Here is a 57,671-nt window from a genome sequence, read left to right on the forward strand (position 1 = left end):
ATACGAATAGTAATAGTTATACTATCATTTATGCTTCGGTAATGGTTGTTATCGTTGCATTCCTGCTGGCATTCGTTAGTTCTTCTTTAAAAGAAACGCAAAGTAAGAATGTACAGTTGGATACTAAGAAACAAATTCTCGCTGCTCTGAACATCAAGAATGTGGAAGATGCGGATGCAGAATATAAGAAATATGTATGAATATATTTTCTACCTTTCCACTTCTATTGTGTAAGTAAAGCTATCCGCCCGGTAATATCCGATGTTATATTCAATAGGTACTCCGTTCACATCATAAACAAATCTTTTCCTTATTAATATAGGATCACTGGATTGGATCTCTAGTTTTTCTGCAATAAATTCCCCTGCAAGTCTCGCTGAAATCTCCTCCTTGCTGGTCTTTACCACTATATTATATTGAGTTTCCAGCATATCGTATAATTGGCGTGTATAATCTTCCTCCCCGGTCAATGGAATATTTGGATTGAATATGAAGAGGTTTATTGCTGTTATGGTCTATTTTCATATCTATCCGGATTGGTTTATTTTCAGCAAATATAAGATTTATCAAAAAATAATCTAATTTTTTGATATAAAAACAAAATCTATATATTTACACAATATAAAGTATGTGCGAACATATAAATTTAAAAACAAGTATAAATACGAGAAAAGCTAATTATGATAAATTTCCTTCTACGAAGTTGACGGGGATGCTTGTTCAGGGTTGGGATGTATTACAAGAATAATTACCTTTGTACTTGATAATTTAATGTTTCACAACTGTTTCATTAAATACAATCGAGAGATGATTAACATACTGGAAATATGGAAATAGCAATAGTTACACAGGTGTAAATCAAGAGTTCTAACAGAAGCAGAAGGTTACTTTGTAATCTTAGATGGTCAACACAGGAGTACTCTAGTACTCGAACAGTAGAAGCGCTTAGACTATCAGAGAGCCATAAGAGAAAATAATCAACTGAATAACAAAGGTTAGTGGTCAGTTATTTTCGACTTATTCACGACCATTCAATAACATAACGATCTATGATAGATTAGTAAGTGGTTACAGGGATGCAATACTATCATTTATCATAGTATGACAGATACGATGGGCCGTATGCACTCAGACACTCAGTTCGCTGGTTCTTCATCGGTTCCTGCTCACGTAGAAATGATGCAATCCCGTTCAACATATCACTTGTAAAGTTGTTCAATAACCATAAATTGATTACATTTGCATAAACTCATAATCATAACAAATTATGGAATACATTAATGAATTTCACAAGCAATGGATAGAGCGTACTCGCCAATCAATAGCATCTTGGAGCAAGCAGCCTGCATCGTTAGAAGAAGCAAAGAAGCAGCAGGAACGCTTGAACCAACAGAGAGCTATAAGAGAGGGCAAATCGAAGAACTAATTTCATTCGCCAATTCAAATGATTTATGGATAGACTTCAATCACATCCCTACCATCTATTTAGATAAAGGAGGTGAGAATGAAGTCTTTTACGATGGTGCAGCAACCATATATAAGCTGAATAACTTTGAATATGCAGGCGATGATTTAGGAAATTTCTTTATTCGCATCTCTGCACATAACAAGTTCTTTAGTAATGTACCCTATCAGATGATAGGCTTTGCCTATAATAGCCAGCAAGAGTTTTGTGCTGTTCTAATCCAACCTCACATACAAGCAGAGCGTGAAGCTACAGAAGATGAAATCGTAGAATATATGACAGCTCTTGGCTTTGAAATGGATTACATAGACGAATTCCATAACGAAGAATACGAAGTGTTTGATGCTGTCCCTAACAATGTGCTTTACGGAATAGACAATGACTTATACTTCATTGATACGCAAATCAGATTAAGGCCTCAATCCTATAAAGATTACTCTCGTCTAAAGGGAATTAGCCCATAATGCAGCCCTTTTTGATAATTCGTTCTTTTACTTATTAACAAGGAGTTTATCTTTGACTATTATAGCATTGATTAATAGCTAATTGCTAAACCTTGCAGAGATACTGAGTCGCTGCTTCTTACGGCATGACGGACACTATGGGCCGTATGCACTCAGACGCTCAGTTCGCTGGTTCTTCATCGGTTCCTGCTCACGTAGAAATGATGGGATTCTTAGGAATTGGTAACAATCTGATAGTAGGTTGTACTGTGGCTTGTGCGGTTGACGTAGCTCAGGCTTTGGGCAAGTAATTTAAGCAATTACTATAGATTAAATCCCTGTAACTGAACAAGGATAACCATTACTTAAGACGATAAAGCAAAAGAAACAGAATATTGACAGGTACAATTCCGCATAAAAATAGCTTTATATACCCACTGTGAACTTTAGCACCGTTATAAGATATCAGAATAGAAATACTGTTTATGTTTGAATATTGAACCATCAGAAAACTAGACTATACCAGTATATACAATATTATTAAATAGATAAAAAAGTGATTGAAACAAGCTCAACTTATCTTCAATAATTAAATTAGACAGAAGAAAAGAGTTATTAAAACTTGGCTTGCATAAGACCACAGAATTATAGAGTTTCACCCTAAAATGTTATACAATATATTAACTTGAATTATCGTTAAATACAAACCAATCAACAATCTCTGTCACAAAAGTAGTCTCCCCTTAGGAGGTTGATTGAGCATACAGATATGTGCGACTGGAGAGATATAGAGTATGCCATTGAATTACTGACACAAACTATTTTGAAAATTGATAAAGAATCAAATAAATATTTATTTAAATAAAAGAGAAGACATAGATAAAAACGACGCCTTCTCCACAGAATATTATTAATTAAAAACTTATCATAGAATATACTTTACTCTCTCACACAACGGATAGCCTGAGCAAATCCCTGATATGAAAGTCTCATGTTATGAGCATTATAGGAAGATTCAAGTGACCAGGCTCCATAACGCATTCTTCTATCACTTGTTCCTGATATCAATTCACTCCGATTGTATCCAGGTCCTACACTTGACGACCAATAATAACCGGTACTACCTGCACTTTCCAGATTACCTGTCATATTATTCAAACGACCGGTAGCCGGAAAAAAGACAGAACGATATATCTTCTTTGAAGTATCAAAATTATAGTATAGTACTCCCTGATAAGCAGCTCTACTATTGTTTAATGACACACCATAGTTACCCGAAGAAGCTTCTTTTATAGGTCTTCTGTCAAAAAAACCATCCGAATAAAAAGTAAAAGATGTGTTTTTCAATTGTTTACGAGCTGTTCCACTTTTACCATAAGGATACGTTCCCGGCCCTGTATTGGTTGAAACAACATTGTCATAGGTTGTTTTATAATCAGCATTTGAAGAAGCATTCCCCGCAAAAGGCACTAAGAATAAAGAAGTTCTGAATTCAGAATACTTTATATCCGCTTTCTGATTTTCAAAATCAGTGGCAGAAGAGCCTGCAATCGGCAAATAAGGATAATATCCATTAGTAGATATCTTATTCGTATATCCATCTGTAGGCCGACGATATCCCGGAGGACAGACCTCAAATTGACTTTTATACACTGATATGCCGGTAGCTCCATCCCACATAATAGGGAATTCAGCGTATCCCCACGGGAAAGCCGTACTATTCAATGATTTTGTTGGATTATAAGCTCTACGATAATAACTACTATAATCAGTAGAAGATCCCAGATCTATCGCCCACTGAAAAAAGGCACCTGCCTGCGAAGGAAAATCAACGAAACGAGCCCCCCTTATACCAACATTTTCATGGGCAGGATTTCCATTTCCAGCCAATCCTTCCGTTGTTAAATTAAGAGGTGAAAACTCCGCAGCCCCAAGATTGCGCGAATCTGCAGCTAAAAGACGCATATCCTCTCTGACTTCTGAACTTATCAAAGTTCCACCATTCCAGCCATTGTACACTTCTCCCGGAATCGGATCATCCGGACCATATATATAATGTGGCGCTTCTCCCTGCCGGACATAGATAATCATAGTCGGTGACCACGTAGCAGAAAGGCGATATTTCAAATTAACATATCCAAACTTTGGAGTTGCATCTTTATTTGCTACAAAATTAGCGCTTTCTTTTACGCCAATACGGAAATAAATACGACCTTTAAGACCTGTAATATTATAACCTGTTTCCCCTTTATATTGATTTGGGACTACATGGTATTTTTCAGCATCTTCCGGTGATTCGGTTCCTACCCCCGGATCAAAACTGGGGGTTGCACTTACTACCAGCCAATCCCGAAACTCAGCAGGCACCTCCACTGACCAGTCCCAGTTTACACCATGTTGCCCAGTAATGATACGTTCACCTTTCTGATTGTGTTTAAAAAAGACTCCATTAAACAAACCTTGTCCGTTTTTAGTGGGATCATTAACAAAGCGTAAACCTTCTTGTGTTACCACCACTTTTATTTCCCGCTGCAAAGCATTTTTTCCATCTTGTTCCTCCGCTGACAAAGTCAACGTATACGTACCAGTCATATTCTCAGTTCTGATATGTGGAGAACCGACAACCGTATTTGTACCATCAATCAACAAATCCATATAACCACTACCAGTCAGCGGATCAAAATAAAACCGGTAAGGATTGGAATTATTGATTTCATCTATTGCCAAACAGTTAAAAACCTCATTAGTAATACGTTTCGTAGCCTCTCCCTGCTTTTGCACAGTATTCAACACTCGTACCACCGGCATATTCGACCAGAAAGAAATACGAACCCCGTTCAAGTCTGTCATTTTAACTTCTTTATGAGATACATTTAAGATACGATTATCCACTATCTCCCAATCATTATCATCAGGAATCCATAGAGAAGGCTTTATATTTACCTCCAAAGGTGCTTTTATGACAGCCGTTAAATCGAGCCGGGCATTTGCCGGTAATCTATAATCCGGATCAGATAAAATTTGCAATTTACATGAAGGGCTATAATCTTTTATCATATTAACTGTAAAATCAACTGCATTTGCTTCCATCGTTTTTGTCGCAAAATAACTGGAAGGAACGATTACTCTTTTTATTCTGGCTGCCCAAACCAAATCATTCGCTTTATCCGCAGAAGTTAGAAAAGCCGGATTTATCTCAAAATAACCGGCATTATCATTAAGTGTAAATTTACGTATTACATTTCTGGTTATCGCTGTTCCATTGTAAGTTAAAGTTGGATCATCATATACCCAACCAGATACAGGATCACTGGGTAAGCCATGTACCAACGACACGCGATCTGGAAGATTCGAGAGAGTAACCCCTTCGAATACAGTAGAATTGAAATCTCCCAAATCTATTTTAGATTTTAAGACAACATCAATACGGGCAGCAAGTCGTCTTAATTTTACAACCAGTTCTGTACTTACAACGCTGTTTATTTCGATTTTTCCTCCGGCCAACACTTTTACACCTCCGTTTTCTGCTATCATAGGAATAATATAATCCGAATTAAAAAACTCTGCCGGATATGCAATTGACTTTACATCATCATAGTGATTAATACCATCAAGTAATGTTTGGATATCCTGACAGAGAGGTTCATTACACAGAAAAATAAAATTATATTCTCCTTGTTTAATAGGATGCTGCAAGGTAGTTCCGGCCAACACAGCACCATAATAAAAAACATTACTTTTACATATATTAGTAGCTTTATCAAATGCCAATACACGAAGCGTTTCAACTTTATCATCAATGCCATCTCCCGGCTTCGAGCCCTCATAACTACGGGTATTAATACCCGTTATCGTCACATGACCCTCCTTCGCATTCGTTTCAAACTTCTCGTCAAAACAAGAAGTTAACAATAAAAACATAAATAGAACAGATAGAGGCAAATAAATTCTTTGTCTATTAATAAACATATAATCCTTGGTTTTAATTCTTCTATGTACTGGTTTTTGTCTCAATGACACCTAAAAAAGAGTTTCTCTCTTTTCCAAAATATTCGAACATAAAGATGTATCTTATCATCCTACATCATTTCAAATGTACAAAAAACAAATGTAGCTTATGGTTAAAAAAAAATAAAAAGTAAAATTAGTGATGGCACATAGCTCTAATTTATTAACAAAAAAATCATTAAGAAATGCAATTAGTATATTTTATTATTTAACATATATCTAATTTTTCAAACTCTAGTTCACGTATATCATGTCTGTTATTTCTCTTTGCCAACAATACATAGCTACATTAACAATACACTGATAATCTACTCTCCATTGTGTTGCTATGTTAACAACAATGACTATATTTGCATATGATTCTTATTAAAGAAGTATAAAGTTAAATCTGAGTTCTCATTTATCAGGGATATATAATAAACTTCTCTCTAATGAAAACAATCTCTCAATTATATCATCTTATTGAAAACAATCCGGGAAAAGCTTTCGGAATTACTTGTCTTCTCCTTATAGTTTATCAATTAATATCTGTCTTTTGGGGCTTCGAGTTATGTGATTCAGGATTCTATATGACTTTCTACGATCATATCTTCAAAGCTCCTGAAAGTGTGGAATATAACTTCATGTACTATCTAAGCGGAGTTGTAGGAGGAACTTTCATTGCTTTATTTCCTGATGCAGGGATATTCGATATACGTTTATTGGGTGTAGTAAACAATATGATTACCGTTTATCTGGTATATAGACTGCTCCGTAAACATATCCATGTATCGGCTATAATCATTGGAGTTTTACTGGTTATTATTTCTTATGTAGGTCTACCTATGGCTTTCTACAATGATCTGATGACATGCCTTCTATATGTACTTGCTGTGTTTTATTTATTTAAAGGGCTAAGAAGTAATAATAATCTATGGTTCATTATCAGTGGAATTATAGTTGCATTAAACACCTTTGCACGTATTCCGAATATACTCGATTATGGCATTATTCTGCTTATAATTCTGCATAAACTTTATTATAAAGAAAGTGCTCGTCGTTGTGCCGGCAGATGCCTGATCTTTACACTTTCGTTCATCACAGGAATTATAGGTGTTATTTTACTAATGAAAATTTTAGGGCATTATGAATATTTCATTCATAACTTGCACGAACTGACCTCTGCTGCGGGAGACGATAGCGGAACCAGTTCCCATACCCTGGCCAATATGATATTTGCTCAGGTGAGAATCTACTATCTGGTTTTCAAGTTCGGAGCGAAAATACTCTTACTTTATGCTGTTCTTCTATTGTCTCTTAAATATGTAAGAAATGCTCTGTTACAATTACCTATCCGAATCATTGCTTTCATAGTATTGGGCATTCTTTTCTATAGAGAAAATGCCGTAATTATCCTCTGTGCTTTCAGTCTGATAGGGTTAGCAGGAAATATCTTTTTGAATAATGACAAAGCAATCAAGATGTTATCATGGGCAGGACTTTCTATGATCCTGATCATACCACTTGGCAGTGATGGGGGAATGTACAATAACGGAAGTATTATCTATTGGTTAGGATTACCTATGGCCATCTCGTTTTACTTTTCCATAAAAAACAAAATTCTTCCGCCCGTTTTATCTGTACAAATGGTAAGGAAAACGCTATTGCTTACTTTGGGTATATACATCCTGGTATGCGGAGTAAAAACTATAACTGAAGGAGTATACTTTGACGGAGGTCCACTTTTCGAGAAGAGGTTCTCGATCCGGAACGAAAGAACGAAACATGTTTATACTTCCCATGAAAGAGCTGAGATAGTGAACGACTTGTTAGCAGGGATAAAACCATATATTAAAGAAGATGACTGCCTGTTTGCTTACGGCAGTATACCCGCCATTAATTATATGACACGAACCAGACCATTTATCGGATGTTCCTGGCCGGAATTATTAAGTGCACCGCTACTAAAACAGAAACTAAACAATTACAAAGGTCCACTCCCAGCTATATTAAGGCAAAAATTTGATAGCATAGGAAAAGAGTTCGGAACACCGGATGAGAACTACCTGATTGACTGCGGAGTGGAAGCAGGTACTTTTAAAAGTAATAAAAAGAGCCAGGTGGTAAATGAATTTATAGAAAAGAATAATTATAAAATAGTTTTTGAAAATCAATATTTTATTTTATTCTTGCCGCAATAAAGAAAAATCCTTCAGTTATTTATCAGTTTTGAGTGCTTCCCGCACGGGGAGGTACGCCAAGCGATGGTCAATTGAACCTAAAATTGGTGCGATTGCCCTGATAAAAGATATCCCCCCCAATCAAAGACTATTTCATTTTTTTAGATGAATCAATATAGTAAAAAGCATATTTTCATTATCTTTGGTCACTAAACTTTTAATACCTTTACCATGAAACGAACAACAATGATTCCAGCCGCGTATTCTGTTCTTCTGTTCATCATCATAAGTCTGAGCTCATGTGCAGGCAGTCAGAAAGAACTTGTTCCTTCTTCGGAGTTTACACCTTATGTAAATGCCTATACAGGTGGGGTAATATCGCAATCCTCACCCATACGAATAGAACTGACCCAAGATCAGCCCGTAGTAGATTTAAATAACGAACTCAAAGAGAATCCATTTCGCTTTTCGCCTTCACTGAAAGGAAAAACATATTGGATAAGCAATAACACAATAGAATTCCTGCCCGAAGAAGGAGCGCTTAAACCAGGAACAATGTATGAGGCTTCGTTTCAACTGGGAGACTTTGTAAAAGTAGACAAACGTCTGAAAGAGTTTAATTTCTCATTCCGGGTACAAGAGAAGGATTTCTCATTGGCAATGGAACCACTCGACATAACTGCCGCTGCCCCCGATTACGCTTCTGTTAAAGGAGAAATACGTTTCAGCGACAAGATTGACAACGTACAAGTAGAGAAAATGATCTCAGTTAATGGAAATGGTTCTTCAGATTATGCCATTTCTGTAGGAGGCACAGGAAATCCGATGCGATACAGTTTCAACATCAACCGTATACCGAGAGCACAGGAAGATTACGATCTGGAAATAACATTGAACGGAAAAGTGGCAGGTATAGACCGGAAAATTGTTGAGAAGGTGACCATTCCGGCAAAAGATATCTTCCGCTTCATGTCTGCACAACGCATAGAGCAACCAGAGAACGGAATACAAATTTCGTTCTCCGATCCCGTATCTACCACACAGGACCTAAAGGGACTCATTGAAATCGCGGAACTCTCTTCGTACACATTTCAGGTAATCAATGACAAAGTAAACATATACTTCGAGCCCAATCGCTCCAATAAACTCACACTGAGAATCTATGAAGGCATAAAAAATAGGAAAGGAAAAAAACTCGGCACCTCCCATTCTATCTCCTTCAGTCAACCCAGCCTGAAACCACAAGTGGAACTACGTACAGATGCTGCCATTTTGCCCGACTCCAAAAATCTGATTATCCCTTTCCGGGCTGTCAGCCTGCATGCTGTTGACTTGAATGTGATCCGTATATTTGAAAGTAATGTACTGATGTTTATGCAGACAAACACTCTTTCATCTTCCAACGAATTGAGACGGTCCGGACGGTTGGTTTATAAAAAGACATTACATCTGGATAAAGACCCGTCTAAAGACATCCGCAAATGGGAAGATTATTCTATTGACCTCTCCGGACTGATCAATCAGGAACCGGGAGCCATCTACCGGATCACCCTTTCGTTCAAACAAGCCTATTCGGCCTATCCATGCGGAGAAGATGACAAAGAATTACAATTCTCCGAAAGTTCGGACCAGTTAACAAAACTATCCTCCGAACAACTGTCAGAAGAAGATGAAGCTGTGTGGGATACTCCGCAGACCTACTATTATTACAACGGTTCCGAAGGAATGGACTGGCGACAATATCGTTGGGAAGAGCGCGACAACCCCTGCCATATATCTTACTATATGGGAGCAGACCGAACAGCTGCATGTAATGTTCTGGCATCCAATCTTGGTATGATTGTAAAGCGAAACTCGGTCAACAAATTGTGGATTACTGTAAATAACATATTAGATACTACCCCAGTAGAGAAAGCTATAGTAACAGCTTACAATTTTCAGCTACAGCCAGTGGGTAAAGCCGAAACCGACAAAAACGGATTCACTGTCATTGAGACTAAAGGTGTGCCTTTCATTGTTGTGGCAGAAGCCGGAAAGCAAAAAGCATATGTACGGGTGGCAGACGGGGAAGAACAGTCAGTCAGTCGTTTTGACGTAGGCGGTAAAGATATACAGAAAGGATTAAAAGGATTTGTATATGGCGAAAGAGGCGTATGGCGTCCCAGCGATACACTACACATCTCGTTCATGCTTGAAGACCGCAACAACCGGATACCGGATAAACACCCCGTAGCATTGGAAATTTACAATCCGCGGGGACAATTCTACAATAAATTAATCTCCACTAACGGAGTAAACGGGCTGTATACTTTCGCCGTACCAACAAGAGCAGAAGATCCTACCGGACTATGGAATGCTTACGTGAAGGTTGGAGGAACGGCCTTTCACAAGTCACTACGAATAGAAACGGTAAAGCCCAACCGTCTGAAAATCAATCTACAGCTTCAGGGAGAGATACTCAAAGCCACGGATGGAGAGATACGTACTACTTTGTCGTCAGCATGGCTAACAGGTGCCCAGGCTTCAAGACTGAAAACAAAAGTCGAAATGTCACTCTCCAAAGTCAATACGCAATTCAAGAATTACGGACAATATATATTCAATAATCCGGCAACAGAGTTCACCTCTTCACGCATGGACGTATTCAGCGGCATGTTGGATGTAAACGGCAATGCATCGTTCACTCTCAAACTACCCGAATCGGGAAATGCACCGGGTATGTTACAAGCCAATATTACTACCCGGGTATTCGAACCGGGCGGAGATGCCAGTATCAATACAACAAGTGTTCCGTTTTCTCCTTTCAATTCGTACGTAGGCATCAACCTCAATCAGCCTAAAGGTAAATATATCGAGACAGATAAGGATCATGTATTTGACATCGTCACCGTAAATCCGGAAGGAAAACCTGTAAATCGTTCGGGACTTGAATATAAGATTTACCGCATCAGTTGGAGTTGGTGGTGGGAAAGTTCCAGAGAATCGTTTGAGACTTATGTCAACAGTAGTTCTTATACCCCTGTGGCCAGCGGAAAGCTGAATACCATAAACGGAAAGAGCAGTTTCAGATTCCGCATCAACTATCCCGATTGGGGACGTTATCTGGTGTATGTAAAAGACACAGAAAGCGGACATGCTACCGGAGGTACAGTCTACGTAGACTGGCCCGAATGGCGCGGACGTTCCAGTAAGACTGATCCGAGCGGCGTCAAAATGTTGGCTTTCTCTCTCGATAAAGAATCTTACGAACCAGGTGAAACGGTAACTGCCATTATCCCTGCCTCAGCAGGAGGCAGAGCACTTATCGCTCTGGAAAACGGTTCAGAGGTATTACAACGTGAATGGTTGGATGTATCTGGTAAAGAAGACACCAAATATCAGTTCAAAGTGACCCCGGAAATGGCACCTAATGTCTATCTGCACATCAGCCTGCTGCAACCACATGCACAAACTGTAAATGATTTACCCATCCGTATGTACGGAGTAATGCCGGTATTTGTGACTAATAAAGAAACTGTACTCCAGCCCCAAATTCAGATGCCCGACGTACTTCGTCCCGAAACGGAATTCAATGTGACAGTAAGCGAAAAGACAGGTAAACCAATGACGTATACACTGGCTATCGTAGACGATGGATTACTTGACCTTACCAACTTCAAAACACCTGATCCGTGGAACGAATTTTATGCACGGGAAGCATTAGGCATTCGTACATGGGACATGTATGACGATGTGTTGGGAGCCTATACGGGTAGTTACAGTTCACTGTTCAGTACCGGAGGTGATGAAACATTAAAACCGGCGGATACCAAAGCAAACCGTTTCAAACCGGTAGTACGTTTTATCGGTCCGTTCAGCATTGGTAAGGGTAAAAGCCAGACACACCGAATCACGCTTCCAATGTACGTAGGTTCAGTACGTACCATGGTGGTGGCAGGAGAAAACGGAGCATACGGACGGGCAGAAAAGACAACTCCGGTACGTACCCCACTCATGATTCTTTCAACATTACCCCGCGTGCTCAGTACACAAGAGGAGATATCACTCCCGGTCAATGTATTTGCCATGGAGAAAGAAGTGAAGAATGTAAAAGTATCCGTTTCAGCATCGGGTGGTGCACAAATCAGCGGTGCCTCCCAACAATCGGTTTCATTCGTAAAACCGGGTGATCAGCTAGTTTTCTTCAAACTAAAGACTGGTAACAAATCCGGTAAAACAACCCTTCGCGTAACAGCCGAAGGAGCCGGGAAGAAAGTCTCGGAAACAATTGAGATAGAGCTACGTAATCCTAATCCTGCGGTAACACTGCGTGAAAGTAAATGGATAGAAAACGGGCAAAGTTGTGAACTATCTTATAGGCTAAGCAGTCGTTCACCGGAAAACAGTGTCAAGCTGGAAGTATCCCGTATCCCGTCGGTAGATATCAGCCGTAGATTCGACTTCTTGTACAACTACCAGCACTACTGTACAGAACAGCTAACTTCCAAGGCTCTCCCACTCCTGTTTATCAGTCAGTTCAAAGCAGTAGACGAAACCGAATCTCAAAAAACAAAGGCAAATGTACAGGAAGCAATCAAACAACTGTATGCCCGTCAGTTACCCAACGGAGGATTTATTTACTGGCCGGGGAGTGCTTCTGCCAACGAATGGATAACCTCCTACGCCGGAATGTTCCTGGTAATGGCACAGGAAAAAGGATATGCCGTAAATGCCAATGTACTCAATAAGTGGAAGCGCTTCCAACGTTCGGCTGCACAAAACTGGCGTACACCTCAACAGGATACCGGATATTACTGGCAATCAGATTTGCAACAAGCGTTCAGACTATACACACTGGCATTGGCAGGAGCACCGGAACACGGGGCCATGAACCGCCTGAAGGAGATGGAGCAAACTCTCTCTTTACAAGCTAAATGGAGACTGGCGGCAGCATACGCCTTAAACGGAAAAATGAAAGCTGCTAATGAGTTGGTATTTAATGCCAAGACTACAGTAGAGCCTTATTCCTCTTCTGCAGGAAGCTATGTATACGGATCTTATGACCGCGATGAATCTATGATACTGGAAACGTTGCTATTAATGGGACGTGAACGGGAAGCGTTTGCACAGGCACAACGAGTATCACAAAGTTTATCCCGTGAAGAGTGGTTCAGTACCCAATCCACTGCATTTGCTCTAATGGCAATGGGCAGACTGGCCGAAAAACTATCAGGCACACTTGACTTTTCGTGGACACTGCATGGCAAACAACAACCCGCTGTAAAATCTGCCAAAGCCGTGTTTGAGAAAACACTTGCCACTGCTTCTGGTGGAGGTGAAGTTACAGTGAAAAATAATGGAAAAGGAGCATTAAATGTAGATCTTATCACCCGGACACAATTACTGAATGATACTTTACCTGCAATAGCAAATAATTTACGTCTGGATGTGAGATATACTGATATGAACGGTACGGCTATCTCCATTAATCCGATCAAACAAGGTACAGACTTTATGGCAGTAGTTACGGTAGCCAACATCAGTGGAACTTCCGACTACAACGACCTGGCACTGACACATATCATACCATCGGGTTGGGAGATATATAATGAACGTATGATAGACCATCCGGAACAAGCCACAAGTACTGATACGAACAACAGTTATACCTATCGGGATATCCGCGATGACCGTGTACTTACCTATTTCAATCTGAAACGGGGACAGTCTAAAACCTTCACCATACGATTGCAGGCAACCTATGCAGGAACCTTCATATTACCTGCTATCCAGTGTGAAGCAATGTACGATTCCGGAGCACAGACAAGGACTCAGGCCGGAAAAGTAGTAGTTGAATAAAGAGGGGAAGAGAAGAGAGAAGGGAGAAGGGAGAATGGAGAGGGGAGAAGGAAAGAGAAGGAAGAAGGGTAAAATGATAGGGGGAGGGGTTATTACACTCCTGTTAATAGGGTATATTTTTTGCCTTCCCCGGCAACTATTCCATGTACCCTACTCTACTGTTGTGGCCGACCGGAATAATGAGCTTCTCGGAGCACGTATTGCCCCGGACGGCCAATGGCGTTTTCCTCCCCGCACTACGACTCCGGCAAAGATACAAGCCTGCTTCGTTGTATTTGAAGATAACCATTTTTTTCACCATTGGGGAGTTAACCCAGTGTCAATAGGAAGAGCTGCTTATCAGAATCTAAAAGCCAGACGAGTTATCTGTGGAGGTAGTACAATTACGATGCAGACCATCCGTCTGGCTCGCAACAATCCTCGTACCTTCAGCGAGAAATTTATCGAAATGATATGGGCTACCCGGTTAGAGTTCCGTTATTCAAAAGAGAAGATACTCTCTTTATATGTCTCCCACGCTCCGTTTGGAGGAAATGTAGTAGGATTGGATGCCGCTGCCTGGCGTTATTTTGGCCATTCGGCAGACGATCTGTCATGGGCAGAAGCAGCTATGCTCGCCGTACTTCCCAATTCTCCTGCCATGATTCATCTTTCCAAAAGCCGGCAGGCATTGCTCGATAAACGTAACCGCCTCCTCACACGGTTACACACAAAAGGAGTGCTGGATGATTCAAGCTACGAACTTGCCCTCAGCGAGCCATTGCCCCAAGAGCCCAAACCACTACCACAGATTGCTCCGCATCTCACTGACTACTTCTACCAAACGAGAAACGGCAACTATTCTGTAAGTACCATCGACCGGGGAATACAGCTGCAGATAGAAGAACTGATAGAACGTTGGAATGGTGAGTTCTCCCGTAGTGATATCCGCAACATAGCCATATTAGTCATTGATGTTCAGAAAAATCAGCCCATAGCTTATTGCGGTAATGTACATTTCAATAAAACAAACAGCGGCAATCAGGTAGACATCATCCGTTCCCCCCGCAGTACGGGAAGCATTCTCAAACCTTTTCTTTATTACGCTATGTTACAGGAAGGCAGTATACTCCCACATACTTTATTGCCTGATATCCCGATTAACATCAATGGTTTCGCTCCACAGAATTTCAGCCAGCAGTTTGAAGGAGCCGTCCCTGCCTCCGAAGCACTGGCACGTTCACTCAACATCCCTACCGTAACAATGTTGCAACGTTACGGCGTCCCTAAATTTTACAACTTCCTGAAACAAACGGGAATCAGTACTCTCACCCGTCCTGCTTCCCATTATGGGCTTTCCCTTATTTTAGGAGGTGCCGAGGGCACTTTGTGGGATATCACCTGTGCCTATACAGACATGGCACGCTGTCTGAAAGGATTAGATAAAACAGACTGCTCTTTATTACTTTCCGACTCCGCCCACAATGCCTCGTCCGTTGTCCCAACTTCATCCTTTTCTCCCTGTGCCGTATGGCAGACTTTTGAAGCCATAAAAGAAGTAAACCGACCGGAAGAGATTGATTGGCGTACTATTCCTTCCATGCAGACTATTGCCTGGAAAACGGGAACCAGCTATGGTTTTCGCGATGCATGGGCAGTAGGAGTCACCCCTCGCTATGCCGTAGGTGTATGGGTGGGTAATGCTACCGGAGAAGGTAAACCGGGACTTGTCGGGGCACGCACTGCAGGGCCGGTCATGTTCGACGTATTCAATCTGTTACCATCGTCCCCCTGGTTCGTCAGACCTTCTGAAGGATTTGTAGACGCAGAGGTTTGTCACCTGTCCGGACATCTGAAAGGACGCTTCTGTGAAGAAACAGACACCATACTGATACTTCCTGCCGGACTCAAAACCGAAGCATGTCCCTATCACCACCGAATCAACCTATCGGCAGACGGAACGCAACGTATCTACGAAAGCTGTATCAATACAGAGGCTACCATTCAAAAGAATTGGTTCACCCTACCTCCTGTCTGGGAATGGTATTACAAACAACGCCACCCGGAATACAAAACTCTGCCTCCCTTCAAGCCCGGATGCGGGGAAGATATTCTCCGTCCGATGCAGTTTGTCTATCCTACCATGAATGCCCGCATATTTCTACCCAGACAAATGGACGGGAGCAAAAGCCAGCTGACTTTTGAACTGGTGCATAGCGTTCCCAAAGCTACCGTATATTGGCATTTAGACAATAACTACCTGGCCGAGACACAGGATTTTCACAAGATATCCCTACTCCCCTCGTCAGGAAAACACACAATGACGGCAGTAGACAATGAAGGAAATACAGTTTCGGTGACTTTCTTTGTAGAGTAGGCTCAATTCTCTATCTTTGCGCCCATGAAACAGACTTTAAAAGAAAACGGAGGATTACCGGCATCCATACTTTGGACGTTGGCAATTGTTGCCGGTATATCAGTAGCCAATCTTTACTACAACCAGCCTTTACTGAACATGATACGCCACGACATGGGTGTATCAGAGTTTAAGACAAACCTGATCTCTATGATTACACAGATCGGATATGCACTGGGGCTTTTATTTATCATCCCGTTAGGCGACCTGTATCAACGAAAGAAAATCATCATTATTAACTTTGCGATACTGATTGTTTCGCTATTGACTATTGCGCTGGCACCGAACATACATGTTATATTAATAGCCTCCCTTTTTACGGGTATTTGTTCAGTAATACCACAGATATTCATCCCGATAGCTTCGCAATTCTCCAGACCTGAGAATAAAGGGCGAAACGTAGGTCTTGTTGTTTCAGGCTTGCTGACCGGTATTCTCGCTTCCCGGGTAATCAGTGGGTTCATCGGCGAGATCTTCGGGTGGAGGGAAATGTACCACATAGCCGCTGCCCTGATGCTGATATGTGGAATGGTAGTTGTTAAAGTACTGCCGGATATAAAACCCACATTCAAAGGGAAATACAGTGAATTAATGAAATCACTGTTTCTGTTACTGAAAGAATACCCACAGCTACGAATCTACTCCATACGGGCAGCATTGGCATTTGGCTCTTTTCTGGCCATGTGGTCATGCCTGGCATTCAAAATGGGGCAAGCTCCCTTCCACGCCGGAAGCAATGTTATCGGTATGTTAGGACTTTGTGGAATAGCCGGAGCATTATCAGCATCACTGGTAGGTAAATACGTAAAAAGAGTGGGCGTCCGCCGGTTCAACTTTATCGGTTGTGGATTGATACTTTTTGCGTGGTTTCTGCTCTTTGCAGGAGAAAACACCTATCTGGGTATCGTAGCAGGTATTATTATTATCGATATTGGTATGCAGTGCATTCAATTGAGTAACCAGACCAGTATCTTTGAGCTTTGTCCTAATGCTTCCAATCGCATCAATACTATTTTCATGACTACTTACTTTGTTGGCGGTTCAATGGGGACTTTTCTGGCAGGTACTTTCTGGCAGGCATTTGGTTGGTATGGAGTTATAGGTACGGGTGTTTTGTTGACCAGTTGTTCATTATTTATCACTTTTTTCTCACGTAAGTGAACCTAAATGGTAGTTCTATTTGTTGTTTAATGCATCAATCTATAAATTTAATGTATGAAATACGGAGTCAACAGACAAGTTTTACTGATTACTGCCGGTATCGTATGGATAGTGGCAGGGGCAAATATACTGCGAATAGGAATCGTGACATGGCTCAATGATTCTCAATACTGGTTGTTCAAAATGGGTGAAGCCACAGTAGTGTTCCTTCTATTCTTCATTCTTATATTCAGAAGACTATATTATAAACATACCGAACGCATCACCCAAAAGAAACAGGAAAAGAATTGTCCCTTCTCTTTTTTCGATGTAAAGAGTTGGATTGTCATGATTTTCATGATTTCATTAGGCATCAGCATACGAAGTCTGCACCTGTTACCCACCAGTTTCATATCCGTATTTTATACCGGATTGTCATTGGCTCTGATCGCAACCGGAGCACTCTTTATCCGTTACTGGTGGCAAAGGCGCCATCTACTCCGAAGTTAACGCTGTACCCTGCCGGAAGAGTCACCATTCATCAGTGCTTCTACTTCGGCAACTGTTGCCAGGTTGAAGTCTCCATAGAAAGTATTCTTCAGACAGGAAGCTGCCAACGCAAAATCCAATGCTTTCTGATCGTCATCGGGATAAGTGAGCAGACCATAGATGAGTCCGCCAACAAAAGCATCTCCCGTACCTACACGATCTACTTCGTGAGTAATATCATAAATCCCCGTATGCTTTAACGATCCATCGGAATAAAGCACAGCGGCAAGCAGGTTGTGATTGGCAGATAAAGAATTGCGTAGCTCAAGAAACATCTTCCTGCAACGGGGAACCAGTTTTGCTACTTGCTTTCCGACCTCTTCAAAACCTTCAAGATTGAGTCGATAATCTGTGTTTACAGCCTTAAAACCTACGGGAGCAATACCTAATATCTCTTTATATTCAGGTTCCGCACCAAATATCACATCACTATACTGTACCAGCGGTTTCATCACATCAGCTGCCGTACGTCCATATTTCCACAGGTTCTTCCGGTAATTCAAGTCACAGGAGATCGTTAGTCCCATCCTGTCTGCCATCTGAAGAGCTTCCAGGCAAGTATCGGCACCGTCCTGTGACAAAGCAGCGGCTACTCCCGACCAATGAAACCATCCGGCATCAGCAAAAATAGTCTCCCAGTCTATCATACCCGGGCGAAGGGTAGAGAAAGAAGAACCCGACCGATCATATACTACTTTTGAGTTACGAAAAGAAGCCCCGTTTTCAAGAAAATAAATTCCCATACGATCGCCGCCATAAATAATACCATCCGTACGGAGTCCATGTGAACGAAGATCACTGATACAGGCACGGGCTATATCATTATCGGGCAAACGGGTTACAAATTCGGTCGGTATCCCAAAGTTGGCAAGAGAAACCGCTACATTCGTTTCGCTGCCACCAAAGGTAGCTACATAGTCACGGGATTGTGAAAAACGCAGATTGCCGGGAGTGGTAAGACGCAAAAGTACCTCTCCAAAAGTTACTATCTTCTTCATGATATCAATAATTTCAATTAATGATCAAATGTACTATCAAAAATCCAACAGAGCGAAAACTTTTAATAAATTTTATTGCTATACTAACAGATAGAGAATACATTTAGTCTATTTGTAGTATCTTTGCCCGAAAGCTAAAATATAAAAATAAGATAACATGAATTTAACCTCAAAAGATCTCGAGAAGTTTATTCGTTTCCAGCGAAATGAGTATACTGAAAGTATTGTGTACGACCGACTGGCTTCTATTGAAAAAAACACATCCAACAGCAAGGTACTACGCTTGATCTCTGCCGAAGAGAAAGCCCATTACTATACACTCAAAAAGTATACGAATACCGAAGTGAAGCCCAACCGCTGGCGTATTGCCAAATACTACTGGTTAGCGCGCATCCTGGGTATCACATTTGCCATTAAACTTATGGAATCCAGCGAAAACAGTGCCCATCAGGAGTATGCCCGGTATACTGAATGTGAAGATTTACAGCGTTTGTCACGCGAAGAAGAGATACACGAAGAAAAGCTCATCGGGCTGATAAACGAAGAACGGTTGGAGTATATGGGTTCTGTGGTATTGGGACTAAATGATGCTTTGGTAGAGTTTACCGGAGCATTGGCAGGTTTCACCCTGGCACTGAGTGACCATAAACTGATAGCACTGACAGGAAGTATTACCGGTATTGCTGCTGCACTGTCTATGGCATCATCGGAATACCTGTCTACCAAATCGGAAGGTGATAAGAGCAAACATCCGGCAAAGGCAGCCATCTACACAGGTATTGCTTATATCATTACGGTAGTTGCACTGGTAACTCCTTTCATTTTAATCAGCAATGTACTGATAGCATTGGGAGTAATGTTGGCTATGGCACTTATTATTATAGCATTGTTCAATTATTACTACTCGGTGGCACGTGGTGAAAGTTTCCGAAAACGTTTTATGGAAATGGCCGTACTCAGTTTCAGTGTGGCCGGAATAAGTTTTCTTATAGGGTATGCCCTGAAAACATTCACAGGTATTGATGTGTGAATTAATCAGGAGTCAAGTGGCAAGGTTATCCACTTCTTAACTACTAATGAAGTGATAACCACTAAACTACTTGCCACTGATAGACAAACTTAACTACTTCATAAAATTGTGAAACGTTCATGAACAATCTTTGCTATATGTTGTTTTTGCAATAACGAACAACGTTATTAAACCTAAACAAAAAAAAGTTATGAAAAAGTTTATTGCATTATTAGCATTAGTATTGGTAAGTGCATCTACCATGATGTATGCACAGGAATCAGAAAGAGCCGTACGTCGCGCCGATCGTAAAGCACAAAGAGACGCAGAAAGAGCAAGACTGAAAGCAGAAGAACAAGTAGCCGACGCAGTAGCTTATCAGCAGGCTGTACAAGCACTGAAAAACAAACAGTTCGTGCTCGAAGCTGATCAGGTGATCTTCCGTAACGGACAGAGTGCTTTTGTATCAACGACTACAAACTTTGTGATGATGAATGGTCAGAAATCTACTGTACAGGTTGCTTTCAATACTCCATACCCCGGTCCTAACGGAATTGGTGGTGTAACAGTAGACGGTAACGCATCGGATATGAAAATTACAACGGACAAAAAAGGTAATGTTAACTGTTCATTCAGTGTACAGGGTATCGGAATTTCAGCTCAGATATTCATTTCACTGACCAATGGAGGTAATAATGCCACTGTTACTGTAAACCCGAACTTCAACAACAATACAATTACACTGAGCGGTAATATTGTACCATTGGATCAGTCAGACGTATTCAAAGGACGTTCCTGGTAAGAAGATGATGTAACATAAAGTTATAGAGTAATAATACTATAGGGTGATAATGGATCGTTTCTATTTATCACCCTATTCTGTTTTATTAAAATCTGTGTAATTTAAGCTATCTGTATTCATTAAATGAAGAGAGATTGCAAAAGTGTACAATCATATTATGCATAAGTGTACAACCTTGCACTACAAGAATGTACACTTTAGTTATACAAGAGTGTACACTTTTATAAGTATTGATTATCAGCATATTACCTTAACCCATTTACTATTTACAAACACAGATTATCAATAAACCAATTTTGTATGCTTACTATTGTATTTTAAATTTAGCCCAAGCAGGAAATGGTTTATGGAAATAATGAGTATCTTTGAATGGTCAATAAATAAAAAAATAACCATGAACAGTGTATTGCGTAAACTCCCTATCGGGATACAGACTTTTGAAGATATTCGTAGAGATGATTACCTATATGTAGATAAGACTGCTTTTGTGTGGAGAATAGCGAATACAGGAAAGCCCTATTTTCTGAGCCGCCCCCGCCGCTTTGGTAAAAGCTTGTTGCTTTCTACCTTTGAGTCTTACTTCAAAGGGAAAAAGGAATTGTTTGAAGGGCTTGCTATTGAACAAATAGAGACAGAATGGAAACAATACCCGGTACTTCATCTGGACTTAAATGCCAAAAAATATGAAACACCCGACGATTTAATTGCTATACTCAACCAACATCTGGAGAAATGGGAATGCCTGTATGGTAATGAGAAAAAAGATCGTAGCCCCGAAGAACGATTTGGTTATGTCATTAGTCGTGCCAGTGAGCAAACGGGATGTGGTGTAGTGGTACTCGTAGACGAATATGACAAACCTTTGCTACAAGCATTGGACAATATGTCTTTGCTGGATAATTATCGCCAGACGCTAAAAGCCTTTTATGGTGTATTAAAAAGTTACGACCGCTATTTGCGTTTTGTTTTCCTCACCGGAGTGACGAAGTTTGCACAAGTAAGTGTATTCAGTGATCTGAACCAGCTAAATGATATTAGTATGAAGCCTCAGTATGCTACAGTATGTGGTATTACTAAGCAAGAATTAATCGATACTTTTACTCCGGAACTACAGAAACTGGCAGAAACGAATCAGTTGACTCCAGAAGAGACACTTCATAAGATGAAAGCTTTGTATGATGGCTATCATTTCTGCGAGTTTACAGAAGGAGTATTCAATCCATTTAGCGTTCTCAACGTTTTTGACGGATATAAATTTAGTAATTACTGGTTTCAGACAGGTACTCCGACCTTCCTTGTGGAACTGTTGCAAAGAAGTGAGTACGATCTGCGTACATTGATTGACGGAGTAGAGGCCTCCGCCTCTTCATTTACAGAATACAGAGTGGATGCTAATAATCCGATTCCATTGATTTACCAGAGCGGCTATCTGACGATAAAAGACTATGATAAAGAATTTGGGAACTATCTATTGGAGTTTCCGAATGATGAGGTACGATATGGCTTCATCAATTTCTTAGTACCCTTTTACACCTCTATGGCAAACAATGACCAAAGTTTCTACATCGGAAAATTTATCCAGGAGTTACGTGCCGGTGATTATAACTCCTTCCTCACCCGCCTGCAAGCCTTCTTTGCTGATTTCCCTTATGAATTGAACGATAAAACCGAGCGTCATTACCAAGTAGTGTTCTACCTTGTCTTTAAACTAATGGACCAGTTTACTGACGTTGAAGTACGCAGTACACGCGGACGGGCAGACGCTGTAGTAAAAACTCCCAAATTCATCTATGTTTTTGAATTCAAGCTCAATGGCACAGCCGAAGAAGCCTTACAGCAAATAGATGATAAAGGATATCTGATTCCATACCAGGCAGACGGACGTGAACTGATAAAAATAGGTGTAGAGTTTAGTGCTACCGAAAGAAATATCAGCCGATGGCTACCTTTATAAAAAGGAATGAAGTATGAGAGAGTATATCATTGCAGATAATCAAGACATTACCAAAGCAGGAATGATGTTTCTGCTCAGCAAGCAGAAAGATGTATCTCTGCTACTGACAGCAGATAATAAAGCAGAATTAATCAGAGAATTACGTCTGCATCCACAGGCCGTAGTAATTCTGGATTATACCTTATTTGATTTTGCCGGAGCAGATGAATTGATTGTACTCCGCGAACGTTTCAAAGAGGTAGATTGGTTATTGTTCTCTGATGAATTAAGTATCGGTTTCCTTCGTCAGATACTGTTTAGCAGCATGGCATTCGGTGTCGTGATGAAGGATAATTCTAAAGAAGAAATACTCACTGCCCTGCAATGTGCTTCGCGCAAAGAACGTTTCATCTGCAATCATGTCAGCAATCTGTTACTTTCGGGTAATAACCAGCAACCCACTTCCGGTACTCACACACAGGAAGATCATCTGCTGACAACTACAGAAAAAAACATCCTTAAAGAAATAGCGTCAGGTAAAACAACCAAAGAGATTGCAACCGAAAAGAACCTGAGTTTTCATACCATCAATAGTCACCGTAAGAATATATTCCGGAAACTCGGCGTAAACAATGTACATGAAGCAACCAAATATGCAATGCGGGCGGGAATTGTGGATTTGGCGGAATACTATATTTAATTAATGGAAAATGGAAAATTGAAAGTTGAAAATTGAAAGTTACTATGCAGCGTGATAGTGGCGTAGCTAACTTTCAATTTTCAACTTTCAATTTTCCATTAATTAAATAATTTCACCACTCCCGATACATACTTCAGCCAATTCATCATACACCACCCCAAATTGTCCGGGAGCAATACCTTGCAGCTTTTCGGAAGAAAGGATACGATAACGATCCTCTTCCCTGAAAAGCTTTCCTTTAATAAACTCCGGAGTATGGCGTATTTTGAAAGTAATATCCACTCCTTCGGCTTCACTCTCCCGCCATGGATTATCGGTTATATAATGAAAATCACCTAAAGAAAACTCATTCCCAAATTGTGTCTCCACTCCATAGCCATGAGACACATAAACAATGTTATCCTGTATATCTTTCTTTATCACAAACCAGGGACCTCCACTCAAGCCCAGCCCCTTGCGTTGCCCAATGGTATGAAACCAATACCCTCGGTGAGTACCAATCTTTTTACCTGTTTCCAATTCTATAACAGCTCCCTCCTTCTCTCCGAGAAAGCGACGCACAAAATCATTGTAATTTATCTTTCCCAAAAAGCAAATACCCTGGCTATCTTTCCGACGGGCACTGGGAAGCCCGGCTTTCAGAGCTATCTCCCGAACTTCATTTTTCATCAGATGCCCAATGGGAAACATCAACTTAGACACTTGCAGGTAATCTATTTGTGCAAGAAAATCGGTCTGGTCTTTTACCGGATCTTTGGCTGTACCCAGCCAGGTTTTACCATCCCTTTGCAAGGTTGTAGCGTAATGCCCGGTAGCGGTAAAATCAAAATCTTTGCCTACGCGCTGCTCAAAGCAACCAAACTTAATCAGTTTATTACACATCACATCCGGATTGGGAGTCTGTCCTTTCTTTATTTTATCAATGGCATAGGCTGCCACATTATCCCAATACTCGCGATGCAGATCTACTATTATTAAAGGCAAACCATACTTGCGGGCAGTAACAGTGGCAAGTTCAATATCCTCCTCGGCAGAACAATCCATATACTCTGCACCGTCCATACCTATTTTAATATAAAAAAGAGTCGGCTTGTAACCCTGCTCACAAAGAAGGTGTACAACCACCGAACTGTCTACACCACCGGATAATAAAGCTGCTATATTCTTCATACGTGCAAAGATAGGTACGAAAACATTTACAGGCTATCACACATTAAAGGCATTTTTATACCACAAATGTGGTAGATAAGCGAAGTATTTCCTACATTTGCAGTTTATAAAGATGATAAAGATATGAAGATAAGAAACATACTGTTCACCCCTACCCTGTTCATAGTAATGATGTCTGCCCTGTTCTCATGTGGAGTAGACCGCTGGCCGGAATATGCAGCCGAAACAGAACTGGATACTTGGATAGACAGCGTGATGCGCCAAGAGTATCTTTGGTACGAAGAAATACCAACAGTGACTCCCAACAAATATTTCCTTGCGCCCGCGCAATTCTTAAAGGAATTAATTTATACTACTCTCGATAAGAATTATTCCTACATAGACACATTGAACAAAGTGGAGTCGCCCAATTATGGATTTGACTATACACTGATAAAAAATTCAAATGTAGATACGCTCTATAACGCATTAGTTACGAATGTTCTTCCCGGATCTCCGGCTGCAGATGCCAAACTGCAACGTGGTGAATGGATTATAAAAGTAGACGATAAACATATCACCAAAAAGAATGAGACCCAGCTCCTGCAATCGGGCAATGCTTTGAAACTCACTTTGGGTAAGTATGAATTACAAAAAGACAGCGAGACTAAAAAGGATAAAGGAGTAGTGGTAGAAACCAGAACCATAAACATGGGAGCCGAACGAATGGTAGAAGACGACCCGATTCCTGTCTACAGAATAATAACCAGTGCCACAGGGGTAACAGTAGGCTATATAGTCTACAACCACTTCACAGCAGGCACTGCTACTGAGAAAGATAAATACAATAATAAACTTCGCGAAATATCTCACGTATTTGCCAGTGCAGGGGTAACCAAAGTAGTGCTCGACCTGCGTTATAATACCGGAGGCTCATTGGAATGTGCCCAGTTATTAGCTTCTTTACTGGCCCCAAAGGAGGCGGTAGGTCATATTTTTGCCGAACTAAAGCATAACAACAAACAGTCCTACAAAGACTTTAGCCTGCTTTTCGACCCGGATTTAATAGGTAGTGGCGTAAATATGAACATTGAAGGAGGATATATACTGACCAGTAGCACTACTACCGGAGTTGCAGGAACATTCTACGACTGTTTGTATCCGGTTGCCAATTGGGAGATTCTCGGTGCAGCCTTACCTTCCACAGGAGTAGCAACAGAAAGTTTTATTAATCCGAAGCATGGTTGGTCATTGAATCCGGTGGTATGCAATGTTTATAATATTGCCGGAGAATCGCATGGTGGAGTTAGTTTCCCAGCTAAGTATACTGTGGATGAAACTTCCCTAACGAATTTGGTCACTTTCTTGCCTTTAGGAGATAAAGAAGAGACATTATTCAGTATGGCCCTTGGTATTATTGACGGCACATATCCACCCAAAGAAGAAGAGAAACCAAAACCGGACGAAGGAACAACGGAAGAAAAGCCCGAAACCCGTACGCTTAAACATGTATATCACTCACAAGGCTACAGGGTAAAAGGAGGAATAAAACTAAAATGAAATACTTAAAAACACTAATTATACTGACAGTATCAGTTATGTCACTGTTTTCTTGTCGCGATGACGACAAAGAGCCGGAAATGATTTATATTGAGGATTCACCTGCCCTTAAACAAATCACAATAAAGGAACTAATGCAAGATGACGGAGGACCCGTGACACGAGAAGAGAATTTTTATTATAATGAGGGACATAAACTGGTTCGTTATGTCTCTACACAAATCTATGGTGATCCTGTAATTGAAAACGAAACCCAAATCACCTATTTAGAAAATGAAGCTATAATTATCGATGAGTTAAATAACAAATCAATCTATACTCTAAATGCCGAAGGTTATGCCACAAGTTGTATCCGCTACGAAGTAGGAGGTAATACACGTGAATATACCTTCGATTATTCGACCAACACACTTAATGGAGCTTATTTGACTGGAATAACAGAATACGTTAAAGGAAATATCCGGTCCAAAGTCATATTTGATAATCTGGCTCTACATGATGCTACGTTATCTGTACAAAGTGGAGATATAACAAATATATTCCAGCTCTCTTTCACTCAAAAGAATACTTCCCGCCTACCCTGGTTTTTCCTAACAGAAATATATCCACTCAATTTTCACGCTATAGCTATGTATGCCCGTCTATTAGGAGATAATCCGATGTACCTGTTAGGAACGGTTCAACCCAAAGGAGGAGATGAAATAACGACCTACATTTATACCAACGATACCTCCGGACAGCTTAGTTCGTATACTGAAATAACCCGCAGTAATGGAAAAAGTTATAATCGCATAATAAATTATATCGTTACTCTTGCCCAATAAATAACACATTCTTGTCAAGAGCCGATTTATTGATTCTTAACTAAAAAGCAGTTATTTCTCAACAAAATACCCATTACGTCACAACACAGTATGAAATGCATCATAACATAGTATGTCATGAACCGCAACATACCGGAAAAATTACATCAATATCGGGAAAAACCATATCAGCACAGCCCTACTCACACCCTTTGAGAGGCGTATATAAAAAAAGAAAGGAGAAAGCCCTCGCTTCCTCCTTTACATGCAATCTAACTGAATCTACTTTATGATTATGCTTACAAAGATAACGCATTGCAAAGCAAAAGTCAAGCTTTTCAGTGATTATTTCTTCCCTGCCGGCAGTTGTTTCTTAAAGAATTTGCTAAAGAAGAGAATCTGATAATCAATAGAATTATTCCAATATTGCCCGTTGTGTCCTCCCGGACGAGTGATAAAGTCATGATCAATCTTCAACTCCAACAGACGCTTGTGCAAATTCTTATTCACATCTAAAAAGAAATCGGCTTCTCCACAATCTATTATCATTGCCAAATCATCCTTCTGTAGCTTATCAACCTGATTGATAACTGTATGTTGATCCCACACTTCCTTATTCGTTTCCATTTCACCCAATTGTTCGGGCATCATCCAGTTCTTTGGAAAGGGACGAATATCCACTCCGCCACTGGTACTTCCGGCAGCACCAAATACATCCGTATGGCGGATTGCATTCCAAAGTGCGCCGTGTCCACCCATACTAAGTCCGGTAATGGCCCGTCCACGAGGTGCAGCTACCGTCTTGTAATGCCCGTCTATATAATTGACCAATTCCGAGGAAATAAATGTTTCATAACGAACGTCTTTATTCTTCGGACTATCCCAAAACCAAGTGTTCTTGCCATCGGGGCAAACGAAAATAATCCCTTTTTCATCGGCAATCTGCGGAAGCTCCGGCTTCACCCCAATCCACGTTTTGGCATTGCCACCAAAACCATGAAGCAGATAAACCACCGGACACGCTACGGCTTTCTTTCCCAAAGCAACGTTGGGGGTGACTACCACTACTTGTACCTCTTTATTCATAGAAGGACTTTGCACCATCACCGTGTCTACCTGTGCTGCATAAAACGGAAGTGCCAGTAACAGCAGGCAGGCAAACAATAAACTTTTTCTTTTCATCGTATTAAAATTTCTGTATTTAAATTGAAGTTATGATTCCTCATCTTGTTTATATGTAGCCGAAACAGGCCTCTCAAAAAAGGCCTTACACTGCCTGCATTCATACGTCCAATGATTGTCTCCGGGAGGAGTGGCAGCCAGCAAAGAGAAAACAACGGCACAAGCCGCTTTCATATATCCATCCTTTCGTAACTTAAATGTAATATCCGCCGAACCGCAAAACGGACAATATTTCAACTCTTCAGGAAGACTCTGATTGTCACGCAATACCTGAAGAGCATGATCATAATCTTCTTCATTGACAAATATATCAACACCGGAGATATTGCTTACATAACTCTTCAGCAACGACGAAAAATTCTCATTATGCAACAACGAATCTATTCCCTCGTTCTCCAAAGCTCCCTGCAAGATATGTGCTTGCATGGCATCATTGCATGTAATTAACCGGACTGTCTTCATAATTATACCCGACTTTAATAGTTAAGAGGAAACAAAAATACCAGATAAAAACAAGAAGCAAACTATTTTTTATATAATTTTGCATTTCAATCAGAAAAAAACAAACCCGGGCTAATGAAAAAGCGATTCCTATTTATCTTGTTCTGTTTCTGCCTTCTCGCTACAATAACAGCACAACCAGTTCACCAAATTAAGGGAACGGTCATTGATAAAACCAGTCGTAAACCGTTGGAGTTTATCAATGTATTAATTACAGGAACAGGTATGGGAAGCGTAACAGATTCCATCGGGCATTTCACCATCGAAGAGGTCCCTCCCGGTATCTATCGTTTGCAGGCATCTGCCGTAGGATATAAGACCACACTAACTTCCGAATATATCCTTTCTACAAGAAACCTCAACATTGATATAGAGATAGAAGAAAACCCGACCGAACTGGAGGGTGTCACTATTACCGCCTCTCCCTTCCGACGTGACCTGGAGAGTCCGGTAGGACTACGTATTATCGGATTGCAGGAGATAGAGAAAAGTCCGGGAGCCAATCGTGACATCTCGCGTGTAGTGCAGTCGTATCCCGGTGTAGCCTTTTCACCTGCCGGATACCGCAACGATCTCATTGTACGGGGTGGTTCGCCCTCCGAAAACCGTTTCTATCTGGATGGAGTTGAGATACCGAACATCAATCATTTCAGTACTCAAGGTGCTTCGGGTGGTCCTGTAGGCATTATCAATGCCGATTTTATCAGGGAAGTAAATTTCTATACGGGAGCTTTTCCTGCCGACCGGGGTAATTCACTCAGTTCGGTGCTCGATTTCAAACTCCGCGACGGAGATATGGAACGGAACTCTCTGAAAGCTACCCTCGGTGCTTCGGAAGTATCGCTTGCCTCCAACGGACATCTGGGCAATAAGACTTCTTACCTGGTTTCCGTCCGTCAGTCCTATCTGCAATTCTTATTCGATATGTTAGGATTGCCTCTCCTCCCAACTTTTACGGATGCACAATTTAAACTAAAAACTCGCTTTGATGAACGCAATGAGTTGACAGTATTAGGTCTTGCCGGCATTGACAACATGAAACTCAACACCAGTCTGGAAGGCGAGAAAGCAGAATACATACTAAGCTATCTTCCCAAAATACAACAGGAAACATTCACGTTGGGAGCTGTCTATCGCCACTATGCAGGAGCACACGTACAGTCAGTGGTTATCAGTCATAGCTATTTGAACAACCGTAATACTAAATATCTACACAATGACGAATCCACGGAAGAGAATCTTACCCTCCGGCTTCGTTCTGTAGAGCAGGAGACAAAATTAAGATTAGAGAATAGTTCTACTTTTGGAGCATGGAAAGTGAATTTGGGCCTGAACCTGGACTACAGTCAGTATACCAATACCAGTTTTCAGCGTGTTTACATCCAGAAAGGAGAAACATTCGACTATCACACGGCACTGGGGCTTGTACGTTGGGGAATATTCGGAACAATGAGTTACGCATCACCTGATGAACGATTTACCGCATCGTTAGGCGTACGTACGGATGCCAACAATTATTCGTCACGCATGAACAAGCTTTCGGAGCAACTTTCTCCCCGCTTGTCTCTCTCCTACCGCCTTATAGACGGGTTATATGCCAGTGGTAGTGCCGGATTATACTACCAGTTGCCTCCTTACACCGGCCTTGGCTTCAAAGGTAACAGCGGAGAATTGATAAATAAACGGCTTCGCTATATGAGCGTCAGTCAGGGTAGCTTAGGGCTAAGCTGGCAAACAAGTAGTAATTTTGAGCTATCCGCCGAAGGATTCTATAAAGAATATGACCGTATCCCCTACTCCGTATCAGACGGTATCCCACTTGCTTGTAAAGGCAATGATTATGGAGTGATAGGCAACGAAGAACTGACTTCAACCGCACAGGGTCGTTCATATGGTGTAGAAGTATTATTGAGATGGCTCATTGCCAAAAAGTTAAATTTAGCCTCCTCTTTCACACTCTTCAAGAGTGAATACCGAAACAATAAAGAAAGCGAATACATCGCCTCAGCATGGGACAACCGCTACATCTTCAATCTGAGTGGAACATACAACTTCCCACACCACTGGAGTTTCGGAATGAAAGTAAGCTGTATCGGAGGTGCCCCCTATACACCTTATGATACGGATAAATCTTCTTTAGTCACTGCATGGAATGCACAAGGCAGGCCCTACTATGATTACAGTAAATATAATACGGGGCGTTTACCGGCTTTCGGACAGATAGATGTACGGGTAGATAAAACATTCTACCTCAAACGTTGTATGTTAGGATTCTACATCGATTTGCAAAATGTAACGAAGAGTACTTTCAAACAACCGGATATATATATGAGTACCGGAGTTATTGAAAACCCGTCAGCCCCCATAGCCGAACAACGTTACAAAATGAAATATATCGAACAGAAAAGCGGTACATTGATGCCTACGCTTGGCATTACATTTGAATATTAACACGAAAATCAACTATATTATTAATCAAAAACCAGAAAATTATATGAAAAAAAGATTTGTATTAATGGCTGCACTGATCTGTGGAGTAAGTTTTAGTGCTTCGGCTCAGTTTAAGATCGGAGGAAAAAAAATCAATGTAGGCAAAGTTGTACAGGCCGGAACCGATGCCGTAAAAGCCATCACCCTGTCGGATGCTGACGTAGCCGCTATGAGTAAGGAATATATGCAATGGATGGATACCCACAACCCACTGACTGCACCAGATAGTGAATACGGCAAAAGGCTTGAAAAACTGGTAGGCAATATAAAAGAGGTAGACGGACTGAAAGTAAATTTCGGCGTTTATGAAGTAATAGATGTAAATGCATTTGCCTGTGGTGACGGTAGCGTACGTATCTGTGCCGGATTGATGGACCTGATGACAGATGACGAAGTAATGTCTGTAATAGGTCATGAAATAGGACACGTCATCCATACTGACTCTAAAGATGCTATGAAAAATGCCTATTTACGTTCGGCAGCTAAGAATGCTGCGGGTGCCGCCAGTGAAACGGTAGCCAAAATGACAGATTCCGATTTGGGTGCACTTGCCGAATCATTGGCAGGAGCACAATTCTCACAAAAACAGGAGAATGAGGCCGATGATTATGGTTTTGAATTCTGTATCAAAAACAACATTGATCCGTATGCTATGCACAATGCTTTGAGCAAGTTACTCAAACTTTCGGAGGATGCACCTAAGTCTTCCAAATTCCGTCAGTTATTCTCTTCACATCCCGAAACAGAGAAAAGAGTGGCACGTATGAAGGCCAAAGCTGATGAATATACTAAGAAATAAAAGTAAGTAATCGTTCTAAATTATATGATATTATTATTGAAACGCAGATTATCGCAGATTCACGCAAAGAATATCATCGCTCAAGTATAGCGCAGCCATTTAATCTGCGAAAATTTGCGATCATTTGCGTTTCAATAAAACGCTGTCATAGTATGAACTAAATTTGAAATACTACTTAAAAAGAGTAGTCGTAGAGACTACTCTTTTTGTTTAATTAGACGAATCCCTCTGTAAACGTTAAATATTCATTAATATACATTCCATATCTAAACTAATTCAATAGATTCTTGTAATTTTCGGGACAGAAATCATTCATATATTATATGGAATTTATAATTATTATTCTTTTACTTCTCTTAAATGGCGTCTTCGCCATGTACGAAATCGCCTTAGTATCTTCAAGTAAAGCACGTCTCGAAACTCTTGCCGGAAAAGGAAACAAATCTGCGCGTGGAGTTTTGAAACAATTGGAAGAACCCGAAAAGTTTCTTTCTACTATCCAGATCGGTATTACATTAATCGGTATTGTATCGGGTGCCTTCGGTGGTGTAGCTATCGCCGATGACGTAGCACCACTCTTCGCTATGATTCCGGGAGCAGAACCTTATGCTAAAAACCTGGCAATGATTACTACCGTAGCTGTCATCACTTATCTTTCATTGATTGTCGGCGAGCTGGTACCCAAATCTATCGCTCTGAGTAATCCGGAACGATATGCAACGATGTTAAGCCCCATCATGATTTTACTCACCAAAATCTCTTACCCTTTTGTATGGTTATTGAGTATTTCAACCCGCCTTCTCAACAAACTCATCGGACTGAAAAGCGAAGAACGCATGATGACACAAGAAGAGCTTAAAATGATTCTTCACCAAAGCTCCGAACAGGGTGTGATTGATAAAGATGAAACAGAAATGTTGAAAGATGTGTTTCGCTTCTCGGATAAACGGGCCAATGAACTAATGACACATCGCCGTGACATTGTTGTATTGTCTGCCAATGAAACAAAAGAAGAAGTATTGCGAATTATTGATAATGAGCATTTCAGCAAATATCTGCTGGTGAACGAAAATAAAGATGACATTATAGGCGTTGTTTCGGTAAAAGACATCATACTGATGATAGGAAGTCATCAGGAGTTCGACTTGTGTAAAATAGCCCGCCCGGCACTGTTCATCCCCGAAAGTTTGTATGCTAAAAAAGTTTTAGAGCTATTCAAGAAGAACAAAAACAAGTTCGCAGTTGTTGTTAACGAGTATGGCAGCACAGAGGGTATTATAACCCTGCATGACCTCACCGAGAGTATCTTTGGAGACATTCTTGAAGAAGATGATACGGAAGAAGAAGAGATTGTGCGGAGACAGGATGGTTCTATGCTGGTAGAAGCCTCGATGAATATAGGTGATTTTATGGAAGAAATGGGTATCCTCTCTTATGACGATATAGACTCGGAAGACTTCACCACTTTAGGCGGACTGGCAATGTTCCTCATAGGACGTATCCCGAAAGCAGGAGATACCTTCGCTTATAAAAATCTGTTGTTTGAAGTAGTAGATATGGACCGCGGACGAGTTGATAAGCTGCTTGTCATACGAAAAGAAGAAGAGTAATTAAGCAACTCACTTTTTATATTAACTTAAAGCACTTAACAATGAAAAAAGTAATTATGTTGGCAGCCGTCGTAGCTGCTTTGGCATCATGCCAATCAAAAGCAAACAAAGCCGCAGAGGCTGAAGCAGACAGTCTTGCCATTGAGGCAATGTCACCCACAGTAGAAGCAACCGAAGTTTATGAAGGTACCCTTCCTGCTGCTGACGGTCCGGGTATTCGCTACGTATTGACCCTGAATATGCTTGCCGATGCCAATGATACTACCTACACACTGGATATGACTTATCTGGATGCAGAAGGCCAGGGCAAAGATAAAACATTCAGTTCAAAAGGTAAACCACAGATGATTCAGAAAACGGTTAAAAACAAAAAGAAAGCCGCTCTGAAACTAACCCCAAGTGACGGTAGCGAACCTGTATACTTCGTTATTGCCAATGATACGACTCTGACATTATCAAATGATAGTCTGCAAGAAGCTGTCAGCGACTTGAACTATGACATCGTAAGAGTGAAATAAAAGAAAGAAACCAATGAAAAAAAATGCTCTATGGATATATATTCATGGAGCATTTCTTTTAACTTCGCTCAATCTCATAGCCTTCCATTTGTACCAGTTTAGGCAAAGCATCTATCACTCGTTGATCATTCATCAGAACCTCTTTCGACAGTTCACAATAGGGGCGGATATGCGGATGTATTTTATATACCGAATCTCTTACTTCACCTGCCTTGTATCCGGCAATTGTACGTTCGTATTCCAGCGTAGGTGCTCTGTCTGCATAAACCGTTTCATACACTCTTCAGAAAGGGAGAGTTTAAACTCTTTATACACTTTGGAAGTACTCAATAATCCAATCTGGGGCCAGAGACCTCCACAGATGATCCGGTCTATTCCCTGGAGACGATGTGTATTTTTGTTTCTTCATAATAACAGATCTTTTATTTTTATTGACACTTCCTGTATCAATAAAAAACCGTTAATATGAAAGAAATATCGCCTTTATATTACACCAAACAGGCAGACAGCAAAAATGGATATGGCCGATATATAAAACAGACTCTGCCATAACTACATAGAATGATTCGGAAGATAAAAAAGGGGAATGACATACCCCCTCCACAGAGCCTGTAAAGCCTGCTTACAGACTACGCCTTGCTTCCACGCAGACCACGCCTTGCCTCCATGGAGATTACGCCTTGCCTGCAAGCAGGCAACGCAGTTCCTGTTAACAGATTAATTTTCTTCTAAAGGAAGTTCGGTGCCCAGCACCATTATATCGTCTCCCAACAAGGTGCAGTAGGCTGGTAAGTTATAACGATCCATTTGCTCAAAATTGATAGTAGCATAACGAAGACGTATTTCTGCATCGGAGAATATCTCCTCATCGGGTAACAACAGAGGAGCAAGCGACAGCAGATTCAGTGCCGACTGCTCATAAGCTACCCAATGCTCGTGCTGCGGGCGATAGTGTAGATAGATACGGTTGGTATTGGATGCTTCTTGCATCAGAATTTTTTCAAGTTTTGAATTCATTATTATTTTCCTCAGTTGGTTTTGATTATTAATATTCTTTTAATTGTTTTGTAAAAAAGCCCCTATTACACATCTACACTTAGAGGAAATAGGGGCACACACAAACAAAACAAACAATATAATATACCCTGCGATTCACATCGAAGAAGTATAAGTGCCTTTAAGAGAATACTATATACATTCTCTTTATCTTTTTATTCAATATGTCAGCCTATACCCTTTTTATCAAAAATCGTCTTCATCCTGAAAGCGATACGTCCAGCCATTGATATTGATCTGTACGGCCAGCCACGATTCAGAAAAGAAAAAGGATATCTTATATTCATCTTCACGGTCCAGATACTCCTGTGCATTAGGAAAACTTCCTTCCATAGCAGACATTTTCAAATAATTGGTCAGATTGATATTGAAAACTTTCCGTCCCGTAGCTTTCTCCGTCACGATAAAACGGGTGGGACGATCTGCCATAAACCGCATTGTATTGAGTTCAACCGCTACAAGTGAAAGATCATTCTGTTCCATATGGTAAGGGCGGAAACTCAGAGCATCATCATCCAGCAAAGAGTTATCGTAATTCAGATAACCATTTGATTCGATAATTTCATAATCATAATCATTCATGTTCAATGCCCAGTCGTCATCCGAATATCCCTGAAACAGGAATCTTACCTTATTCGTGTCTTTTATGAGATTTATCAACTCCGTCTGGTTACGGGTACCTGTGAACTCCACATCGATAATCTCACCATACCACAACGGTTCGAGCTTCCGGCTCATAATGAGAGATTCTTCACGTTTCAGTTGCAATTTCAAATCCGTAAGGGTAGAGACTCCTGCCGTCAGTGAAGTTATGTCGTATGAATCACGTGCTCCTGCCCATGCCATAAGCTGATACTTTCCGACAGGCAGTTCTACAGCCATGCGGTAATAACCGGTTCCAAGTGAAGTGCCTTCCTCTGCCTGCTTGAACATGAATTTACCTTCTTCATCAAATACATAAAGTTCCACTTTATCTACTTGCGTATGGAATGCATCGGCAAAAAGCATATTATAATCATACTTGAACTTAACGAATAAACGGCACTCCGGCAGATCTTCGTTAAAGCTATCGCATGAGGTCATCATCCAGGAACAGGCAACAAGAAGTCCCAGGGCAATGCAATGTATAAGGCTTTTCAGATTCATAGTTTCTATTTTTCTAATTTAATCATATATAGAGTGGAAAAGAAACGGGTTCTTTTCTCGTTATTTCCAATTTTGGGGATAGAACCAAACAACTGTTCTATCAAGCTATAATATCCCGGAATTTTTATAGAAGAGCTACCGGAAACTTCCTAAAGTTGAAAGTAAGGTTGTGGGAGCATACTTATCTCCCACAACACTTAAATAAAGAATTAAATAAAACTACTAATCTGAAATTAGAATTCTACTTCCTGAACATACCATGTCCATGGATTAACATCAATCAGAATAGACATACGGAGATCATCATCCTCATCCGGATCTATTGTTACAGGAGGAATGGTAGGATATCCAGGATCATTGAATTTAGTGACACTAATATCGTAAACAGAATTACGAACTACACCAAACTCACCCAATTCATTGGTAGCTAAACTGGTATCATCATGCTTGATCATCGCTTTATAGAAGCTATAACCTCCCTTATAATAAGTAAGAACATCTACAGTTTTTGCTCTGTCATCTTCGAGCAGGATGTCAGCTTTCTTACCCTCGAAAGCTGTTTTAAGAAGTGCAATAGCAGCAGCGTCAGCTGTAGCAGGAAGAGATACAGCAGTCAGACTTATTCCTTCCAGATATTTGTTGAACGCAGTGGTCAAAGGTGTAGTGATTACAGTAGGATCCGGATGATTATTAAGATACTTATATTTCAGTTCTCTTTCAATCCAGTCCATCAATGTAGTAAAGGTATAAAAACCACCATCAATCAACATCCAGTCTCCATTGGTTTCCTGAGTAGTAGTAGTTGTACCATCTGCTTTCTTATACTCTTTAGGCATATATTTAGCTTTCACCAATATCTGCGTTGTATTATCATGCGTATTACCAGCCTGATTCTGAGTATTTTCAAGACAATATTCACTTTCGCCTGTTGTATGCCAGGGAATCGGATTAGCTACTTCATCATGAGTTTCATCATATACATTGTAAGCACCTGCATGATTCCCATCATAATTAGGGTCTATTCTATAAGAACCTTTCTTATATTGGTCAAACGGAGCACGGAAACCTCCTCCAGCACCTGCATATTGTTCCAGCCATGTCGGAGTTCTCTTAGAGAGAGGATAATAACTCTTGTTCGTTGTATTCAATACCCATTTTGCTTCGGATATATCTGCCTTAGCACTTGTTTGCGTAATAGTAACACGAACTTTTGCTACAACACGGTCAATATTGATAGTCAATGGATTGGCCTTTGCTCCGGCATCTGTTTTATAAAGAGTCAGAGATTTTGGATCACCCAAAACACCCAAACCGGCAGTAACATCAGCAGCAGTAATCGAAGGTTCCAGTTCTCCCTTGGCATTCGTCATCATAAAACCATCGGTTGAAGAAATGCTGGCCGCTGTATTTGTCAGAGCAGCATTAACAACGGAATACGCTGTGTTGGTAGACCATTTACTATTAACAGGATCATTCTGGAAGGTTGGAGAAGGATTGGCTACAATCAAAATACGCTTAGAAGTTGCCGGAACTTTAAATGCAGTACCCGCACTTCCTGTAGGTTGTCCGGCAGCATCCACACCTGCCTGGGCTGATGTCAATAATATATCAGCTGTCACTTTCGGATCAGCATCATCCGTAAAGAAAATAGCTCTTACTTTCTTCAATTCCGATTCAACGGCAGTTCCGTTCTGATAATCCGGATTATTCAAGCCACGAGACTGAGACGGAGTTATAATCCCCACAGCTACCCACGCATCCCCCTTAGGATCGGTTGCTACACCATAATCGATATCTTCTATCGGTACGATGTCTTCATTACTACATGCTACAAATGCCAAAGATGCAAGTGCCAGCATAAAAAGATTCTTCTTTTTCATTGTTTACAATTAACTTAAAGTGTTTATAACTAAAATATTTATCTCTTTTGTTTTTGGTTTTTATTCTCAATTTCAGCTGCATTCGCTTTTTTCGTAGCCAGTTCCTCCAAATTGTGTCCGGCAGCTTCCAGACCCGATTCGGCAGCGGCTTTCAAATACTTCTCCGCATCGTCATACTCTCCTTTTAATAACATTAATACACCCATAGCATTTGTATATTCCGGTAAATGCTTTTTAGAATTTACCATACCTAAATAACGCTCTGCAGAAATCAGGTCATTGCGTGAAAGAGCTGCAGCAGCGGCGTTCATGTTAGCCACCTCATCTTCAGGATACATCCTGACAGCGGTCTCAAATACATCAATAAACTCTTGCGAACCTGCCGGATAAGTGTTGGCCACCAGGAACATTTCGTTCAGGCTCAGGTTCTGAGGACGTTTCTTTATCACCTCCCGTGCCTCGTCTACATCGAAGTTCTTGATATCATAATTCACTTTACAAATAGCAACACGCAGGCTTGGGAATATATTTTTCAACATATAACGGTAAGGTACACCTCCGCGAAGCTTCATCAACTTAGATTCTCTTCCCTGTTCAAGAGAAGTATATTCAATGATGTCCAGTATCTCATCTTTATACTCTATATCGATGGTATCAAGTGCATTCACCAGTCCTTCCCAGTTTTCACCGCCAAAGATGATGTGATACTGATTCCGGGCAAAATCATACCGGGTTGCCAGATAATCACGCAATGCCATGGCACGTCCTTCAGACAGGCGTTTGTTGTTCGCCAATGATCCTTCGGGCGAAGCATAACCAATAATATCCAGTCTGTTTACCTTGATACTCGGATCGGCCTTCAGATCGTCAATCATCGTACGAATCTTAGCCAACTCTTTAGGGTTGTTCATGTATTCGGGACGAATATTTACTTTATTCACCTCAAAGTCCAGGAAACATTCTGCCTGTATATCACGCCGCTTTACTTCTTCGGCCACCGGTTGTAAATAAGCCAGGTAAGGTGCCACAACATACGGGAATAGTATGCGCTCTAATGTAACCTTATCAATCAGTGGCTCTACACTCATCAAGGTCGATTCACCACATCCACACTCATCACGCTGTAAAACCAGTTTAGCATCTTCCATCCACGCTTCATAAGGCAATATATATCTATATTGAATGGTATCATTTCTTCTTTTGTTACCTTTTTCAACGACATAAGGATGCACATAACTCTTTCTCTCTTTAGCACTCATCACCGCAAGCCGACGTTCGTAGGCCATATATTCGTTACCTCCTTTGATAGATACTATCGGAAGATTATACGTACATTCCGGAGCAACCAGCTGCGGAATAAAATCGACTCCCCGGGCTGTCTTAACCTTCACATTATTCATGATAAAGTCAATATCTATATGAAGAAAATCACCCCGTTGTTCCAGCTGCATCGGTTTCACTGACACAACACCCTCATAAGAGCGGTCCTGAGCCATAGCCAAATTCATATTCTGACATAAAACAGCTAATACAAATACGATGAATTGTAGATTCCTTTTCATCATTCTCTTTTTATTTTATTACGTAAATAAGTGACAGACTCGCTTTGGTAGGCCCGAAATAGTTCTTACTCGTATCCTTTATCTTAGTACCACACTCTGCACAAGGGTATTTTTCATACACAATACGCGCATATCCTACTCCGACAGATGCTTCTAAACTCCAGCGTTTTTTCAGAATCCACGAATGCCCTACGGAGATACCTCCACCGTACAGGTGGCCTTGATATCGGTTGTTCTGCATATTCTCACTGATAAACGACCAGTCGGGAAATCCTCCTACATTGAAATCGGCGTAATGACCATGTACTCCTATAAATGTACGTCTGAAGCTTTCGCAAAACCAGTAACGGACTTCCGGCTGAACTCCCCAATGCCGGAGCCTGGCCCCATCATTAAATTTCCACGGATTATAATTGAATGGTACGTCGAGCGTCCACTTGCGTGCCAGGCCAACCTCCAGACCAAGATTCAGGGTAGTAGTAGCATCATAAAGCAGATTACTTTTGACGGCAACTTTCTGCGCTTTGCTGTTTACCGCAAAAGTGCAAAGTATGACTAATATGAGTATGAATACTTTCTTCATTTATCAAGTTTTTATTTTTTCTGTTATCAAGATCCTTGTTGATATAAAAATACTTTGATTCGCCTCGGCATATCTTCATTATCATCCTGAGGTTCACTCGGATTTTGTATCGTTGTAAGATAGATCACCTGGTTTCTTGCAGAAGAAGTGGAAGCCACGTTTATATCAATTACTCCGTCTTCTACCAAAATACTATTCGGATCGGCACTAACCACACCATATTTGTTTTTCATTGTAATCCACGGTACATTGGCTGAATTATCCACTTTTGCTGTAAGAAGATAATATTCAAAATCATAAGTACTGGAATTCTCCGTGTAATAGTTTATAACAGCTCCTGCAGCCGGAATAATCGGTTTTCTCACAATACTGACTGTCTGCTCGATATTACCAAGCTTTATGTTAATACTTGAGTTATCATCACTACCGGCAGGAAGCTTTACTATCACATTCATTGTGACCAGAGGAGCCAGATTCGTAGCAGAAGGAATTCTTGCAGGCGACGGCGAAACAATCGTCATCCCACCACTCGCTACCTTCAGATAATTGCTTCCATTCGAGAATTGATCTGCATAAGTACAATTCGTTGTTAATGTAAAAGCAACATACTGATTTCCAGAACTCACCGTATTATCATAAATGATACAAAGCCGATTGCTTACAGCAAGAAAATATTCACTATTGGCCTTAATTTCATAAGAAGATATATCTGTTATCGTAACTTCATATTTTAAATTCATATTATTAGGCTTCGACAACATGGCATCACCATAAGTGGCAAACCCCGGAGAGTTGGCAGATACGATCGTAAACTCATATTCATGATTACGCTTTATATCCATATAGTTGAGACCACCATCAGCTATAGCCATCTTATAATAATATTGAACTCCTTTATAAGATGCACGTATGATCATATAAGCATAAGCACTGCTGTTCGCCTCTGCTTCATATACATATATAGGATCGGCCACATTAGTAGTTGCAGAAACTAAATCTTCATTCGTATTACTCCTAATATAACTCAGCATATTCGCCGCCGTTTCCAAATTGCCGGAAAGATTATGCAATACCGTATTTTTATTCAGATTATGTACCGAATGTATCCCCCATAAGGTGAAGTCTGCAGCATTACTCTTAACAACGATCTTGGCTACCGCACGCGTCAACTCCAACGGAACATCATCGGTACCTATTTTCGTATTTAAATTAATCCCCCCGATAGCTTTGTACAGATAGCTCATTGGCAACGTTTTTCCCACGAATGGAGGTTCACTTACAGTGTTTAATGGTATAGCTGACATCTGAGATGTCACATCAGTAAGCCTCTGCCCCGTGAACAGGCTTTTGAAATTAGCAACCGAAAAGTCATAAGGCGTATTACCTCTATAGAACTTCTCTTGCGGATTGGCTAATATCAAAATCCAGGATGTAACACTCTGTGGCTTAAGCAAAACATAACTTTTGTTACCAACATTAATGTTCGCTTGTGCTGCTTCTGCAAATACAGCATTATCAGCTATGCCATCACCAGCATCAGTGAATACAAGTACCCAGGGATCTTTGGATACTACGTCTTCCAGTGCTTCCGCTCTGGACACAGGAGTATCGTATGATCTTAGTCTTGTAAACAGCTCGATGCTGACCTGGCCGACTTCCTCCTTGGGTTCTGCCGGATCAATCTCCTTCTCCAGTACGCATGAAACCATACAGAAAAGTAGCCAGAAGAGCATATATATCTTAATTTGTAATCTCATTCTTCACTCATTAATTCATTCATTCTTCACACACCGTAGAGAAAATCCATTCTTAAACGAAGTACTAATAGGTGCCGTTTCCATATAGCTTAGTTCCATGTTCCATACGGAGCTCCAATCAATATGGGTTGTACCTTTATCTTCAGGAATATCAGCAGCTGACGCTGTCATATAAAATCCAGCACTCGGATGTTCCAACATACCAGCCCCATCTGCTCCTTTCACGCCATAGTTCCGCCTACCCGCAGCAGGGAAAAACAAGGACTTACTACCATTAAAGAAAAGACATCCCCAATATGCGGCATCCGCACTATTTATCGTAACTCCAAATTGCACATTATTACCAGGAAGAAAATTCTGTTCTATTGGGTGCCTGTCAAAATACCCATCTGCATAAAACCCGAATGTCATATTCTCGGGAAGAGGTACAGGAGCATAATACGAAGGCGATGTCGGCTGACCATCAGACGTACGGTTCGAATTATAATCCGGATGATTCGGATTATACAATTCATTTCCATCACCCGTCATCGGATTCGCAAAAATGGATGCTCTCCATTCCGACGCATTCGCATCCGCCTGTGAACTGTTATGCGATGCCACCGATCCTCCGGATATGCTTCCGTCATTCGGTCGGTGATAACCATTAGGGCAGATTTCATAATCAGTACTATAACTTTCAGACGCGTTTCCATTATCCCATATCAAGTACTGGTAATTTTTATAATAGCTCCATCCCCAACCTGTAAGATTAACCGCGTTCATATCAGGACGCGGATTCAATGCCCTATAACCAAAACTGTCATAGCTTGCATCCGTTTCCGTTCCACCGGAATAATTACCATATGATCCCGGTTTCAATCTTGCCCATTGGAAATGGGCTCCTGCTTTCGTCGGAAAATCTACTTCCGAAGCATTTCCTCTATTCACAACAATGCTAAAAGGACTTGTTGCAGGGGCAGTCAAGAAACTGCTATGAGTCATATTGTAAACAGCAAATGCTCTCGATCCTGATCGTCCGGTATATAAATAATCCGGTTGTTCGCCTTGCCTTAAGTAGAGGGTTGCTATTACAGGATCCCCCCATCCCCATAAGTAATATTTCAATTTTACTGTTGCGTATCTTGGAGTATTCGTAGTATTTGTTCCCGTCAATCCAATACGGAAATAAATACGTCCTTTACCTGTTACACTTTTACCATCCTCCCCTTTTTGGGAATTGGGTGTTACCAGGAAATCTTCGGCATATCCAGGATTAGCCGTTCCGACATTAGGATCTAAACTGGGTGTTGTACTCAAAATAACCATTTTATTGGGGTCATCGTCCACCCATGCACTCCAATCCGCAATTGTCTCAGCATCTGTTCCCGCCCTGGCATGTTGTCCCATGATAATACGTTCTCCACGCTGATTGTTCTTCCAAAAGGCACCAGCATAGCCCGTAGCACCATTTGACGGTTCCACTGCCGGATGATAAAATTGAAGACGTTTACCGTTTTGTATTATCTTAACTGTAATTTCCCTTTGTAAAGCATTACTGCCATCTTCATTCTCAGCCGACAACGTAAGTTTATATGTACCACTCACATTTCTGGCCAAACTGACATAATCATTAACTCCAACTCCCCAGTATTCTTTTTCAACCCATCCGTCAGCCAATAAGTCCATATATCCCGTACCTGTTCTTTGCCCATTTTCGTATTTAACTGTATACATGAACCGCTCGGGAGCAGTACTCCCGTCCGAAGTACGTTGAGATGCCAGACTATTGAAAATACGGTTGGTTTCCACCATCTTACCAGCATCTACATCGTATGCTTCGGGCAGTACTTTGACTACAGGCATGTTTGACCAAAATGAAATCCGGCTACCGTTAAAGTCAGTTATCGATGCATCCACATGCGAAACTCTTAATATACGCTGATTATCTATGTTCCAATTATTATCTACATCTACCCATTTGGAAGCTTTTATATTCATTTCCAACGGTTCCTTAATAATACCGTGCAAATCCAGCATTGTATTACCAGGCAAACTGTAGTTCACCGGATTAGAAGCTATCTGTAGTTCACAAAAAGGACTATAGTGACTCCCCATATCCACTGTAAGAATTACTGCCTTCGTTTTGTCACCTACTGTACTTAATTCCTTAGCAGGCAAAATAATTCTACTTATCCTCTTCGCCCAGACTCTTCCACTGGTTGGAGTCTCGTCTGAGAAATAACTTCCATCATCATCTTTAGATAAAGTACGGGTATTGTTCTGTCCAACCACACCTTGATAATTGGAAGTAAGAGGTACTACATCCGGAATATTCTCAAATACAAGTCCAGAGAAAATGTCCTCCAGATCATCTTCCGACTCTAATACCACATCAATCCGTACTGCCAATCTTTCAAGAGCCAATTGCAGTGGATTCACTGTTGTATTATCACTTAATACAGCACCTTGTCCACCCGACAGGACTTTTACACCTTTAATCTCCTGTATCATCGGAATAATCTGTTCGGACGAGAAAAAATATTCCGGATATGCAATCTCATCCAGATCCGTATATTTCGTGATTCCATTCAATTCATTTATGATAAGCTCGTGGGGCGGTTCATTAGCAAGAAAAACAAAATTATAATCGCCGGCATCAATAGAGTGCTTTATAACATCTCCATTTTCAGCAGTATAACGTTTGTTAGATACACACTTTCCGGTAGATTGTTCAAATGCCAAAACACGAAGTGATTTAACGATGTAGTCATCTGGAACAGTTCCCGGGTTGGTTGCAGCCCGCGTCATTGTTCCTCCAATCATTATATATGAATTATCGCTTGTTTTATTATCAGTGAAAGTATCATCAAAACAAGATGAAAACATCATCAATAATAAAAAATAGAGCAAGCCTTTAATATATATGTTTCCACTTTTCTTCATTTCCTATCAAACTTTCTTTTCTTAGTTTAGTGTATGCATCCGCCAAATAGCGATGCATTTAAAGGAAGTTTCTTTGCGTTCTTTATGTATCACGCGGTACGGAAACTTACCTGATCTTCACATTACAAAGATCGTGATATTGTAGGAAATGCGGAATTGTATTCATTTCTAATATAGTCAATTAAGCCCCCATACTACCAATAAAAAGGAGAGTAAAAGTCAGCGAAGTTGCTAAATATAAAAAAAAAAAGTTAGACAAGAAAGGTTTTGCACAAATCGCATAAACAAAATAACAAAGTTTCGATATTAGAAAATGATATAACTTTTAAAAGTAAAATTAATTATATAGAATAACAAGTATTTAAACAAACACTCATATAAAAGATAATATGAGAAGTAATTAAGCCCTAATCTATGTTTATTCTCACTCCTCCCGCAAACATTTTTTCTTTCTTTATTGTTGGAACAACAATTAATCATTTAAAACTTTATCGATATGAAAGAAAAGAAGGAAGCCCGTGAAGAACGGAACAAAGAAAAGTTAACTCACGGCGATTGGATAATGGCCGAATTTTATGCCCACTGGCAACCTGAAAACAAGAGAATGCATCCTGTTATAGAAGAGTTTAAAAAATTAATGGAAGGGACTCTTGAGGTAGTACAAATTGACATCGATCAAGAGCGTGCTCTTGCAGAACTGTATACCATTGAAAATACTCCCACCTATATATTAATGAGAAAGGGCGAACAACTGTGGAGACAATCCGGAGAATTAAGTCTGGAAAGACTGGAACGAGCAGTAAAAGAATTCAAACCCTGACACAGGTATTGCTGATATAGACCACAGTCAAAAGCAATTCGAACAACAGAGTGTACAAATAAGAAATGAGCTTAACCGATTATAGTGAAAAAACCTCAACAAATCAGAATTAAAGCTACATTATTCTATTATTCAAAAAAAACAAACTCCCTGTAAAGTAATGCTTTACAGGGAGTTTCATGTTTTTTACTTCTTCAGCGGAGAGACAGGGATTCGAACCCCGGGTACCTCGCAGTACAACGGTTTTCAAGACCGCCGCAATCGACCACTCTGCCACCTCTCCAAAATGTCCTCTTTTATTCCTCTATCAGGGCTTACATTATCAGCCTACCAAGACTCGTATAAAGGTGCTTGTTGTTAAAAGCGGTGCAAAGATACAAAGAGATTTTAAACCTCCAAACGATTTTATAAAAAAAAGAATAAGTCTTTTTATTTTCTCTCCTTATTTATAGGTATTTTATGCTATTAAACACAAAATAGAGGATATTTATACTTATAATATGAAAAAATGCTTGTAACTTTGCGTGCTCTAAAGAAGAATGGATAACCCAACCACTAACTAATATTTAAGTATGGAATTGAATAAAACCTTTAATGACGGACTTTGGAGCAAAGAAATCAACGTAAGAGATTTCGTCAGTAATAACATTACTCCTTATTATGGAGATGCATCCTTCCTGCAAGGACCTACAGAACGTACAAAGGCAGTGTGGAACTGTTGCCTCAAAGCACTTGAAGAAGAAAGAGCCAACAATGGTGTGCGCTCTCTTGACTACCAGACCGTTTCAACCATCTCCTCTCATAAAGCCGGATACATTGATAAAGAAAACGAGCTTATCGTCGGATTACAGACAGATGAACTGTTAAGACGCGCCATCAAGCCGTTCGGTGGTATCAATGTAGTAGCAAAAGCCTGCCATGAAAATGGTGTAGAGGTAGACGAACGCGTAAAAGATGTATTTACTCATTATCGCAAAACTCACAACGACGGAGTATTTGATGTATATACCGAAGAGATCCGTTCATTCCGTTCATTGGGATTCCTTACCGGACTTCCCGATAATTATGCCCGCGGACGTATCATTGGTGACTATCGTCGTCTGGCCCTTTATGGTATCAACCGTCTGATTGAAGCCAAACTTGAAGACCTGAAAGGATTAACCGGTCCCATGACCGAAGCACGTATCCGGCTTCGCGAAGAGGTGGCCGAACAGATCAAGGCACTGAAGGAAATGAAAATAATGGGTGAATACTACGGACTCGACCTCAGCCGCCCGGCATACAACGCACAGGAAGCAGTTCAGTGGGTATATATGGCTTATTTAGCAGCTGTAAAAGAACAGGACGGAGCTGCTATGTCATTGGGTAACGTATCGTCTTTCCTTGATATTTATATTGAATACGATTTAGCTCATGGTAATATCGACGAGACATTTGCACAGGAACTAATTGACCAGTTTGTTATCAAATTGCGTATGGTACGTCACTTACGCATGCAATCTTATAACGATATTTTTGCCGGAGACCCCACCTGGGTAACCGAATCTATCGGCGGACGTTTCAACGACGGACGTACAAAGGTGACTAAGACTTCTTTCCGTTTCTTACAAACACTATACAACCTGGGAGCATCTCCGGAACCTAATATGACTGTATTGTGGAGTCCCGATCTACCAGAAGGTTTCAAGGAATTCTGTGCAAAAGTTTCTATCGACACCTCTTCTGTACAATACGAAAATGATGATCTGATGCGTGAAGTACGCCAATCGGACGACTACGGTATTGCCTGCTGCGTATCTTATCAGGAAATAGGAAAACAGATACAGTTCTTTGGTGCACGCGCCAACCTGGCAAAGGCTCTGTTACTTGCTATTAATGGCGGACGTTGCGAAAACACGGGTACTGTTATGGTGAAAGATATTCCTGTGCTGACAGGTGATGTACTGAAGTTCGAAGAGGTAATGGCCAACTATAAGAAGGTGTTGACTGAAATTGCCCGCGTGTATAATGATGCAATGAATATCATCCACTACATGCACGATAAGTATTACTACGAGAAGGCACAGATGGCACTTATCGATACCAATCCCCGCATCAACCTGGCATATGGCGTAGCCGGACTTTCTATTGCTATCGACTCTCTGTCTGCCATTAAATATGCAACGGTAACAGCCCGCCGAAATGACATCGGCCTGACAGAAGGTTTTGATATCAACGGCGAATTCCCTTGCTTCGGTAATGACAACGATAAAGTAGATCACTTAGGTGTAGACCTCGTTTATTACTTTAGCGAAGAGCTGAAAAAGCTGCCGGTTTACAAGAATGCCCGTCCTACCCTTTCATTGCTGACAATCACTTCCAATGTGATGTACGGCAAAAAGACAGGTGCCACTCCAGACGGACGTGCCAAAGGTATTGCTTTTGCTCCAGGAGCCAACCCGATGCACGGACGCGACAAGAATGGTGCTATCGCCTCCCTCAGTTCTGTTGCAAAGTTACGCTATCGTGACTCTCAGGATGGTATCAGTAATACATTCTCCATCGTACCGAAATCACTCGGAGCTTCTGCCGAAGATCGTATAGAGAACCTGATAACAATGATGGATGGCTACTTCACCAAAGGTGCACACCACCTGAATGTCAATGTATTGAACCGCGAAATGCTTGAAGATGCCATGGAGCATCCGGAGAAATATCCGCAACTGACTATTCGTGTATCAGGTTATGCAGTGAACTTCATCAAGCTGAGCCGCGAACATCAACTGGAGGTTTTGAGCCGTTCGTTCCATGAACGTTTTTAATTGACAGTGGACAATTGACAATTGACAGTTATGGGACAAGGTATTATTGGGGACAGGTCTTACAGTTTTGCACTTCGGATCATTAAATTATATAAGTATTTATATAATGACAAAAAGGAATATACATTATCTAAACAAATATTGCGAAGTGGTACGGCGATAGGAGCACTATGTCGTGAAGCAGAACATGCTCAAAGCAAAGCTGATTTTTTAAATAAGATGAATATAGCTCTGAAAGAAGCCAATGAAACAGAATATTGGCTTATGCTTTTAAGAGACAGCGAATTCATCACTAATTGCTCCTTTACTTCGATCCATGAAGATTGTAGTGAAATCATAAAATTATTAATCAGCATTGTAAGAACCACTAAAACATCACTCAATAAATAGCCATGAACTGTCAACTGTCAACTGTCAACTGTCAATTAATCAAAGTTCATTCTTATGAAAGTATGGGAACATTCGACGGGCCGGGACTACGGCTCGTTGTTTTTCTTCAAGGCTGTAATTTCCGTTGTCTTTATTGTGCCAATCCGGATACAATTGCTGTAAAAGGCGGAACAGCCACTGACCCGGAAGAAATTGTCCGCATGGCTATCAATCAGAAACCTTTTTTCGGAAAGCGTGGAGGGATTACTTTCTCCGGAGGTGAACCAACGCTACAAGCAGAAGCGCTGTTACCCCTGTTTCACCGATTGAAAGAAGAGGGTATCCATATCTGTCTCGACAGCAACGGCGGATTATGGAACGAACATGTAGAGAAACTTTTGAAACTGACAGACCTCGTTTTGCTGGATATTAAAGAATTCAATCTTCCACATCACCAAAAGCTTACCGGACGAAGTAATGAACAAACGCTACATACAGCTGCCTGGCTGGAAGAGCATAAACGTCCCTTTTGGTTACGCTATGTGTTGGTGCCGGGATACAGTGATTTTGAAGAAGATATCCGTGCAATGGGACAACAACTGGGTAGTTACCAGATGATCCAAAAAGTAGAAATACTCCCCTATCACACATTAGGTGTACACAAATATGAGGCAATGAAACAAGAGTATCTGCTAAAAGGAATAAAAGAAAATACACCGGAACAAATCGAACAGGCTGCCAACCTGTTCAAAAAATACTTCAAAACAGTACAAATAAATTAGGTGCTTCCCGCACGGGGAAGTACGCCAAGCGGTGTAATTCACAAAAAACGGAGACTTAAAAAAGCCTCCGTTTCATTTTATATTTAATGCTATTTTTAATAGGTGAAGCGAATACCTGCCTGTATATTGAAGTTACACGGCGTTTCCTTACGAATGGTTTGCACATTGGAACCATCATCGAAGAAATATGCCACTCCGGGTTCCACGTAAATACCCACATGCTTTGTCGCATTGAATTGTGCGCCCACTGCACCGGCTACCGAAAGCTGCACCGGCTTCACTGTTTGCTTTTCACTCCCTAATTTTCCATATACGCACTTCTCTATCATTCCGCCGGCAGCCACATACAATGTGAAACGGTCCTTATCGAAAAAGTTCCAGTTAGCCCGGACAGGAATACCTATATAATGCAATTTCTGATCGATCATGGCATTACCGCCACTCATCTCGACATCCGAAGAAAGTAATGTATACGTCAACCCGGTTTCCACCGAAAACCCTTTTACCAACCCTTTACGTACCGACAAGCCAAAAGAGATAGGCTGATGATGTTTGATGTCCACAATTTCATCCATACGTTTCAGGTAAGGTACCCCTTCTTTAAATACCACCATTTGATTGTCGGGGATGCGAATAATCTCTCCCTCAGCGGCATTGGATACCAGGTTGAGCCGTTGTTCATTAGGTATACCACCACCCGCCAGGTCATTGCCTGTAAGAGAGACTCCTCCTGCGTTGCCTACCGCTGCACCAAGTGACCAACGTCCTTTATTAGATTCCGGCTTTTCTACCGGGATATGCAGTTTATCCTGTCCGGATCTTTTATGTGATTTCACCACAGGTGATTCTTCTTTCGCTACTACCGGTTCTTTTTTTTCAATTTCCTCTTTCTCGTTGACTATCTGCTGCACAGCCTCCTTTCCATCGGCTATTTCACGAACAGCCTCAACAGGTACCGAGGGTTCGGTTCCCTGTCTCTCCGCTATTTTCTTCGCTTGTGCAACTATCGGACGGATAGCACGTGCCGGCTCTACTTTCGCCACCTGTACATCGGGCGCATCCGTTTGAGGCAATATATCCGGATCAGCAGCCAACATCGGGGTAGCTGTACGACGAATCTCTTCAGCAGTAGGAGTATTCAGGAAGTAGATGCTCAAGGATGTAGCAGCCACCAGCAATACCGCCGCTGCTGTTGCTACCCATTTGCGATAAGGATACAGTATCCGCTTTTCAACAGGCGGCACCAATTCCTTCTCCAGTTGTTCCCAACCGGAAGCGGGCATAGGCTCGGAGTAGTCCTGCAACTTCTCCTTCAGCTTGTCCATCCACATTTCTTTATCTTTCATCTTCTCATCTTTCATCTGTCATTCACCATTAACCATTCTTTCACTCTCCTGGCCAATACACTCTTTGCACGAAACAACTGCGAAGCCGAGGACTTTTCATTTATACCCAGTAACTGAGCAATCTCTTTATGCGACTTATCTTCAAACGTGTATAAGTTGAACACGGTACGATAGCCTGCGGGTAACTCTTCAATAAACTGCATCAGTACTTTTTGCGGTATAGCCTCCACTGCCGCAATATCCGGCTCTTCATAAGTTTCGGGGGCTTCATCAAGCGCCATTGCCTGATTCATCACATCATTTTTACGCAAATACTGTAATGCCACATTTACCATTACACGCTCCATCCATGCTCTGAGAGAACCTTCGCCTCGCCAGGTGAACTTATCAAAAGAAGCAAAGATTTTCAGGAAACCGTCATGTACCAGGTCTTGTGCTGTGTCCCTATCTCCGGCATACCGGAGACAGATGCCAAGCATCCTCCCTGAATACTGCTCATAAAGTTCTTTGCGGGCACGGTTGTTTCCCTGCCTGCATAGCTCTGTCAGCTCCTGTTCTTCCATTCTCTTTAACACGTGTTTATCTTATAAATGCAGCAAAGATAGAAATACTGCATAGAGAGAGCAAGTCTTTTATTGCTTTTATTTCTTTAACAGTCTGTCGTGCAATATTCTTTTATATCCTGTATTTTTCATACAGTGTGCCTCCCACACGGGGAGGTACGCCGGGCGATGATAGCCATTAATTAAGTGTAACTGTAAAAAGAAAACCAAACAAACTTATGAAGAAATTAAATTTTATTGCAGCAACAATGATTCTGGTCCTTACTCCTTTCCTCCAGTCATGTCTGGACGATGACGGACCAAGCTATTCTGATTTGACCATTGCCACCCTCAAAGCCACTGATGCCGACAGTTATTATTTTGGTCTGGATAGTGGCAGAAAGATGTATCCGGGTGATGACTCTGCAGTTCGCAACTATCCGATTGTAGATGGAAAGCGTGTATTTGTATGGTTTCACCAGCTCGAAGAGCAAGTTCCGGGATATGATTATAACATTCAAGTAGTACAAATGGACTCTATCCTGACCAAAGATATCATCCCGCTTACGAAAGCTACAGCAGATAGCATCGGTGATAATAAGATAAACGTCACTTACCATTGGATTGCACAGGGATATCTTACAATGGAATTCCAGTATTACGGTACACGGAACCCCAACAAGAAACACATGCTCAATCTGGTTCACAACGAAGACATGGAACTTGTGGACGAAGAGGGTTACATCAATTTAGAATTCCGCCACAATGCATTTGATGATAACGGCGGTAGCTTGGGTGAAGGCATCGTCTCCTTCAATCTCGATAAAGTAGCCGAAGAGATGAAAACAGCCAAAGGACTGAAAGTTCGTGTAAAGACGATATACGACAATATACAGTTTATAAAGATGGATTTCAAAGAATCCAAAAGCAGCAGTCAAATACCTACTGCACAACAACTAAATATTTCTGCATACACGGCTAAAACGAACTACTAATTCTGATATAATAAAATGTGACGAACGATGACAACTTCCCATGATTGTCATCGTTCTTTTTTTATCTTATCATTTGGACTAAAGTTATTCAGTTTTGTGCTAAGTGCTGTCTGCCATTACCATCTATCTCTTTCTCCGGTATCGATAAAGCTCTATCTCGTAGAGTAACGTATGAAGCCTCGGTGTGTAACGCTGTTTTAGATGTACATGTAAAGCAGTACGACATGTGCATGTGGGACAGTACGACATGTACATCTTATGCAGCTTTACATGTACATGTAAAACAAGACTGTGCACCGGGGAAAAGAGCGTTCCTTTCTGAGAAGGACAAAATACAACACCGGATAAGGGTAATGATGCCGTTTATATAGGTACTTCCGTTTAGTTACACCGCCCACGGTCAATTGTCCACTGTCCATTAAACCAAGCACTGTACAGCCTGCAAACTAAGCATCTCCTTAGGCACAGCTGCACGTATCTCATCTTTCAGTACAGAAAGCAAGCTACCACGGATAAAGTCTTTATTGGTGGTCAGCACAATGGGCCTTGTAGGACGGGGAATGGCAAACGGACGCACCAACTCTTTTTGTTCATTGGAGAGTTGAGACACTGCCAGTTCCGGGACGAATGTAATTCCTTTCCCGCCCTCTACCATACGCATAAATGTCTCCATACTTCCCAGGTGATATGCCATCTGATGCAGTTTCACAGCTTCCATCTGGCAGAAACGCACCAGCTGATCGCGGAAGCAATGCCCTTCATCGAGCAACCATAACCGTTCTCCCGTAATATCGGACGTACGGATCACGTCATGCTTGAACAACGGCTCCTTGCGGGATACATATCCATAAAACTGTTCATAGAAAAGAATCTCTTCTGACAACGCAGTATCTTCGAGCAGACTTGCTAAAATAGCAGCATCAACTTCTCCGTCGCGTAATGCCTGGCGGATATCTTTCGTTTTCATCTCCGTCACCCGTACATCCAGCTCCGGATACTTTTCCATCAGTTGCGGAAAAAAACGTGGCAACAGATAAGGAGCGATAGTAGGTAATACCGCCAAACGGAAAGTACCGGACAGCGAACGTTTCTCTTCACTGATAATCTCTTTCACCTGTGAAGCCTGGGCAAGTACGGCACGGGCCTGAGCAATCACCTTCTCTCCCACCCGTGTGGGGCATACCGGCTGCATTGCACGGTCGAAGAGCTTAACTCCTAACTCATCTTCGAGTTTCTGAATCATGGCGCTCAAAGTAGGTTGCGTCACCCGGCAGTATTCCGCTGCCTTGGCAAAATGCCTGAACTGGTCTACGGCAAGTATATATTCCAACTGTTGTATTGTCATCTATCAAAGTTTTATAGGTTATAGATTCTGTCTATGCAAAGATAGAAATTATCAGTTTGACACGCATGCATTTTCGCCTTATCTTTGCAATACGAAAAAGAAAAATAGTATAAACAAATTAAATAAAACAAGTTATGAAAACATTAGATTACATCAAGTTGAACGAATCGGGAGTGAACAACGTAGTAGCATCTTTGCAACAATTATTAGCAGATTTCCAGATATATTACACCAACCTTCGCGGTTTCCACTGGAATATTAAAGGGCATGATTTCTTTGTGCTCCACAGCAAGTTCGAAGATCTCTATAATGATGCAGCCGAGAAAGTTGACGAAATAGCCGAACGTATCCTGATGCTGGGCGGAACTCCTGCCAATAAGTTCAGTGATTACCTCAAGATGTCCAACATCAACGAAGTAGACCGGGTGAGCAATGGCGAGAAAGCTTTAGAGAATATTCTGGAAACTTACAGCCATCTGATCGGCGAAGAACGCAAACTGTTGTCCATCGCTTCACAAGCCGGTGACGAAGTTACAGTAGCTTTGATGAGCGATTATCTGAAAGAACAAGAAAAAATGGTTTGGATGCTGACAGCTTATAACAACAAATAAGTCCCCCCACAGCAAGTTTTGATTTCCTTTTTAAAACAAAACTGTTTCTAAATCGAGAGAGCCACAATTTACGGTTATTGTGGCTCTTTTTATTGTATGACAACAAAGTAACAAATCAAATTATCCTATTGTTTGTCAAGTATATACATTCAGTCATCTCTATTTAATCACAATTTCATCCGTGAAAAGCCATCCCCCCTCTATCCCATTGGATAAAGCCCGGTAACGAACGTAACGGGCTGACGCCTTTCCTTCCCATTGATATGTCCGGAAAACCAACCGGTCTTCCGTAGTAGGAACATCGGTAGATAGACGTTGCACTTCCGTAAATGACTTTCCGTCATCAGAAACAGAAATAATCACCTCACGCGGTAACCATACATAAGGGCCGGACAGTTGCATAAACTCGGCAGCTACCGAAGTAATTTCCGTCACCTTCTCCAGATCAATCGTAACATCCATATCCGTATTCAGGAAACCCTGCCAGCGCTTATCTCCATACGTCCATCCGCCGCGAACCCCGTCTACCAATGCCGAATCACCTCCGGCTGTATATTGAGGTGCATACGGAGTTGTGTAATGAATCGGTTTCATCAGCCCTAAGTGTTCAATGCGTGTAGCCGCCTGCGGACGTTCTCCTACTTCTTTACCCAGATCAAAAGGATGATATCCGTGAGCCTGCAACCAGCTAACTTCTTTCAGGGCAGACTGCCGGAAGTGTTCCCAATTTTTCTGTTCCGGCTGTGTCCATGCTACTTCTGCCAATGCCAGCAAGCGGGGATAAATCATGTATTCCATATGTTCGGGAGTAGATATATATTCCGCCCATACGTTTGCCTGTACCCCCTTTATATAAGCGGCCTCCTGCTTTGTCAGTACTTTAGGTACAGGATTGTAAGAGTATACCTTCTCCAAAGTCAGATAGCCTCCGATAGCTTCGGGCTGACTGGTCGGGTCATCCTGGTAAGCGTCCAGATAACAAAACTCTCCCGGAGTCATTATCACATCGTGCGCTGCACGGGCAGCAGTAATTCCTCCCTCTTCTCCTCGCCATGACATCACAGTGGCACGGGGAGCCAGTCCACCTTCCAAGATTTCATCCCATCCCAATAACTGACGGTTGTGGTCATTGAGGAATTTCTCCATTCGATGAATGAGATAACTTTGCAGTTCTTTCACATCAGACAATCCCTCCGCCTTCATTCTCTTCTGGCACAAAGGACACTTTTTCCAGCTTTCCATATTCGCCTCATCACCGCCCACATGAATATATTCAGAAGGAAAGATATCCATCACCTCCGACAATACATTTTGCAAAAAAGTAAAGGTGTCCTCATTGCCGATACAGAACTCCGAATTTACATAGGGTTTGCCGGAACAAGACAACTGAGGAAAAACAGCTAACACTTCTTCCGAGTGTCCCGGCATTTCTATCTCGGGAATAACGGTGATATGACGTTGCCGCGCATATTCCACAATCTCCCGTGCATCATCCTGTGTATAATATCCTCCGTCTGCGCCCGGAGCGTCTTTTGTACAGTACTTACGGCCCCCCTTCCACCATGCTTTCCAGTTAGGATAAGGACGATAAGCTGCCTGCTCCGTCAGTTCCGGATAGCGTTTAATTTCCAGACGCCAGCCAGCACCATCTGTCAGATGCCAATGAAGGGTGTTCAGCTTATAGCGTGCCATGGCATCCAACTGTTTCTTTATAAATTCTTTGGTTCGGAAATGACGGGATACGTCCTGGTGCAAACCTCTGTAAGCAAAACGAGGAGTATCTTTGATATCAACCAATGGTAAAGTATAGGTACCGTCTGTATCGGCATCTGCCAATTGCAACAATGTTTGAAACCCATAAAACAGCCCGGCACCGGAAGGAGCAGACACAACAATACCTTTTGAAGTTATTTCTAACTGGTAGCTCTCTGTCGAATCATGTTCGTTGCCGGGAGCAATTATCACAAACTGAACAGCCGCTTTTTCGGACTCTTCTGTACTCAATTGTAAACCCAAAGGAGAAGCCTGCACATATTCTGCAAACTCTTTTCCCTCTGTCTCCGGCAGATTAGAAGTAAACGTAGCTTGTTTTTGTAACCGGTAAGTTCCGGAAGTAGTTTCAACCGATTGTGGTTGCGGAATGATCCGTATCTCAACATCCTTCTGCTGACATCCTGCCATCCCAAGACACATAAACAATAAACATGAAACAAATCCTTTTTTCATACTATCAAATATAATAAATAAATACTCGTACTAATAATGTGAATGTATTTCACCACAAAGTACACAGTGGGTACAGAGCTTCTCAAAGAAAAATTAATCTAAAATAAAGAACTACAGCTTTTAATCTGCGATCATCCGCGTTTCATCAGAAATTTAAAACTCAGTGTTCTCTGTGTCCTCTGTGGTGGTGCCCCCGGTTCGTACTAATAATACAATTGAGAAAACAAAAGTGCTAATAAAAACAAGACTGCCCTAACAAACAATGTCTGGACAGTCTCTCCTTTTTACCTTCATTACTAAACTAATTGGGGAAAAACATTTACCTGATAGAAAACTCTAACAACCCGCCGTGTACCAACTCCTCATGAGTGATACGGAAGCGGTTTATCTTTTTACCACCTATTTTTACATTATGAATATACAAAGCATCGGGCTTCTGACGGGTAGACTCTATCACAAGCTCACGTTCTTTGTACCATTTCGGATCAAGCCGGATGGTCACTTTATCAAAAACAGGAGTGGTAAGAGTATATTCCGGCAATCCCGGGCAATCCGGGTAGAAACCTATCATATTAAAGATGGCCCAGGCAGACATCGTTCCCGTATCATCATTCCCGGGAATACCGTCCGGCTGAGTAGTAAAATACTTAGCCAATAAACGTTGTGTCTCCTTCTGCGTGCGCCATTCTTCTCCTTTAAAATAAGAGAATAAATAAGGATAGGCAATATCGGGTTCATTGGCAGGATCATAAAGACCTTCATCAAATATCATCTGCAGTTTGTTGATGAAAGACTTCTTCCCTCCCATCAACCGCGCCAGTCCATATACATCATGGGGCACATAGAATGTATAATTCCACGAATTACCTTCATG

Annotated in this window: 40 protein-coding genes, 1 tRNA gene and 4 pseudogenes (1 of these 45 running past the window's edge); 25 read left to right on the top strand and 20 right to left on the bottom strand. The window is 41.2% G+C overall.

Annotated features, from left to right (window positions below; all coding sequences use genetic code 11):
• Nucleotides 1–197, top strand: a pseudogene (locus QX565_RS11215) (Na(+)-translocating NADH-quinone reductase subunit C); the annotation flags it as partial.
• A 12-nt stretch (nt 198–209) separates the two neighbouring features.
• Here the strand turns inward: QX565_RS11215 and QX565_RS11220 are convergent.
• Nucleotides 210–488 (bottom strand): annotated as a pseudogene (locus tag QX565_RS11220) (UTRA domain-containing protein); the annotation flags it as partial.
• 607 nt (nt 489–1,095) lie between these two features.
• Here QX565_RS11220 and QX565_RS11225 point away from each other — a divergent pair.
• From QX565_RS11225 to QX565_RS11235, 3 genes and pseudogenes are all read left to right on the top strand, one after another.
• Nucleotides 1,096–1,182, top strand: a pseudogene (locus QX565_RS11225) (GGGtGRT protein); the annotation flags it as partial.
• 114 nt (nt 1,183–1,296) lie between these two features.
• Nucleotides 1,297–1,929: a putative polyvalent protein kinase domain-containing protein gene (locus tag QX565_RS11230; RefSeq protein WP_221648875.1), complete on the top strand. Its 633-nt coding sequence runs from the start codon at nt 1,297–1,299 to the stop codon at nt 1,927–1,929.
• A 113-nt stretch (nt 1,930–2,042) separates the two neighbouring features.
• Nucleotides 2,043–2,219: pseudogene (locus QX565_RS11235) on the top strand (GGGtGRT protein); the annotation flags it as partial.
• A 628-nt stretch (nt 2,220–2,847) separates the two neighbouring features.
• Here the strand turns inward: QX565_RS11235 and QX565_RS11240 are convergent.
• A complete protein-coding gene (locus QX565_RS11240) occupies nt 2,848–5,829 on the bottom strand; it encodes a hypothetical protein (RefSeq protein WP_255585409.1) in 2,982 nt (993 codons plus the stop codon).
• Nucleotides 5,830–6,347: 518 nt separating this feature from the next.
• Between QX565_RS11240 and QX565_RS11245 the strand changes: the two genes are divergently transcribed.
• The 5 genes from QX565_RS11245 to QX565_RS11265 all read left to right on the top strand — a co-directional run bounded on the left by QX565_RS11245 (nt 6,348) and on the right by QX565_RS11265 (nt 17,958).
• Nucleotides 6,348–8,096, top strand: coding sequence for a glycosyltransferase family 39 protein (locus QX565_RS11245; RefSeq protein ID WP_221648877.1), 1,749 nt, complete (start codon nt 6,348–6,350; stop codon nt 8,094–8,096).
• A 210-nt stretch (nt 8,097–8,306) separates the two neighbouring features.
• Nucleotides 8,307–13,913, top strand: a complete 5,607-nt coding sequence (locus tag QX565_RS11250; RefSeq protein ID WP_289292800.1) for an alpha-2-macroglobulin family protein — start codon at nt 8,307–8,309, stop codon at nt 13,911–13,913.
• A gap of 73 nt (nt 13,914–13,986) precedes the next feature.
• Nucleotides 13,987–16,269, top strand: coding sequence for a penicillin-binding protein 1C (gene pbpC / locus QX565_RS11255; protein ID WP_289292814.1), 2,283 nt, complete (start codon nt 13,987–13,989; stop codon nt 16,267–16,269).
• Nucleotides 16,270–16,293: 24 nt separating this feature from the next.
• A complete protein-coding gene (locus QX565_RS11260; protein WP_007484809.1) occupies nt 16,294–17,469 on the top strand; it encodes an MFS transporter in 1,176 nt (391 codons plus the stop codon).
• Nucleotides 17,470–17,523: 54 nt separating this feature from the next.
• The gene (locus QX565_RS11265; protein WP_002561857.1) at nt 17,524–17,958 is read left to right on the top strand and encodes a hypothetical protein; all 435 of its coding nucleotides are present in this window, start codon (nt 17,524–17,526) and stop codon (nt 17,956–17,958) included.
• On the opposite strand, the gene QX565_RS11270 is transcribed toward QX565_RS11265, so the two are convergent.
• Nucleotides 17,955–18,995, bottom strand: a complete 1,041-nt coding sequence (locus QX565_RS11270) for a sugar kinase (protein WP_044158061.1) — start codon at nt 18,993–18,995, stop codon at nt 17,955–17,957. The genes QX565_RS11265 and QX565_RS11270 overlap by 4 nt on opposite strands.
• Nucleotides 18,996–19,152: 157 nt before the next feature.
• Between QX565_RS11270 and QX565_RS11275 the strand changes: the two genes are divergently transcribed.
• The 4 genes from QX565_RS11275 to QX565_RS11290 all read left to right on the top strand — a co-directional run bounded on the left by QX565_RS11275 (nt 19,153) and on the right by QX565_RS11290 (nt 23,439).
• Nucleotides 19,153–20,025, top strand: a complete 873-nt coding sequence (locus tag QX565_RS11275; protein ID WP_007484807.1) for a VIT1/CCC1 transporter family protein — start codon at nt 19,153–19,155, stop codon at nt 20,023–20,025.
• A gap of 190 nt (nt 20,026–20,215) precedes the next feature.
• On the top strand, nt 20,216–20,806 hold the full coding sequence (locus tag QX565_RS11280; RefSeq protein ID WP_002561860.1) for a DUF4251 domain-containing protein: 591 nt from the start codon (nt 20,216–20,218) through the stop codon (nt 20,804–20,806).
• A gap of 394 nt (nt 20,807–21,200) precedes the next feature.
• The gene (locus tag QX565_RS11285) at nt 21,201–22,760 is read left to right on the top strand and encodes a PD-(D/E)XK nuclease domain-containing ATP-binding protein (RefSeq protein ID WP_289292801.1); all 1,560 of its coding nucleotides are present in this window, start codon (nt 21,201–21,203) and stop codon (nt 22,758–22,760) included.
• 13 nt (nt 22,761–22,773) lie between these two features.
• On the top strand, nt 22,774–23,439 hold the full coding sequence (locus tag QX565_RS11290) for a response regulator transcription factor (RefSeq protein WP_122202274.1): 666 nt from the start codon (nt 22,774–22,776) through the stop codon (nt 23,437–23,439).
• Between the two features lie 102 nt (nt 23,440–23,541).
• Here the strand turns inward: QX565_RS11290 and mnmA are convergent, their stop codons facing one another.
• Nucleotides 23,542–24,609, bottom strand: coding sequence for a tRNA 2-thiouridine(34) synthase MnmA (gene mnmA / locus QX565_RS11295; RefSeq protein WP_122202275.1), 1,068 nt, complete (start codon nt 24,607–24,609; stop codon nt 23,542–23,544).
• Between the two features lie 123 nt (nt 24,610–24,732).
• Here mnmA and QX565_RS11300 point away from each other — a divergent pair, with 123 nt between their 5' ends.
• Together QX565_RS11300 and QX565_RS11305 are read left to right on the top strand one after the other, a co-directional pair.
• Nucleotides 24,733–26,148, top strand: a complete 1,416-nt coding sequence (locus tag QX565_RS11300; protein ID WP_195350375.1) for a S41 family peptidase — start codon at nt 24,733–24,735, stop codon at nt 26,146–26,148.
• Nucleotides 26,145–26,972, top strand: coding sequence for a DUF4595 domain-containing protein (locus tag QX565_RS11305; RefSeq protein WP_195660755.1), 828 nt, complete (start codon nt 26,145–26,147; stop codon nt 26,970–26,972). Before QX565_RS11300 ends, QX565_RS11305 begins: the two co-directional genes overlap by 4 nt.
• Nucleotides 26,973–27,296: 324 nt before the next feature.
• On the opposite strand, the gene QX565_RS11310 is transcribed toward QX565_RS11305, so the two are convergent.
• Nucleotides 27,297–28,133 (bottom strand): alpha/beta hydrolase, encoded by an 837-nt coding sequence (locus QX565_RS11310; RefSeq protein ID WP_234130496.1) that lies wholly within the window; start codon nt 28,131–28,133, stop codon nt 27,297–27,299.
• Between the two features lie 30 nt (nt 28,134–28,163).
• A complete protein-coding gene (locus QX565_RS11315) occupies nt 28,164–28,595 on the bottom strand; it encodes a putative signal transducing protein (protein WP_007484801.1) in 432 nt (143 codons plus the stop codon).
• 114 nt (nt 28,596–28,709) lie between these two features.
• Between QX565_RS11315 and QX565_RS11320 the strand changes: the two genes are divergently transcribed.
• From QX565_RS11320 to QX565_RS11335, 4 genes are all read left to right on the top strand, one after another.
• Nucleotides 28,710–31,085: a TonB-dependent receptor gene (locus QX565_RS11320; protein ID WP_234130497.1), complete on the top strand. Its 2,376-nt coding sequence runs from the start codon at nt 28,710–28,712 to the stop codon at nt 31,083–31,085.
• Nucleotides 31,086–31,128: 43 nt separating this feature from the next.
• On the top strand, nt 31,129–31,923 hold the full coding sequence (locus tag QX565_RS11325) for a M48 family metallopeptidase (RefSeq protein ID WP_002561869.1): 795 nt from the start codon (nt 31,129–31,131) through the stop codon (nt 31,921–31,923).
• Between the two features lie 323 nt (nt 31,924–32,246).
• A complete protein-coding gene (locus tag QX565_RS11330; RefSeq protein ID WP_122202280.1) occupies nt 32,247–33,533 on the top strand; it encodes a hemolysin family protein in 1,287 nt (428 codons plus the stop codon).
• Between the two features lie 41 nt (nt 33,534–33,574).
• Nucleotides 33,575–34,051: a copper resistance protein NlpE N-terminal domain-containing protein gene (locus QX565_RS11335; RefSeq protein WP_007484795.1), complete on the top strand. Its 477-nt coding sequence runs from the start codon at nt 33,575–33,577 to the stop codon at nt 34,049–34,051.
• A 58-nt stretch (nt 34,052–34,109) separates the two neighbouring features.
• On the opposite strand, the gene QX565_RS11340 is transcribed toward QX565_RS11335, so the two are convergent.
• From QX565_RS11340 to QX565_RS11375, 8 genes are all read right to left on the bottom strand, one after another.
• Nucleotides 34,110–34,331, bottom strand: coding sequence for a hypothetical protein (locus QX565_RS11340; protein WP_195660752.1), 222 nt, complete (start codon nt 34,329–34,331; stop codon nt 34,110–34,112).
• Nucleotides 34,332–34,768: 437 nt separating this feature from the next.
• Nucleotides 34,769–35,068 carry a hypothetical protein gene (locus QX565_RS11345; protein ID WP_122202285.1) on the bottom strand — a complete coding sequence of 100 codons (300 nt, stop codon included), beginning with the start codon at nt 35,066–35,068 and terminating at the stop codon, nt 34,769–34,771.
• 225 nt (nt 35,069–35,293) lie between these two features.
• Entirely contained in the window at nt 35,294–36,253 is a 960-nt protein-coding gene (locus QX565_RS11350; protein ID WP_195660751.1) for a FimB/Mfa2 family fimbrial subunit, read from the bottom strand.
• 233 nt (nt 36,254–36,486) lie between these two features.
• Nucleotides 36,487–38,133 (bottom strand): Mfa1 family fimbria major subunit, encoded by a 1,647-nt coding sequence (locus QX565_RS11355; RefSeq protein WP_195660750.1) that lies wholly within the window; start codon nt 38,131–38,133, stop codon nt 36,487–36,489.
• A gap of 38 nt (nt 38,134–38,171) precedes the next feature.
• The gene (locus QX565_RS11360) at nt 38,172–39,698 is read right to left on the bottom strand and encodes a DUF3868 domain-containing protein (protein ID WP_195660749.1); all 1,527 of its coding nucleotides are present in this window, start codon (nt 39,696–39,698) and stop codon (nt 38,172–38,174) included.
• A gap of 7 nt (nt 39,699–39,705) precedes the next feature.
• On the bottom strand, nt 39,706–40,278 hold the full coding sequence (locus QX565_RS11365) for a DUF3575 domain-containing protein (RefSeq protein WP_122202288.1): 573 nt from the start codon (nt 40,276–40,278) through the stop codon (nt 39,706–39,708).
• Nucleotides 40,279–40,304: 26 nt separating this feature from the next.
• Nucleotides 40,305–42,035, bottom strand: a complete 1,731-nt coding sequence (locus tag QX565_RS11370) for a hypothetical protein (protein ID WP_234130498.1) — start codon at nt 42,033–42,035, stop codon at nt 40,305–40,307.
• Nucleotides 42,036–42,050: 15 nt separating this feature from the next.
• Nucleotides 42,051–44,960: a fimbrial protein gene (locus QX565_RS11375; protein ID WP_234130499.1), complete on the bottom strand. Its 2,910-nt coding sequence runs from the start codon at nt 44,958–44,960 to the stop codon at nt 42,051–42,053.
• A 496-nt stretch (nt 44,961–45,456) separates the two neighbouring features.
• On the opposite strand from QX565_RS11375, the gene QX565_RS11380 reads away from it, so the two are divergent.
• On the top strand, nt 45,457–45,780 hold the full coding sequence (locus QX565_RS11380) for a thioredoxin family protein (RefSeq protein ID WP_122202291.1): 324 nt from the start codon (nt 45,457–45,459) through the stop codon (nt 45,778–45,780).
• Nucleotides 45,781–45,978: 198 nt separating this feature from the next.
• Here QX565_RS11380 and QX565_RS11385 read toward each other — a convergent pair.
• Nucleotides 45,979–46,063 (bottom strand) — tRNA-Ser (locus QX565_RS11385).
• A gap of 289 nt (nt 46,064–46,352) precedes the next feature.
• On the opposite strand from QX565_RS11385, the gene pflB reads away from it, so the two are divergent.
• From pflB to pflA, 3 genes are read left to right on the top strand one after another with little or no spacing between them, the layout of a single operon-like run.
• Complete coding sequence (gene pflB / locus QX565_RS11390; protein ID WP_289292802.1) at nt 46,353–48,581, top strand: formate C-acetyltransferase; 2,229 nt, start codon at nt 46,353–46,355, stop codon at nt 48,579–48,581.
• A 30-nt stretch (nt 48,582–48,611) separates the two neighbouring features.
• Nucleotides 48,612–48,971, top strand: coding sequence for a four helix bundle protein (locus QX565_RS11395; RefSeq protein ID WP_122202183.1), 360 nt, complete (start codon nt 48,612–48,614; stop codon nt 48,969–48,971).
• Nucleotides 48,972–48,973: 2 nt separating this feature from the next.
• Nucleotides 48,974–49,732 carry a pyruvate formate-lyase-activating protein gene (pflA, locus tag QX565_RS11400; RefSeq protein ID WP_196039233.1) on the top strand — a complete coding sequence of 253 codons (759 nt, stop codon included), beginning with the start codon at nt 48,974–48,976 and terminating at the stop codon, nt 49,730–49,732.
• Nucleotides 49,733–49,827: 95 nt separating this feature from the next.
• Here the strand turns inward: pflA and QX565_RS11405 are convergent, their stop codons facing one another.
• Both QX565_RS11405 and QX565_RS11410 read right to left on the bottom strand, forming a co-directional pair.
• On the bottom strand, nt 49,828–51,078 hold the full coding sequence (locus QX565_RS11405; protein ID WP_289292815.1) for a putative outer membrane beta-barrel protein: 1,251 nt from the start codon (nt 51,076–51,078) through the stop codon (nt 49,828–49,830).
• Nucleotides 51,079–51,089: 11 nt separating this feature from the next.
• On the bottom strand, nt 51,090–51,641 hold the full coding sequence (locus tag QX565_RS11410) for an RNA polymerase sigma factor (protein WP_007484765.1): 552 nt from the start codon (nt 51,639–51,641) through the stop codon (nt 51,090–51,092).
• A 218-nt stretch (nt 51,642–51,859) separates the two neighbouring features.
• On the opposite strand from QX565_RS11410, the gene QX565_RS11415 reads away from it, so the two are divergent.
• Nucleotides 51,860–52,615, top strand: coding sequence for a NigD1/NigD2 family lipoprotein (locus QX565_RS11415; RefSeq protein ID WP_007484763.1), 756 nt, complete (start codon nt 51,860–51,862; stop codon nt 52,613–52,615).
• 418 nt (nt 52,616–53,033) lie between these two features.
• On the opposite strand, the gene QX565_RS11420 is transcribed toward QX565_RS11415, so the two are convergent.
• The gene (locus QX565_RS11420) at nt 53,034–53,960 is read right to left on the bottom strand and encodes a hydrogen peroxide-inducible genes activator (protein WP_195660742.1); all 927 of its coding nucleotides are present in this window, start codon (nt 53,958–53,960) and stop codon (nt 53,034–53,036) included.
• 134 nt (nt 53,961–54,094) lie between these two features.
• Between QX565_RS11420 and QX565_RS11425 the strand changes: the two genes are divergently transcribed.
• Complete coding sequence (locus tag QX565_RS11425; protein ID WP_002561887.1) at nt 54,095–54,571, top strand: Dps family protein; 477 nt, start codon at nt 54,095–54,097, stop codon at nt 54,569–54,571.
• A 159-nt stretch (nt 54,572–54,730) separates the two neighbouring features.
• Here QX565_RS11425 and QX565_RS11430 read toward each other — a convergent pair whose 3' ends face one another.
• Nucleotides 54,731–56,797 carry a glycoside hydrolase family 20 protein gene (locus QX565_RS11430; RefSeq protein WP_195660741.1) on the bottom strand — a complete coding sequence of 689 codons (2,067 nt, stop codon included), beginning with the start codon at nt 56,795–56,797 and terminating at the stop codon, nt 54,731–54,733.
• A gap of 319 nt (nt 56,798–57,116) precedes the next feature.
• Nucleotides 57,117–57,671: the 3' portion of a GH92 family glycosyl hydrolase gene (locus QX565_RS11435; protein ID WP_002561889.1), read on the bottom strand. Its footprint extends 1,695 nt past the window's final position; the window shows 555 of its 2,250 coding nt (coding positions 1,696–2,250); its start codon lies off the right edge, out of view — the gene reads right to left on this strand; it ends in the stop codon at nt 57,117–57,119.

Source organism: Bacteroides sp. 41_26, assembly GCF_949740115.1.
GTDB lineage: Bacteria > Bacteroidota > Bacteroidia > Bacteroidales > Bacteroidaceae > Bacteroides > Bacteroides nordii.

Bases quoted from the DNA above. Each gene is read 5' to 3' on its own strand.
- QX565_RS11300 (WP_195350375.1), top strand. From the start codon at position 24,733: ATGAAGATAAGAAACATACTGTTCACCCCTACCCTGTTCATAGTAATG.
- QX565_RS11245 (WP_221648877.1), top strand. From the start codon at position 6,348: ATGAAAACAATCTCTCAATTATATCATCTTATTGAAAACAATCCGGGA.
- QX565_RS11430 (WP_195660741.1), bottom strand. From the start codon at position 56,797: ATGAAAAAAGGATTTGTTTCATGTTTATTGTTTATGTGTCTTGGGATG.
- QX565_RS11410 (WP_007484765.1), bottom strand. From the start codon at position 51,641: ATGGAAGAACAGGAGCTGACAGAGCTATGCAGGCAGGGAAACAACCGT.
- QX565_RS11365 (WP_122202288.1), bottom strand. From the start codon at position 40,278: ATGAAGAAAGTATTCATACTCATATTAGTCATACTTTGCACTTTTGCG.
- QX565_RS11345 (WP_122202285.1), bottom strand. From the start codon at position 35,068: ATGAATTCAAAACTTGAAAAAATTCTGATGCAAGAAGCATCCAATACC.
- QX565_RS11355 (WP_195660750.1), bottom strand. From the start codon at position 38,133: ATGAAAAAGAAGAATCTTTTTATGCTGGCACTTGCATCTTTGGCATTT.
- QX565_RS11305 (WP_195660755.1), top strand. From the start codon at position 26,145: ATGAAATACTTAAAAACACTAATTATACTGACAGTATCAGTTATGTCA.
- mnmA (WP_122202275.1), bottom strand. From the start codon at position 24,609: ATGAAGAATATAGCAGCTTTATTATCCGGTGGTGTAGACAGTTCGGTG.
- QX565_RS11405 (WP_289292815.1), bottom strand. From the start codon at position 51,078: ATGAAAGATAAAGAAATGTGGATGGACAAGCTGAAGGAGAAGTTGCAG.
- QX565_RS11380 (WP_122202291.1), top strand. From the start codon at position 45,457: ATGAAAGAAAAGAAGGAAGCCCGTGAAGAACGGAACAAAGAAAAGTTA.
- QX565_RS11335 (WP_007484795.1), top strand. From the start codon at position 33,575: ATGAAAAAAGTAATTATGTTGGCAGCCGTCGTAGCTGCTTTGGCATCA.
- QX565_RS11265 (WP_002561857.1), top strand. From the start codon at position 17,524: ATGAAATACGGAGTCAACAGACAAGTTTTACTGATTACTGCCGGTATC.
- QX565_RS11370 (WP_234130498.1), bottom strand. From the start codon at position 42,035: ATGAGATTACAAATTAAGATATATATGCTCTTCTGGCTACTTTTCTGT.
- QX565_RS11280 (WP_002561860.1), top strand. From the start codon at position 20,216: ATGAAAAAGTTTATTGCATTATTAGCATTAGTATTGGTAAGTGCATCT.
- QX565_RS11315 (WP_007484801.1), bottom strand. From the start codon at position 28,595: ATGAAGACAGTCCGGTTAATTACATGCAATGATGCCATGCAAGCACAT.
- QX565_RS11230 (WP_221648875.1), top strand. From the start codon at position 1,297: ATGGATAGAGCGTACTCGCCAATCAATAGCATCTTGGAGCAAGCAGCC.
- QX565_RS11285 (WP_289292801.1), top strand. From the start codon at position 21,201: ATGAACAGTGTATTGCGTAAACTCCCTATCGGGATACAGACTTTTGAA.
- QX565_RS11290 (WP_122202274.1), top strand. From the start codon at position 22,774: ATGAGAGAGTATATCATTGCAGATAATCAAGACATTACCAAAGCAGGA.
- QX565_RS11375 (WP_234130499.1), bottom strand. From the start codon at position 44,960: ATGAAGAAAAGTGGAAACATATATATTAAAGGCTTGCTCTATTTTTTA.
- QX565_RS11415 (WP_007484763.1), top strand. From the start codon at position 51,860: ATGAAGAAATTAAATTTTATTGCAGCAACAATGATTCTGGTCCTTACT.
- QX565_RS11395 (WP_122202183.1), top strand. From the start codon at position 48,612: ATGGGACAAGGTATTATTGGGGACAGGTCTTACAGTTTTGCACTTCGG.
- QX565_RS11325 (WP_002561869.1), top strand. From the start codon at position 31,129: ATGAAAAAAAGATTTGTATTAATGGCTGCACTGATCTGTGGAGTAAGT.
- QX565_RS11420 (WP_195660742.1), bottom strand. From the start codon at position 53,960: ATGACAATACAACAGTTGGAATATATACTTGCCGTAGACCAGTTCAGG.
- QX565_RS11330 (WP_122202280.1), top strand. From the start codon at position 32,247: ATGGAATTTATAATTATTATTCTTTTACTTCTCTTAAATGGCGTCTTC.
- pbpC (WP_289292814.1), top strand. From the start codon at position 13,987: ATGATAGGGGGAGGGGTTATTACACTCCTGTTAATAGGGTATATTTTT.
- QX565_RS11425 (WP_002561887.1), top strand. From the start codon at position 54,095: ATGAAAACATTAGATTACATCAAGTTGAACGAATCGGGAGTGAACAAC.
- QX565_RS11350 (WP_195660751.1), bottom strand. From the start codon at position 36,253: ATGAATCTGAAAAGCCTTATACATTGCATTGCCCTGGGACTTCTTGTT.
- QX565_RS11250 (WP_289292800.1), top strand. From the start codon at position 8,307: ATGAAACGAACAACAATGATTCCAGCCGCGTATTCTGTTCTTCTGTTC.
- QX565_RS11275 (WP_007484807.1), top strand. From the start codon at position 19,153: ATGAATTTAACCTCAAAAGATCTCGAGAAGTTTATTCGTTTCCAGCGA.
- QX565_RS11320 (WP_234130497.1), top strand. From the start codon at position 28,710: ATGAAAAAGCGATTCCTATTTATCTTGTTCTGTTTCTGCCTTCTCGCT.
- QX565_RS11360 (WP_195660749.1), bottom strand. From the start codon at position 39,698: ATGATGAAAAGGAATCTACAATTCATCGTATTTGTATTAGCTGTTTTA.
- QX565_RS11260 (WP_007484809.1), top strand. From the start codon at position 16,294: ATGAAACAGACTTTAAAAGAAAACGGAGGATTACCGGCATCCATACTT.
- pflA (WP_196039233.1), top strand. From the start codon at position 48,974: ATGAACTGTCAACTGTCAACTGTCAACTGTCAATTAATCAAAGTTCAT.
- QX565_RS11270 (WP_044158061.1), bottom strand. From the start codon at position 18,995: ATGAAGAAGATAGTAACTTTTGGAGAGGTACTTTTGCGTCTTACCACT.
- pflB (WP_289292802.1), top strand. From the start codon at position 46,353: ATGGAATTGAATAAAACCTTTAATGACGGACTTTGGAGCAAAGAAATC.
- QX565_RS11240 (WP_255585409.1), bottom strand. From the start codon at position 5,829: ATGTTTTTATTGTTAACTTCTTGTTTTGACGAGAAGTTTGAAACGAAT.
- QX565_RS11310 (WP_234130496.1), bottom strand. From the start codon at position 28,133: ATGAAAAGAAAAAGTTTATTGTTTGCCTGCCTGCTGTTACTGGCACTT.